At 66.4% G+C, this 56,403-nt stretch carries 49 protein-coding genes and 1 pseudogene (1 of these 50 running past the window's edge); 30 read left to right on the top strand and 20 right to left on the bottom strand.

Annotated elements, in window-relative coordinates:
* From dprA to AC3FKH_RS03030, 3 genes are all read left to right on the top strand, one after another.
* On the top strand, positions 1-384 hold the 3' end of the coding sequence (dprA, locus tag AC3FKH_RS03040; protein ID WP_488672788.1) for a DNA-processing protein DprA. It extends 747 nt beyond the left edge of the window; only the last 384 of its 1,131 coding nucleotides appear in the window; the start codon falls outside the window, past its left edge; its stop codon occupies positions 382-384.
* Positions 385-462: 78 nt separating this feature from the next.
* The gene (locus AC3FKH_RS03035) at positions 463-867 is read left to right on the top strand and encodes a thioredoxin family protein (protein ID WP_488672787.1); all 405 of its coding nucleotides are present in this window, start codon (positions 463-465) and stop codon (positions 865-867) included.
* A gap of 147 nt (positions 868-1,014) precedes the next feature.
* Positions 1,015-3,690, top strand: coding sequence for a DNA topoisomerase III (locus tag AC3FKH_RS03030; RefSeq protein ID WP_488672786.1), 2,676 nt, complete (start codon positions 1,015-1,017; stop codon positions 3,688-3,690).
* Between the two features lie 52 nt (positions 3,691-3,742).
* Here AC3FKH_RS03030 and AC3FKH_RS03025 read toward each other — a convergent pair whose 3' ends face one another.
* Positions 3,743-4,648 (bottom strand): LysR family transcriptional regulator, encoded by a 906-nt coding sequence (locus tag AC3FKH_RS03025; protein ID WP_488672784.1) that lies wholly within the window; start codon positions 4,646-4,648, stop codon positions 3,743-3,745.
* A gap of 189 nt (positions 4,649-4,837) precedes the next feature.
* Here AC3FKH_RS03025 and AC3FKH_RS03020 point away from each other — a divergent pair, with 189 nt between their 5' ends.
* Positions 4,838-5,128 carry a hypothetical protein gene (locus AC3FKH_RS03020; protein ID WP_488672782.1) on the top strand — a complete coding sequence of 97 codons (291 nt, stop codon included), beginning with the start codon at positions 4,838-4,840 and terminating at the stop codon, positions 5,126-5,128.
* A 262-nt stretch (positions 5,129-5,390) separates the two neighbouring features.
* Here AC3FKH_RS03020 and AC3FKH_RS03015 read toward each other — a convergent pair whose 3' ends face one another.
* The 3 genes from AC3FKH_RS03015 to AC3FKH_RS03005 all read right to left on the bottom strand — a co-directional run bounded on the left by AC3FKH_RS03015 (position 5,391) and on the right by AC3FKH_RS03005 (position 8,334).
* Complete coding sequence (locus AC3FKH_RS03015; protein WP_488672780.1) at positions 5,391-5,846, bottom strand: hypothetical protein; 456 nt, start codon at positions 5,844-5,846, stop codon at positions 5,391-5,393.
* A gap of 195 nt (positions 5,847-6,041) precedes the next feature.
* Positions 6,042-6,236, bottom strand: coding sequence for a YbdD/YjiX family protein (locus tag AC3FKH_RS03010; protein ID WP_488672778.1), 195 nt, complete (start codon positions 6,234-6,236; stop codon positions 6,042-6,044).
* A gap of 25 nt (positions 6,237-6,261) precedes the next feature.
* Positions 6,262-8,334, bottom strand: a complete 2,073-nt coding sequence (locus tag AC3FKH_RS03005) for a carbon starvation CstA family protein (protein WP_488672776.1) — start codon at positions 8,332-8,334, stop codon at positions 6,262-6,264.
* Positions 8,335-8,731: 397 nt separating this feature from the next.
* On the opposite strand from AC3FKH_RS03005, the gene AC3FKH_RS03000 reads away from it, so the two are divergent.
* Entirely contained in the window at positions 8,732-10,138 is a 1,407-nt protein-coding gene (locus tag AC3FKH_RS03000; protein WP_488672775.1) for a cache domain-containing protein, read from the top strand.
* Positions 10,135-10,833, top strand: coding sequence for a response regulator (locus tag AC3FKH_RS02995; protein ID WP_488672774.1), 699 nt, complete (start codon positions 10,135-10,137; stop codon positions 10,831-10,833). Before AC3FKH_RS03000 ends, AC3FKH_RS02995 begins: the two co-directional genes overlap by 4 nt.
* Before the next feature lie 67 nt (positions 10,834-10,900).
* Here AC3FKH_RS02995 and AC3FKH_RS02990 read toward each other — a convergent pair whose 3' ends face one another.
* Entirely contained in the window at positions 10,901-12,757 is a 1,857-nt protein-coding gene (locus AC3FKH_RS02990) for a phosphoenolpyruvate carboxykinase (GTP) (RefSeq protein ID WP_488672772.1), read from the bottom strand.
* A 487-nt stretch (positions 12,758-13,244) separates the two neighbouring features.
* Here AC3FKH_RS02990 and AC3FKH_RS02985 point away from each other — a divergent pair, with 487 nt between their 5' ends.
* The 13 genes from AC3FKH_RS02985 (at position 13,245) to AC3FKH_RS02925 (ending at position 29,828) form a co-directional block, all read left to right on the top strand.
* On the top strand, positions 13,245-14,270 hold the full coding sequence (locus AC3FKH_RS02985; protein ID WP_483709923.1) for a D-2-hydroxyacid dehydrogenase family protein: 1,026 nt from the start codon (positions 13,245-13,247) through the stop codon (positions 14,268-14,270).
* 305 nt (positions 14,271-14,575) lie between these two features.
* Positions 14,576-15,748, top strand: a complete 1,173-nt coding sequence (locus AC3FKH_RS02980) for an MFS transporter (protein WP_488672770.1) — start codon at positions 14,576-14,578, stop codon at positions 15,746-15,748.
* A 128-nt stretch (positions 15,749-15,876) separates the two neighbouring features.
* Positions 15,877-16,512: an MOSC domain-containing protein gene (locus AC3FKH_RS02975; RefSeq protein WP_488672768.1), complete on the top strand. Its 636-nt coding sequence runs from the start codon at positions 15,877-15,879 to the stop codon at positions 16,510-16,512.
* Positions 16,513-16,784: 272 nt separating this feature from the next.
* Positions 16,785-18,023 carry an efflux RND transporter periplasmic adaptor subunit gene (locus tag AC3FKH_RS02970; RefSeq protein ID WP_488672767.1) on the top strand — a complete coding sequence of 413 codons (1,239 nt, stop codon included), beginning with the start codon at positions 16,785-16,787 and terminating at the stop codon, positions 18,021-18,023.
* 3 nt (positions 18,024-18,026) lie between these two features.
* Positions 18,027-21,224 (top strand): efflux RND transporter permease subunit, encoded by a 3,198-nt coding sequence (locus AC3FKH_RS02965; protein ID WP_488672765.1) that lies wholly within the window; start codon positions 18,027-18,029, stop codon positions 21,222-21,224.
* A 78-nt stretch (positions 21,225-21,302) separates the two neighbouring features.
* A complete protein-coding gene (locus AC3FKH_RS02960) occupies positions 21,303-22,166 on the top strand; it encodes a ChaN family lipoprotein (RefSeq protein WP_488672763.1) in 864 nt (287 codons plus the stop codon).
* 275 nt (positions 22,167-22,441) lie between these two features.
* The gene (locus AC3FKH_RS02955; RefSeq protein WP_488672761.1) at positions 22,442-23,410 is read left to right on the top strand and encodes a tripartite tricarboxylate transporter substrate binding protein; all 969 of its coding nucleotides are present in this window, start codon (positions 22,442-22,444) and stop codon (positions 23,408-23,410) included.
* A 280-nt stretch (positions 23,411-23,690) separates the two neighbouring features.
* The gene (locus tag AC3FKH_RS02950; RefSeq protein ID WP_483709932.1) at positions 23,691-24,164 is read left to right on the top strand and encodes a tripartite tricarboxylate transporter TctB family protein; all 474 of its coding nucleotides are present in this window, start codon (positions 23,691-23,693) and stop codon (positions 24,162-24,164) included.
* A gap of 27 nt (positions 24,165-24,191) precedes the next feature.
* The gene (locus tag AC3FKH_RS02945; RefSeq protein ID WP_483709933.1) at positions 24,192-25,706 is read left to right on the top strand and encodes a tripartite tricarboxylate transporter permease; all 1,515 of its coding nucleotides are present in this window, start codon (positions 24,192-24,194) and stop codon (positions 25,704-25,706) included.
* Between the two features lie 111 nt (positions 25,707-25,817).
* Positions 25,818-26,876 carry an AbrB family transcriptional regulator gene (locus AC3FKH_RS02940; RefSeq protein WP_488672759.1) on the top strand — a complete coding sequence of 353 codons (1,059 nt, stop codon included), beginning with the start codon at positions 25,818-25,820 and terminating at the stop codon, positions 26,874-26,876.
* 65 nt (positions 26,877-26,941) lie between these two features.
* Positions 26,942-27,367: a PaaI family thioesterase gene (locus tag AC3FKH_RS02935; RefSeq protein ID WP_488672757.1), complete on the top strand. Its 426-nt coding sequence runs from the start codon at positions 26,942-26,944 to the stop codon at positions 27,365-27,367.
* Between the two features lie 31 nt (positions 27,368-27,398).
* Positions 27,399-28,295, top strand: coding sequence for a patatin-like phospholipase family protein (locus tag AC3FKH_RS02930; protein ID WP_488672755.1), 897 nt, complete (start codon positions 27,399-27,401; stop codon positions 28,293-28,295).
* Between the two features lie 63 nt (positions 28,296-28,358).
* Complete coding sequence (locus tag AC3FKH_RS02925) at positions 28,359-29,828, top strand: dihydrolipoyl dehydrogenase family protein (protein WP_488672753.1); 1,470 nt, start codon at positions 28,359-28,361, stop codon at positions 29,826-29,828.
* A gap of 28 nt (positions 29,829-29,856) precedes the next feature.
* Here the strand turns inward: AC3FKH_RS02925 and AC3FKH_RS02920 are convergent, their stop codons facing one another.
* A complete protein-coding gene (locus tag AC3FKH_RS02920) occupies positions 29,857-31,359 on the bottom strand; it encodes a sensor histidine kinase (protein ID WP_488672751.1) in 1,503 nt (500 codons plus the stop codon).
* Between the two features lies 1 nt (position 31,360).
* On the bottom strand, positions 31,361-32,038 hold the full coding sequence (locus tag AC3FKH_RS02915) for a response regulator (RefSeq protein WP_488672749.1): 678 nt from the start codon (positions 32,036-32,038) through the stop codon (positions 31,361-31,363).
* Positions 32,039-32,290: 252 nt separating this feature from the next.
* On the opposite strand from AC3FKH_RS02915, the gene AC3FKH_RS02910 reads away from it, so the two are divergent.
* Entirely contained in the window at positions 32,291-33,349 is a 1,059-nt protein-coding gene (locus tag AC3FKH_RS02910; RefSeq protein WP_488672895.1) for an ABC transporter substrate-binding protein, read from the top strand.
* A 14-nt stretch (positions 33,350-33,363) separates the two neighbouring features.
* Here AC3FKH_RS02910 and AC3FKH_RS02905 read toward each other — a convergent pair whose 3' ends face one another.
* A complete protein-coding gene (locus tag AC3FKH_RS02905) occupies positions 33,364-34,089 on the bottom strand; it encodes a TetR family transcriptional regulator (RefSeq protein WP_488672747.1) in 726 nt (241 codons plus the stop codon).
* 570 nt (positions 34,090-34,659) lie between these two features.
* Between AC3FKH_RS02905 and AC3FKH_RS02900 the strand changes: the two genes are divergently transcribed.
* The 6 genes from AC3FKH_RS02900 to AC3FKH_RS02875 all read left to right on the top strand — a co-directional run bounded on the left by AC3FKH_RS02900 (position 34,660) and on the right by AC3FKH_RS02875 (position 43,793).
* Positions 34,660-35,907, top strand: coding sequence for an efflux RND transporter periplasmic adaptor subunit (locus AC3FKH_RS02900; protein WP_488672745.1), 1,248 nt, complete (start codon positions 34,660-34,662; stop codon positions 35,905-35,907).
* 33 nt (positions 35,908-35,940) lie between these two features.
* On the top strand, positions 35,941-39,096 hold the full coding sequence (locus tag AC3FKH_RS02895) for an efflux RND transporter permease subunit (RefSeq protein WP_488672743.1): 3,156 nt from the start codon (positions 35,941-35,943) through the stop codon (positions 39,094-39,096).
* 1 nt (position 39,097) lies between these two features.
* On the top strand, positions 39,098-40,588 hold the full coding sequence (locus AC3FKH_RS02890) for an efflux transporter outer membrane subunit (RefSeq protein WP_488672742.1): 1,491 nt from the start codon (positions 39,098-39,100) through the stop codon (positions 40,586-40,588).
* 115 nt (positions 40,589-40,703) lie between these two features.
* Complete coding sequence (locus tag AC3FKH_RS02885; RefSeq protein WP_488672740.1) at positions 40,704-41,654, top strand: LysR family transcriptional regulator; 951 nt, start codon at positions 40,704-40,706, stop codon at positions 41,652-41,654.
* A gap of 162 nt (positions 41,655-41,816) precedes the next feature.
* The gene (locus AC3FKH_RS02880; RefSeq protein ID WP_488672738.1) at positions 41,817-42,791 is read left to right on the top strand and encodes a Bug family tripartite tricarboxylate transporter substrate binding protein; all 975 of its coding nucleotides are present in this window, start codon (positions 41,817-41,819) and stop codon (positions 42,789-42,791) included.
* Between the two features lie 27 nt (positions 42,792-42,818).
* Complete coding sequence (locus AC3FKH_RS02875; RefSeq protein ID WP_488672736.1) at positions 42,819-43,793, top strand: M14 family metallopeptidase; 975 nt, start codon at positions 42,819-42,821, stop codon at positions 43,791-43,793.
* Between the two features lie 4 nt (positions 43,794-43,797).
* On the opposite strand, the gene AC3FKH_RS02870 is transcribed toward AC3FKH_RS02875, so the two are convergent.
* From AC3FKH_RS02870 to AC3FKH_RS02855, 4 genes are all read right to left on the bottom strand, one after another.
* Positions 43,798-44,364: an Sbal_3080 family lipoprotein gene (locus AC3FKH_RS02870; RefSeq protein ID WP_488672735.1), complete on the bottom strand. Its 567-nt coding sequence runs from the start codon at positions 44,362-44,364 to the stop codon at positions 43,798-43,800.
* A gap of 158 nt (positions 44,365-44,522) precedes the next feature.
* Positions 44,523-44,723, bottom strand: coding sequence for a hypothetical protein (locus AC3FKH_RS02865; RefSeq protein ID WP_483709950.1), 201 nt, complete (start codon positions 44,721-44,723; stop codon positions 44,523-44,525).
* Between the two features lie 20 nt (positions 44,724-44,743).
* Entirely contained in the window at positions 44,744-45,310 is a 567-nt protein-coding gene (locus AC3FKH_RS02860; protein WP_488672733.1) for an OB-fold putative lipoprotein, read from the bottom strand.
* 46 nt (positions 45,311-45,356) lie between these two features.
* On the bottom strand, positions 45,357-46,601 hold the full coding sequence (locus AC3FKH_RS02855; protein ID WP_488672731.1) for a glycosyltransferase: 1,245 nt from the start codon (positions 46,599-46,601) through the stop codon (positions 45,357-45,359).
* 172 nt (positions 46,602-46,773) lie between these two features.
* Here AC3FKH_RS02855 and AC3FKH_RS02850 point away from each other — a divergent pair, with 172 nt between their 5' ends.
* Positions 46,774-47,388, top strand: a complete 615-nt coding sequence (locus AC3FKH_RS02850; RefSeq protein ID WP_488672729.1) for an HAD family hydrolase — start codon at positions 46,774-46,776, stop codon at positions 47,386-47,388.
* Between the two features lie 46 nt (positions 47,389-47,434).
* On the opposite strand, the pseudogene dinD reads toward AC3FKH_RS02850, so the two are convergent.
* A pseudogene (gene dinD, locus AC3FKH_RS02845) lies at positions 47,435-48,303 on the bottom strand (DNA damage-inducible protein D).
* Between the two features lie 167 nt (positions 48,304-48,470).
* Between dinD and AC3FKH_RS02840 the strand changes: the two are divergent.
* On the top strand, positions 48,471-48,728 hold the full coding sequence (locus AC3FKH_RS02840; protein WP_488672727.1) for a FitA-like ribbon-helix-helix domain-containing protein: 258 nt from the start codon (positions 48,471-48,473) through the stop codon (positions 48,726-48,728).
* Positions 48,725-49,162, top strand: a complete 438-nt coding sequence (locus AC3FKH_RS02835; protein ID WP_488672725.1) for a type II toxin-antitoxin system VapC family toxin — start codon at positions 48,725-48,727, stop codon at positions 49,160-49,162. The genes AC3FKH_RS02840 and AC3FKH_RS02835 overlap by 4 nt, the downstream gene beginning before the upstream one ends.
* Here AC3FKH_RS02835 and mnmE read toward each other — a convergent pair.
* On the bottom strand, positions 49,137-50,564 hold the full coding sequence (mnmE, locus tag AC3FKH_RS02830) for a tRNA uridine-5-carboxymethylaminomethyl(34) synthesis GTPase MnmE (protein WP_488672723.1): 1,428 nt from the start codon (positions 50,562-50,564) through the stop codon (positions 49,137-49,139). The genes AC3FKH_RS02835 and mnmE overlap by 26 nt on opposite strands.
* A gap of 92 nt (positions 50,565-50,656) precedes the next feature.
* Positions 50,657-51,454: a CHAD domain-containing protein gene (locus AC3FKH_RS02825; RefSeq protein ID WP_488672721.1), complete on the bottom strand. Its 798-nt coding sequence runs from the start codon at positions 51,452-51,454 to the stop codon at positions 50,657-50,659.
* A 533-nt stretch (positions 51,455-51,987) separates the two neighbouring features.
* On the opposite strand from AC3FKH_RS02825, the gene AC3FKH_RS02820 reads away from it, so the two are divergent.
* Positions 51,988-52,353, top strand: a complete 366-nt coding sequence (locus AC3FKH_RS02820) for a hypothetical protein (protein WP_488672719.1) — start codon at positions 51,988-51,990, stop codon at positions 52,351-52,353.
* Positions 52,354-52,514: 161 nt separating this feature from the next.
* On the opposite strand, the gene tam is transcribed toward AC3FKH_RS02820, so the two are convergent.
* The 5 genes from tam to rpmH all read right to left on the bottom strand — a co-directional run bounded on the left by tam (position 52,515) and on the right by rpmH (position 56,074).
* On the bottom strand, positions 52,515-53,285 hold the full coding sequence (gene tam / locus AC3FKH_RS02815; RefSeq protein WP_488672717.1) for a trans-aconitate 2-methyltransferase: 771 nt from the start codon (positions 53,283-53,285) through the stop codon (positions 52,515-52,517).
* 98 nt (positions 53,286-53,383) lie between these two features.
* Positions 53,384-55,060, bottom strand: a complete 1,677-nt coding sequence (gene yidC / locus AC3FKH_RS02810) for a membrane protein insertase YidC (RefSeq protein WP_488672715.1) — start codon at positions 55,058-55,060, stop codon at positions 53,384-53,386.
* A gap of 21 nt (positions 55,061-55,081) precedes the next feature.
* Positions 55,082-55,378: a membrane protein insertion efficiency factor YidD gene (gene yidD, locus AC3FKH_RS02805; protein ID WP_483730821.1), complete on the bottom strand. Its 297-nt coding sequence runs from the start codon at positions 55,376-55,378 to the stop codon at positions 55,082-55,084.
* An 11-nt stretch (positions 55,379-55,389) separates the two neighbouring features.
* Entirely contained in the window at positions 55,390-55,827 is a 438-nt protein-coding gene (gene rnpA / locus AC3FKH_RS02800; protein WP_488672893.1) for a ribonuclease P protein component, read from the bottom strand.
* Positions 55,828-55,939: 112 nt separating this feature from the next.
* Positions 55,940-56,074, bottom strand: coding sequence for a 50S ribosomal protein L34 (gene rpmH, locus AC3FKH_RS02795; protein ID WP_008650850.1), 135 nt, complete (start codon positions 56,072-56,074; stop codon positions 55,940-55,942).
* Positions 56,075-56,403 lie beyond the last annotated feature (329 nt).

Below are 56,403 nucleotides of genomic sequence, written 5' to 3'. Positions count from 1 at the left end.
GCGGCCCGGTCGGGCTCGCTGATTACCGCCCGCCTCGCGGCGGACCTGGGCCGGGAGGTTTTTGCCATTCCGGGTTCCATCCACGCGCCGCTTTCGGGCGGATGCCACTTCCTGATCCGCCAGGGGGCCAAGCTGGTCGAGTCGCCACAGGACGTGATGGAAGAGTTCGGCCTCGCGGTCGGGCCGGCGAAGGTGGCGAATGCCGCACCGCCACGGTCAGATGATCCCTTGCTAGCCATGCTGACACACGAGCCCGTCACGCTCGACACGTTGTGCGAGCGCAGCGGGCTGGCACCGGAAACGCTGGCGACGCGGCTGCTCGAGCTGGAACTGGAAGGGCGCGCGGAGCGTCTACCGGGGAACCTCTTTCGCAGTCTGTCCTAGACTTCGCCAGTGGCCGCGGACGCATTGCCGATACAATCGGCGGTCCTCGTGTCGCAAGAGGCTCATGTTTGAAGCGTAATGACCGTTTACTTTCCCGAACGTGACGTTGCCGCCATCGGTGCAGCGCTGTCGGCTCGCCCGCAAGGCCGGCTGATTGCCTGCCTGTGCGCGCAATGGTGCGGGACATGCCGGGACTACCTGCAGGCATTCTCGGCGCTGGCCGCGCGCCACCCGGAAGACTGTTATGTGTGGATCGATATCGAGACGCATGCGGACCGGCTTGACGACATCGACATTGAAAATTTCCCCACGCTGCTGGTCCAGCCGGTGGCCGGGGGCCCGGCGCAGTTCTACGGCACGCTGGTGCCGCATATCGAGGTACTGGAACGGATGCTCGCGCGGGGCACGACCATGCCTGGTGGGCAGGCGGATGTCCCGGAAGTGCTGGAGTGGTTGCTTGCCGGGGGACGGTGCGCCGCGTAGCGGCGGATTTCACACCGGTGCGGCTGGCTTGCACCGCCGTTGAAACCGCGCTTATGATTGGCGCCTCAATGCCCCCCCGGGGCGATGTCACCTTATATTGCTGTGCAAATCGCGCGTTGCCGGAAGCAACCCGCAAGGACCCGTTCAATGTCAAAAGCCCTCATCATCGCGGAAAAGCCATCGGTCGCGGCCGATATCGCCCGTGCCCTCGGGGGCTTTACCAAGCACGACGAGTACTTTGAAAGTGACGACTTCGTGCTGTCGTCCGCCGTGGGCCACCTGGTGGAGATCGCCGCGCCAGACGAATACGAGGTCAAGCGCGGCAAGTGGAGCTTCGCCAACCTGCCGGTGATCCCACCCCACTTCGACCTGCGCCCGATCGCCAAGACCGAGTCGCGCCTGAAGGTGCTCAACCGCCTGATCAAGCGCAAGGACGTCACCGGCCTGATCAACGCCTGCGACGCGGGACGCGAAGGTGAACTGATCTTCAGGCTGATCGCCCAGCAGGCCAAGGCCAAGCAGCCGATCCGCCGCCTCTGGCTGCAGTCGATGACGCCGCAGGCGATCCGCGACGGCTTTGCCAGCCTGCGCGAAGACCAGGACATGCTGCCGCTGGCCGATGCCGCGCGCTGCCGTTCGGAGGCCGACTGGCTGGTCGGTATCAATGGCACGCGTGCCATGACCGCCTTCAACAGCAAGGGCGGCGGCTTCTTCCTGACCACCGTGGGCCGCGTCCAGACGCCGACGCTGTCGATCGTGGTCGAGCGCGAGGAGAAGATCAAGCACTTCGTGCCGCGCGACTACTGGGAAGTCCACGCCGAATTCATCGCCGCCGCGGGCCTGTACGAAGGCCGCTGGTTCGATCCGAAATTCAAGAAGAGCGAGTTCGATCCCGAGGCGCGCGAGTCGCGCCTGTGGAGCGAGGCCGAGGCCAAGAGCATCGTCGCCGCGTGCCGCGACAAGCCCGGCACCGTCACCGAGGAATCCAAGCCATCGACGCAGCAGTCGCCGGCGCTGTTCGACCTGACCACGCTGCAGCGCGAGGCCAACTCGCGCTTCGGCTTCTCGGCCAAGAACACGCTCGGCCTGGCGCAGGCGCTGTACGAAAAGCACAAGGTCCTGACCTACCCGCGTACCGATGCGCGCGCGCTGCCCGAGGACTACATGGAAACGGTCAAGCAGACCATGACCATGCTGTCGGACAGCTCGCCCAATTACCTGCCGCACGCGAAGAAGATCCTGTCGCAGGGCTGGGTCAAGCCGAACAAGAAGATTTTCGACAACAGCAAGATCAGCGATCACTTCGCTATCATCCCGACGCTGCAGGCGCCCAAGAACCTGTCGGAGCCGGAACAGAAGCTGTATGACCTGGTCGTGCGCCGCTTCCTGGCGGTGTTCTTCCCGGCCGCCGAGTTCCAGGTCACGACCCGTATCACGGAAGTGGCCGGCCATCACTTCAAGACCGAAGGCAAGGTGCTGGTCAACCCGGGCTGGCTCGTGATCTATGGCCGCGAGGCGCAGGGCGACAAGGATGCCGCCAACCTGGTGCCGGTGGCCAAGGACGAAAAGGTCAAGACCGACAAGGTCGAGAGCGTGGGCCTGACCACCAAGCCGCCCGCGCGCTACAACGAAGCCACGCTGCTGTCCGCCATGGAAGGCGCCGGCAAGCTGGTGGACGACGACGCGCTGCGCGAAGCCATGGCCGGCAAGGGCCTGGGCACGCCGGCCACGCGCGCGGCCATCATCGAAGGTCTGCTGACGGAAAAGTACCTGGTGCGCGAAGGCCGCGAGCTGATTCCGACGGCCAAGGCGTTCCAGCTGATGACGCTGCTGCGCGGCCTGGGCGTGCTGGAACTGACGCAGGCCGAGCTGACCGGCGAATGGGAGCATAAGCTCTCGCAGATCGAACGCGGACGCCTGAAGCGCGACGAGTTCATGCTTGAGATCGCGCAGATGACGCAGCAGATCGTCAAGCGCGCCAAGGAATACGACAGCGACACCATCCCTGGCGACTACGCCACGCTGGCCACGCCGTGCCCGCAGTGCGGCGGCCAGGTGAAGGAGAATTACCGCCGCTTTGCCTGCACTGCGTGCGAATTTTCGATCAGCAAGATCCCCGGTGGCCGCCAGTTCGAGATCAACGAGGTTGAAGAACTGCTGCTGAAGCGGGAAATCGGCCCGCTGCAGGGCTTCCGCAGCAAGATGGGCCGGCCGTTTGCCGCCATCCTCAAGATCGCCAAGGACGACGAAGGCCATTACAAGATGGAATTCGATTTCGGGCAGAACGATGACGAGGGTGACGGCGAGCCGGTCGACTTCAGCGACCAGGAGCCGGTCGGCACCTGCCCGAAGTGCAGCGGCGCGGTGTTCGAGCACGGCATGAAGTATGTGTGCGAGAACAGCGTGGCCAGCCCGAAGACCTGTGACTTCACCACCGGCAAGATCATCCTGCAGCAGGAAATCAGCCGCGAACAGGTCGGCAAGCTGCTCAACGACGGCCGTACCGACCTGCTGACGGGTTTCAAGTCGTCGCGCACGGGCCGCAACTTCAAGGCGTTTCTGGTGAGGCAGGCGGACGGCAAGATTGGCTTCGAATTCGAAGCCCGCGAGCCCAAGGCCGGCGCCAAGGCATCAGCCAAGACTGCGTCGCGCACGGCCGCAAAGCCGGAAGAAGCCCAGGCCGCTGCGGCCAAGGCGCCGGCGAAGAAGGCAGCCGCCAAGACCGCCGCGACCAAGACCGCGGCCAAGAAGGCGCCCGCCAAGACGGTCGCGGCCAAGAAGACCCGCGCCGCGGGCAAGGCCACGGTCGAAGCCGAAGAGTAATGGTATAGGGCGGGAGGAGCGGCGCATCAGCGCCAGCGTCCTCCCGTTTGCCTTACGAAAGCTGCTCGCGGCCCCGGACGCCCTCTTCCAGCAGGAAGTCGATAAACGCCCGGACCTTGGTCGGCAGGAATTTGCGGCTCGGATAAACCACGCTGACATCGCGCCGCGGCAACTGGTACTGCGGCAGGACATGGACGAGGCTGCCTGACTCGATATTCTGCTTGGCCAGGTAGGACGACAGCATCGCCACGCCCATATTCGCGAGTGCCGCCTGGTGCGCGAGTTCGGCATTGCTGCACAGCAGTCCAGGACGGATCGGCACCGTCACTTCGCCTTCGGGCCCAAGCAGCGTCCACTCGTGTTCCACGTTGGGCAGCCGCATGGCGATGCAGCGGTGATTGGTCAGCTCGTGCGCATGGCGCAGCGGCGGATGCATGCGGACGTATTCGGGTGACGCGCACAGCACGATCTCGGCCGAGATCAGCGGACGCGCCACCAAGTGCGAGCCCAGCCCCAGGTCCGACAGCATGACGGCGACGTCGCGGCCCTCTTCCACGATATCCACGTTGCGGTCGGAAAGCAGCACGTCGAACACCACTTCGGGGTATTGCTGCTGGAAGCGGGCCATCAGGCTTGGTAGCAGGTGCAGTCCGAACATCACTGGGGTCACCAGTCGCAAGGTTCCTGATAGTGACTGGCTGCGCGCCGTCACCACGCCTTCGGCTTCTTCCACGTCTTCCAGGATCTGCTGGCAGCGCTGCAGGTAGGTTTCCCCGGCGTCGGTCAGCGACAGGCTGCGGGTCGTCCTGTTCAGCAGCCGCGTACCCAGGTGGCTTTCCAGGTCCGCCACATAGCGCGTCACGACCGCGTTGGACATCTCCAACTGCTGCGCTGCACGAGCAAAGCTGCCCAGCTCCACCACTTTGGCGAACACGCGCATCGATTGCAGGCGATCCATGACATAGTCTCCCGTCGCTCTCCTGAATTTTTCCTGGTTCAGGTGACTTTATTGTTGGAATCAGAACTAATCATTGTGCCAGCCGATATTTATTGATATGAGGGAAACGCCTAATATCTACCCATCGGATGCCGCATTGCAGCAACCTAGACTGCACAAGCCGGCACCAAGTTGAAGAAACACTGAGCCATGAAAAATACCCGTCTTTCCCTGATCGCGATTGCCACCCTCGCCGCAGCCCTTTCCGCTGCACCGGCGTTTGCCAAGGCCGGCAAGTTTGACCCGTACGCAGATGGCGCCAAGGCTGGCAAGTACGACGTCTACAGCGATGGCGCCAAGGCCGGCAAGTACGACGTCTACAGCGATGGCGCCAAGGCCGGCAAGTACGACGTGTACAGCGATGGCGCCAAGGCCGGCAAGTACGACGTGTACAGCGACGGCGCCAAGTACGATCTGTCTTCCGACCGCACGCCCCTGTAATCGACAGGGCCCGCAAGCCGCGGTCCGGGGCCGTATCTCCCCTATGCGGCCCCTCCCTCTCAACCTGGTCTCCACAGGTCGTTTGGAGAGCGTCTGACAGACCTCTCCTTGTTTATCCGGAGAAGAAGCCCGCACTGATTGCGGGCTTCTTTGTTTCTGTGTTCGGTCAGGAGGGACTGCTTCTGCCAGGCATTATGCCAGAGCACGCAAAGAAAAACGGGCCAGCGGCCCGTTCCTGAATCCTGCCCGGCTGAGGATGGGCTCAGTCGTCGTAATGATGGTGGTGCTTGTGCTTCTTATGCTTGTAGTGGCCACCACCACCGTAGTAGCGGCGGTCGTTCTCATAAGAATTGCTGCGCGAAACGTTGCCGCCCAGCGCTGCGCCCGCGCCACCGCCAACCGCCGCGCCGACCAGGCCGCCGGTGCGGCCCCCCATGGCGTTACCCGCCGCCGTACCTGCACCGCCGCCCAGCGCGCCGCCGATGATGGCGCCCGTGCGCTCGCGCCGGTTGGACGTCACCGCCCCGCCCGCACCGCCGCCGACGGCACCACCGATCACGGCACCGGTGCTGCCGCCCAGGGCGCCGCCTACAGCCGCTCCGGCCACGCCGCCGAGGGCGCCGCCAAGGGCATTGTTCATGTCGCTCGCGAAGGCCGGCAGCGCGGACGCCGCCAGGGCGAGAGCCAGGGTCATATTGCGAACGGGATGGCGAGACATATCGTTTCCTTTCTTTGCCATGTTGTGCCGCAAGTGTAGAGAACGAGCCCCCGCCTTGCTGTAACCACGTGTAAAGCCATGTAACCCCCTGCTGAAACGTATGATTTGAGCGACAACACGGCACAGGCGTGGCACTGGACACAAAAAAACGGGCAACCCGAAGGTTGCCCGTTCCATCAGACCTGGCCGGTCCGCTCAACAGCACTTGCCCTGGCCGCCGCCGTAGCGCGCTTCCTGACGTTCGCGGAAGAATTCCTCGTAGGTCATCGGTGCGCGGTCCGGGTGGGTGGTTTCCATGTGGGCCACATAAGTCTGGTAGTCGGGCAGTCCGACCATCAGCCGCAACGACTGCCCGAGGTAGCGTCCCATCGTTCCCAGTTGTTCCAGCATGGCGGGGCTCCTTTGTCTCAGGCGATCAGGATTGTGCCGAGGCGGCCGCCGGCAGCGGCTCGAACGGCGTTTCCTTGTCGGTCGGGCGGTTCGCGGCACGCGCCTGCATGGCGGTCTTGAAACCATAGACCACGATCGACAGCACCACGAACATGAACAGCGCGCACAGGCCGGCGTCCAGGTAGTCATTGAAGACGATGCGGTGCATCTGCTCCATGGTCTTGGCCGGGGCCAGCACCTTGCCTTCGGCGATGGCGGCGCTGAACTTGCCGGCGTGGGTCAGGAAGCTGACTTTCGGATCGGCATCGAACAGTTTCTGCCAGCCGGCGGTCAGCGTGCAGATCAGCAGCCAGATGGTCGGCAGCAGCGTCACCCAGGCGTACTGGCCGCGCTTCATCTTGACCAGCACGCAGGTGCCGAGCACCAGCGCCACGGCGGCCAGCATCTGGTTGGAGATGCCGAACAGCGGCCACAGCGTGTTGATGCCGCCCAGCGGATCGACCACGCCCTGGTACAGGAAGTAGCCCCAGGCCGCCACGGTCAGCGCGGTGGCGATCAGGTTGGCCGGCAGCGAGTCGGTGCGGCGCATGCTCGGCACGAAGCTGCCCAGCAGGTCCTGCAGCATGAAGCGGCCGGCGCGGGTGCCCGCGTCGACGGCGGTCAGGATGAACAGGGCCTCGAACAGGATCGCGAAGTGGTACCAGAACGCCATCATGGCCTGGCCGCCCACCACCTGGTGCAGGATATGGGCGATGCCCACGGCCAGCGTCGGCGCGCCGCCGGCGCGCGAGATGATGGTGTTCTCGCCAACGTCCTTGGCGGTCTGGATCAGCACGTCAGGCGTGACGACGAAGCCCCAGGTCGACACGGCGTGGGCCACGGCGTCCGGCGTGGTGCCGATCACGGCGGCGGGGCTGTTCATGGCGAAGTACACGCCGGGCTCGATCACCGAGGCCGCCACCAGCGCCATGATGGCGACGAAGGATTCGGCCAGCATCGCGCCGTAGCCAATGAAACGCGCGTGCGATTCATTCTCCAGCAGCTTGGGCGTGGTGCCCGACGAGATCAGCGCGTGGAAGCCCGACACCGCGCCGCAGGCGATGGTGATGAAGAGGAACGGGAACAGGTTGCCCGACCACACCGGCCCGCCGCCCTGGGCGAACTGCGTGAAGGCCGGCATCTTGAGTTCCGGCGCGACGATCAGGATGCCGATGGCCAGCGCGATGATGGTGCCGATCTTCAGGAAGGTCGACAGGTAGTCGCGCGGGGCCAGCAGCAGCCACACGGGCAGCACGGCGGCGATAAAGCCGTAGATGATCAGCATCCAGGTCAGCGCCTTGCCGTCATACGTGAACAGCGGCGCCAGCACGGCGCTCTCATGCACGTACTGGCCGCCGATGATGGCCAGCATCAGCAGCACGAAGCCGATCACCGACACTTCGCCGATGCGGCCCGGGCGGATGTAGCGCGTGTAGATGCCCATGAACAGCGCGATGGGGATGGTCACCGCCACGGTGAACGTGCCCCACGGCGAGCCAGCCAGTGCCTTCACCACGATCAGCGCCAGCACCGCCAGGATGATGATCATGATCATGAAGCAGCCGAACAGCGCGATCATGCCCGGCACCGTGCCCATTTCGGACTTGACCAGGTCGCCCAGCGAGCGGCCGTCGCGGCGCGTGGAAATGAACAGGATCATGAAGTCCTGCACCGCGCCGGCGAACACCACGCCAGCCAGGATCCACAGCATGCCCGGCATATAGCCCATCTGCGCGGCCAGCACGGGGCCGACCAGCGGGCCGGCGCCGGCAATGGCGGCGAAGTGGTGGCCGAACAGTACCGCCTTGTTGGTCGGCACGTAGTCCAGGCCGTCGTTGTGGCGCCAGGCCGGGGTCATGCGTTTCGGGTCCAGCTGCATCACCTTGTCGGCGATGAAGCGGCTGTAGTAGCGGTAGGCGATCAGGTAGATGCAGAGCGCGGCAACCACGATCCACAGCGCACTGACCGCCTCGCCGCGCGACAGCGCGACCGTGGCGAAGGCAAACGCGCCAAGGATGGCGACGGCCAGCCACACCAGGTGTTCTCCGATGCGATTCATAGTGAAGGTCTCCTCAGACCGGGGATTTCGATAGCCTGCGGCGGCGAAGGACTGGTAACTGGCAGGGTCGGCGGCGGGCGCGCGCCTGAGGGCGGGCAGCGGGGCAATCCGGCGGTGAGGGTGTCTCTTCGGATCTTGCTGCTGCTCGCCCGGTTCTTGTCGTTTCCGGATCTCGTCTTGCAGGCAGGCAATGCACCATCCGGGTGGGCGGCGCACCAGCTGCGTCGACGCACGCGCCTTGTTGGGGCGGCTCAAGCGTCCGGCGTGTAGTATTGACACCCGCCCAACCCCGCACAAGCGCGTAACTACGCAGCACTTCTGCGTAGTACTACGCAGATCGACGGTGGCATGCCGCCCGCGCGGCATCGGTGTTTACCCCCGGTCGTCCGGTTCATGTATGAAACTTCGCCAGAAGATCCTGTTGCTAGCCGTCGCGCCCCTGGCGGTGGCCATGCTTGGCATTGCGCTTGCCGTGCGTTTCCAGGCGACGCAGCTGGCCAGGCATGAGCGCGCGCTGGTCGAGTCGGCCTATCTCCAGAGCAAGGAAACCGAACTGCGCCACTACGTAGAACTGGCGCAAAGCGCGATCGCGCCGATGGTGCGTTCGGGCCGCACCGACGCCGCCACGCGCCAGGCCGCCATGGACGCCCTGGCGCGGCTCGACTACGGGCCCGACGGCTACTTCTTCCTGTATGACCTGCAGGGCCGCAACCTGATGCACCCGCGCCAGCCCGAACTGGTCGGGCAGGACTTGTGGATGCTGCGCGACCCGCAGGGCGCCTTGACCATCCAGAAGCTGATCGCCGCGGCCAAGGCTGGCGGCGGCTCGGTGCGCTATCAGTGGAGGAAGCCATCGTCCCAGCAGCTCGCGCCCAAGCTCGGCTATGTGGTGGCCGTGCCCGAATGGGGCTGGATGCTGGGCACCGGCATCTACCTGGACGATGTGGAAAACACGCTGCGCCAGCTCGATGCGCGCGCCGCGACCGATATCCGCGAGACCATGGCCTGGATCGGCGTGATTGCGGCGGTCAGCATCCTGCTGGTGGCGGCGAGCGGCCTGGCCCTCAATATCAGCGAGCACCGCGAGGCCGATGCCAAGCTGCGCCAGCTGGCGCAGCGCGTGGTGCAGTCGCAGGAAGAAGAGCGCGCGCGCTTGTCGCGCGAACTCCACGACGGCATCAGCCAGTTGCTGGTGTCGGTCAAGCTGGTGCTGGAAGCCGCCGCCAACCGGCTGCGCCTGGCGCCGGCGGAAGGCGCGGCGGTGGCGCCGGTACTCGGCATGGCGCTGAACCGGCTCGATACGGTATTCAACGAGGTACGTCGCGTGGCCCGCAACCTGCGCCCCGCGCTGCTCGATGACCTCGGCCTGGTTGCGGCGCTGGAGCACCTGGCGCGCGAGATGCAGGGCGGCAGCCACCTGCAGATCAGCGTGACCCAGGCCGGCACGCCGCGCGAGCTGCCTGACGAACAGGCCACCGCGTTGTACCGGATCGCCCAGGAAGCCCTGACCAATGTCGAGCGCCATGCCGGCGCCCGCAAAGTCACGGTGGCCCTGGCTTTCGATCCCGACGCGACGCGCCTGACCGTGCGCGACGATGGCCGCGGGTTTGACGTGGCCCGCATGCAGCTCGATCCCCGGCGCGGCATCGGACTGCGCAATTTGCGCGAGCGGATTGCGGCGCTGGGCGGGCAGTTCGGCATTGTTTCGGGCATGGGCGGCACGGAACTGGCAGCCGCGCTGCCGCTCGTGAAAGTACAGGCGCGGCCCGTCGTCCCCATTCCGGAAGAACCTTCGCAGTCATGACCCAGATCCCCGACCCGGCCGAAGGCCAATCCGGCCATTCCGCCGATACGCCTGCGCGCGTGCTGCTGATCGACGACCATGCGCTGGTGCGCGACGGCATGCGCATGCACCTGGCGCTGCAGCCCGGCTTGCGCGTAGTGGGCGAGGCCGACGGCGGGGAAGCCGCGCTGGCGTGGCTAGATCGTGCCGGCGCGGCCGAGCGCCCGGACCTGGTCATCACCGACATCGGCATGCGTGGCATGGGCGGCATTGCGCTGACGTGCGTGCTGCATGAGCAATACCCCGAAATTGCGGTGCTGGTGGTCAGCATGCATGACAACCTGGAATACGCGCGCCAGGCTGTGCGTGCCGGCGCGCACGGCTATGTGTTGAAGGATGCGCCTGCGGATGAACTGATGGCCGCCATCGAGGCGGTACTGGCGGGGCGCGTGTTCTACAGCGCGCGCATTGCGCGCGGCATGGCGGAACAGATGCCCGCGGCCGGGCCGCTGGACGCGCTGACGAAGCGCGAGCGCGACATCCTCGGCTACATCGGGCGCGGCATGGCGAACAAGGAAATTGCGGCGCAGCTTGGCGTTTCAGTGCGCACGGTGGAGACCCACCGGCTGAACCTCAAGCGCAAGCTGGGTATCGAGGGCCGGGCGGGGTTGGTGAAGTATGCGGTGGAGCAGTCGGGGGAAAGCGAAGGGGGATAGACAATGGAACCGGCTGTTTTCTCCCCTCTCCCGCAAGCGGGAGAGGGGAGTCGGCCAGCGGCAAGAATCAGCCTTCCAGCCTCTTGCCCAGCGCCGCCCGCGTTTCCGCCAGCGCCTTCGGCAGGTTGTGCTTCAGCTGCGTAAACAGCGCGTCGTGCAGCACCAGTTCCTGTTTCCAGGCATCGGTGTCGATCGACGTCACCTGCGCGAACTGTGCCGGCGAGAACTCCACGCCATTCCAGTTCAAATCTTCATAGCGCGGACTGGTGCCGAACACGTGCTCGGCGCCCTGGCCCTTGCCTTCGACGCGGTCGATCATCCACGACAGCACGCGCATGTTCTCGCCGAAGCCCGGCCACACGAAGCTGCCGTCGGCGTCCTTTCGGAACCAGTTCACGCAGTAGATCTTCGGCAGCTTCGCGCCCGCCGCTTCCAGCTTCTTGCCCAGTTCGAGCCAGTGGCCGAAGTAGTCGCTCATGTTGTAGCCGCAGAACGGCAGCATGGCGAACGGGTCGCGGCGCACCACGCCTTGCTGGCCGGCGGCCGCCGCGGTGGTTTCGGAGCCCATGGTCGCGGCCATGTAGACGCCTTCGGTCCAGTTGCGCGCTTCGGTCACCAGCGGCACGGTGGTCGAGCGGCGGCCGCCGAAGATAAACGCATCAATGGGTACGCCGGCCGGGTTGTCCCAGTTCTCGTCGATCGACGGGCATTGCACCGCCGGGGCGGTGAAGCGCGCATTCGGATGCGCGGCCTTGGCGCCGGTGGCCTTGGCGATTTCCGGGGTCCAGTCCTTGCCCTGCCAGTCGACCAGGTGCGCAGGCGCTTCCTTGGTCATGCCCTCCCACCACACGTCGCCGTCGTCGGTCAGCGCCACGTTGGTGAAGATGACGTTTTCCTTCAGCGTCGCCATGGCGTTGAAGTTGGTCTTCTCGCTGGTGCCCGGGGCCACGCCGAAGTAGCCGGCTTCCGGGTTGATGGCGTACAGGCGGCCATCCTTGCCGGGCTTGATCCAGGCGATATCGTCGCCGATGGTGGTGACCTTCCAGCCCTCGAAGCCCTTGGGCGGGATCAGCATGGCGAAGTTGGTCTTGCCGCAGGCCGAGGGGAAGGCGGCGGCCACGTGGTATTTCTTGCCCTCGGGCGAGGTCACGCCCAGGATCAGCATGTGCTCGGCCAGCCAGCCTTCGTCGCGGCCCATGGTCGAGGCAATCCGCAGCGCGAAGCACTTCTTGCCCAGCAGCGCGTTGCCGCCATAGCCCGAGCCGAACGACCAGATCTCGCGCGTCTGCGGGAAATGGACGATGTACTTGGTCGGGTTGCACGGCCACGGCACGTCCTTCTCGCCAGCGGCGAGCGGCTTGCCGACAGTGTGCACGCACGGCACGAAGTCGCCGTCAGTGCCCAGCACGTCATACACGGCCTTGCCCATGCGCGTCATGATGCGCATATTGACGGCCACGTACGGGGAGTCGGACAGTTCCACGCCAATGTGGGCGATGGGCGAGCCCAGCGGTCCCATCGAGAACGGGACCACGTACAGCGTGCGGCCACGCATGCAGCCGTCGAACAGGCCGTTGAGCGTCTGGCGCATCTCGGCCGGGGCGATCCAGTTGTTGGTGGGGCCGGCATCTTCCTTCTTGTCCGCACAGATGAAGGTGCGGTCTTCGACGCGCGCCACATCGGACGGATCGGACAGGGCCAGGTAGGAATTCTTGCGTTTGGCCGGGTTCAGGCGCTTGAGCGTGCCGGCCGCGACCATCTGCTCGCAGAGGCGGTCGTACTCTTCCTGCGAACCGTCGCACCAGTGAATGCGCTCCGGCTTGGTCAGCGCAGCGATCTCGGCTACCCAGGCCACCAGCTTCTGGTTCTTGACCCAGGCCGGCACGTTCAACGCCGCCGTGCCTTGCATCGAGGGGTGGTTCATCCTGCAACTCCAAAGTGTGTAAAGGGAAGGAAGGGGAAATCTTTTCAAAGCCCGACCTGAAACCAGCCAGGCCGATGCATGTCGCGGCGCACTTTTGTGGCTCAATTCAGCGACTCGCACCGGTCGTCACATCCCGTTACAACTCCTCTGCGGCCCGGGTAACGCAAAGGGTCGCAGCAGTCCCCGCGCCTGCGCTAAAGTTGCGCTTCGCCCGCGCGGGGCTAGCTGCATGGGGCCAGCGGGCTTTGTCCGGCGGCACCGGATGTCGGGAGCCAAGCTCGACCGAACATTCCCCGGCGGCACCGGAACGGGCAAGGATACCACTGCCGCACACCGCTGTTTTTTGCTCCGCAGCATTGCCGGACCCCGATTCACGCATGGAATGTGCCGGCCCCGGATACCCGACAATAGCGCTGGTCGCGCGCGCGCTCCGTTGCCGCGCGCACCAATCCCGGGTCACAAGGCCAGCCCACAAAAAGAGTTGCCGATGAAGATTGCTGTACTCGACGATTACCAGGACGCCGTGCGCAAGCTGCCTTGCTTCAGCCTGCTGGAAGGCCACGACGTCAAGGTGTTCAACAACACTGTCAAGGGCGTGGGCCAGCTGGCCGCGCGCCTGTCGGACGTGGAAGCGGTCGTGCTGATCCGCGAGCGCACGCGCATCACGCGCCAGTTGCTGGAGAAGCTACCCAAGCTGAAGATAATCAGCCAGACCGGCCGCGTCGGCGCCGCGCCGAACACGCATATCGACGTCGATGCCTGCACGGATCGCGGCGTGGCGGTGCTCGAAGGCGCGGGCTCGCCGGTGGCGCCGGCCGAGCTGACCTGGGCGCTGATCATGGCGGCGCAGCGCCGCATTCCGCAATACGTGGCCAGCCTCAAGCACGGGGCCTGGCAGCAGTCGGGCCTGAAGTCGACCACCATGCCGCCCAACTTCGGGCTGGGCCAGGTGCTGCGCGGCCAGACCCTGGGCATCTGGGGCTACGGCAAGATCGGCCGGCTGCTGGCCGGCTATGGCCGCGCCTTCGGCATGAACGTGCTGGTGTGGGGACGCGAGGCGTCGCAGGAAGCCGCCCGCGCCGATGGCCTGGCGGTGGCGGAGTCAAAGGACCAGTTCTTTGCCGATAGCGATGTGCTGTCGCTGCACCTGCGCCTGAACGACGACACGCGCGGCGTGGTCAAGCTGGCCGACCTGACCCGCATGAAGCCGACGGCGCTGTTCGTCAACACCAGCCGCGCCGAGCTGCTGGAAGAAAACGCGCTGGTCGCGGCGCTGAACCGCGGGCGTCCGGGCATGGCGGCGGTGGATGTGTTCGAGTCCGAGCCGATCCTGCAGGGCCACGCGCTGCTGCGGATGGAGAACTGCATCTGCACGCCGCACCTGGGGTATGTGGAGCGGGATAGCTATGAGATGTACTTCCGCATTGCCTTCCAGAACATCCTGGATGTGCTGGCGGGGCAGCATGAGAGCATTGTTAATCCGAAGGCGTTGACGCCGGTGCTGTCGCGCTGACCGCAACGGCTCGGGTTTCTCCCCTCTCCCGCTTGCGGGAGAGGGGCTGGGGGGAGAGGACCGGCGCTGGCAATAGCGAGGCGCTTCACTTCGTGGACGCTCCCGTCTTCTTCCCCTCTCCCACTGCGCGGGAGAGGGGAGCGTTGTTCCAACGGTGTCGGCAAACGTCCGGCGCCCTAAGCCTTCGCCCCCGCGGACGCGAATTTCGCGAAACCGCTACACTCGGGACTTCCCTGGCCGCCGGCCGCAATGGCCCGCGGCGCGTCCCGAACAACAACGACAAGGCGCCACGCGCCACCCCCGGCATGGACCCCAGGCTTGTGACGCTCTGCGTCGGCAATTTCATCATTGGCACCGGCGCGATGATCGTGACCGGCATGTTGAACGACATTGCCGCCGATTTTGGCCTGGGCGTGGCCAGTGCCGGCCAGCTGATCTCGGTGTTCGCCCTGGCCACCTGCGTGGGCGCGCCGGTGTTCGCCACGCTCGGTTCACGCATCGACCGCCGCCTGTTGCTGTCCGGCTCCTTGCTGATCTACGCCGTGCTGCACCTTGCGGCCGCCCTGGCGCCGAGCTTCGCCACGCTGATGGCGATCCGTTTCCTGACCGCGATCGGCGCGGCGATCTACACGCCGCAGACTGCCGCTACCCTGCCGCTGCTGGTCAACGCGCAGACCCGCGGCCGAGCCATCAGCTTCGTGTTCCTGGGCTGGAGCATCGCCAGCGTGGTCGGCGTACCGCTGGGCACGTGGATCGCGCACACGCTCGGCTGGCGCGTCAGCATGGCGGTGGTGGGCGTGCTGGCGCTGCTGGTGTCGGCGGCGGTCTGGCGCGCCCTGCCGCGCGGGCTCTACGTGCCGGCCGTCGGCCGCGAGGCCTGGAGCGCGGTGCTGCGCCACCGGCCGATCATGCTGGTGGTGGCCGCCACCATGATCCAGTCGGCCGGCATGTTCACGATGTTCACTTATATTGCCCCGCTGATGCGCGACGTTCACGGCATCTCGGGCGCCGCACTGAGCCTGATGTTCCTGGCCTACGGCGCCTGCGGGGTCTTCGGCAATGCCATGGCGGCCTCCCGCATGGACCGGATCACACCCAGCCGCATCGTCCAGTTCGCGCTGCTGACGTCGATCACGGCGATGGTGCTGTGGCCGCTGGCCGGGCTGGGCACGGTGCCGCTGGTGCTGCTGTTCATGCTGTGGGGCGTGGGCGGGTTTGCCACCAACAGCGCACAGCAGGCCCGGCTGGTGATGATTGCGCCGGACCGCGCATCGGTCTCGATCTCGCTCAACTCGTCGTCGATCTACCTCGGCCAGGCCATCGGCGCCATGGCGGGCGCGGCCTTGTATACAGTGGCCGGCACCGGTTCGCTGCATTGGGGCGCCGCGATACTGATGCTGGCGGCGCTGGTGATCTCGCAGCGGGCCCGCGCGCTCGGCTGCCAGTGGCCGCCGCGGCAGGTCCCGCAACAGGCCTGAGCGGCCCTGCCCGTCCCCGGGTCAGGTTTCGCTCCACAGCTTTTCCACAGTGTTGCCCAACGCACTGTCCACCACCTGTTCCCTGCGTTATCCACGGAGTTATCCACAACTCGCGCGGCGGGGGCATCGTGAGCGAACCGAATGGAATCCTGAGCGGTGCACGCGTGCTGGCGATCAATATCGGCAAGGCCATTCCGCTGGTGGTGTCCCGTGCCGGCACCGAGGCGGTGGTGATGTCCGGCATCCGCAAGCACCCGGTCAGCACGCTGGTCCACCCGTTGCGCGTGCAGGTGCGCCCGCAGGGCGTGGCCGGCGACGAGCAAGCGGACCTGGCTGTGCACGGCGGCCTGGACAAGGCTGTGTATGCCTATCCGTCCGAGCACTACGCGTGGTGGAACAAGCGCCGCCGCGCCGCGGGCCAGCCCGAGGCATACCGCGGACTTGCGTTCGGCGCCATGGGCGAGAACCTGACCATCGAAGGCCTGGTCGAGGCCGACCTGTGGATGGGCGACGTGCTGTACATCGGCAGCGCAGTGCTGCGCGTGGCGTCGCCCCGGCAGCCTGCATGCAAGTTCAACGCCGTGCTGGGCTACCGCCACGCCGTCCGCGACATGGTCGAGAGCGGCTACTCCGGCGTCTACCTGGGCGTCCTGCGGTCCGGCGAGGTGCGCGCCGGCGATGCCATCTATGTGCAGCATGGGCCGCGAAAGCTGTCGATCGACAGCATTAACCGCTCGCGTCGCGATGGCTGGCGGCTTTTCTGATAATGTTTGTGTCTCGATACAAGCAATCCGCCCCGCATCCGCCACGCCACCCTCGTAGCCAGCCAAGCCAGGCCCGGATCACGCCGTTACCGCTGTAACGCGCTGTAATAGTCCGTGCTGGCTCTGCGGGGCGAACCGCTGTACTAGTAGAGGTTTGCGCGACACGTATCCGCCCGGCCCCCCCGGGCTGCCCGTACTGGGCGGCCACGGCAGGGAACAGAGGCGGGACGTCACCGGGGAGGGCGCGCTGCAGCCAAGAGGGTCCACACAAGATGAAGACAGACAGGATCGACCAGCCCAAGGGGTTTGTCGACGGCAACTGGAGTGCGTCCGCCGGAACCGGCCGTAGCCGGGTATCGCCGTGGATAGTCGTGATCACCCTGGCGGTGCTCGCCGCAGCGGGATGGTTTGCATGGCATACCTGGCTGGCACCCAAGCCCGTCGCCAAGGGGCCCGCGCCGGTGGCGGTGGCCACGGCACTGGTGAAGCAGGGCGACGTGCCGTTGCAGTTCACCGCCAACGGCAATGTGACGGCGTTATCCACAGTCGAAGTCCGCCCGCAGGTCTCCAGCACCGTGCGCGCCGTCCATATCAAGGAAGGCCAGACCGTCAAGCCGGGCGACCTGCTGTTCTCGCTCGACACGCGCATGGACGAGGCCAACCTTGCCAAGGCCCAGGCGCAGTTGTTGCGTGACCAGGCCGACCTGTCCGACGCGCGCCGCAACCTGTCGCGCAGCAAGGAATTGCTGGAGCGCAACTTCATCTCCAAGAGCGCGGTGGACACGGCCCAGGCCAAGGTGGACGGCTTCGAGGCCACCATCCGCGCCGACCAGGCCGCGATCGACGCCAGCCGCGTCGCGGTCAGCTACGGCGCGATTCGCGCCAGCATCGGCGGGCGCACCGGCGTGATCAATGTCTTCCCGGGCTCGATGGTGCTGCCCAACAGCACCGGGCCGATGGTCACCATCGCGCAGGTCCAGCCGATCGCCGTGACTTTCAGCCTGCCCGAGCGGCAGCTCGCCTCGCTGCGCGACGCGCTGCGTGCGGGACCCGTGAAGGTCACCGCCCAGCCCAACGACGGCAGCAAGACGCCGGTGACGGGCAAGATCACCTTCATCGACAACACGGTCGATCCCCAGTACGGCACCATCCGCGTCAAGGCACAGTTCGACAATGACGAGCAGCGCCTGTGGCCCGGCACGTACGCCAATGTCAGCGCCGTGGTGCAGACGCTCAAGGACGCGCTGTCGGTGCCGCCGCAGGCCGTGGTGACGGGGCCCGAAGGCCGCTTCGTCTACACCGTGCAGCCGGACAGCAAGGTCGCCCGCGTGCCCGTGAAGCTGGTGACCACCACCGCCACGTCGGCCGTGATCGAAGGCGTACCGCCGGGGACACGCGTGGTCGTGGAAGGCACGCAGAACCTGCGTCCGGGCGCCGTGGTGCGCGAAGTCGCGCCGACGCCCGCCGCTGCCGCCATGGCGGCGAGCGCGCCCGCTGCTCAGGGACACTAAGCCATGACGCTGTCCGAGCTTTGTATCCGCCGTCCGGTGATGACGGTGCTGCTGTGCATCGCGGTGATCGTCACAGGCATCGTGCTGTACCCGACGATCCCCATCGCCGCGTTGCCCAGCTTCAACTCGCCCGTGATCCAGGTCACCGCGACGCTGCCGGGCGCAAGCCCTGAAACCATGGCCGCCTCGGTGGCCACGCAGCTCGAAAAGCAGTTCGCGACGATTCCGGGCGTGTCGGTGATCAGTTCGTCGAACACGCTCGGCAATTCGAGCATCACGATCGAATTCAACAGCGACCGCGACATCGATGCCGCCGCCGTGGACGTGCAGGCGGCGCTGTTCCGCGCGCAGCGTTCGCTGCCGATCGAGATGACGGTGCCGCCGTCGTACCGCAAGGTCAACCCGGCCGATGCGCCGGTGCTGCTGCTGGCGATCAACTCGCCGGCGATGAGCCTGGCCGAACTCAACGCCTTTGGCGACAACCTGATTTCGCCGACGCTTGCCACGCTGCCCGGCGTGGCGCAGGTGCAGGTGTTCGGCCAGAAGCGCTTTGCCGTGCGCGTGCGCGCCCATCCGGATGCGCTGGCCGCGCGCGGCCTGACGCTCGACGAGCTGGCCACGGCGCTGAACCGCGCCAACGCCAATACGCCGGTCGGCACGCTCGACAGCGCGCGCCAGACGCTGACGATCCAGGCCAACCGGCAGCTCGCCAACGCCGATGCGTTCCGCAACATCATCGTCGCCAGCCAGCCCAACGGCGCCCTGGTGCGCCTGTCCGACGTGGCCGAGGTGGAGGACAGCGTCGAGACCCTGAAGACCGGAAGCTGGCTCAACAACGAACGCTCGATCGTGCTGGCCGTGCTGCGCCAGCCCGACGCCAACACCGTGGCCGTGGTCGACGCCATCAAGGGTGCCCTGCCCCGCCTGGTCAGCCAGATGCCGGGCTCGGTCAACGTGGCGGTGGTCAACGACCGCTCCAACTCGATCCGGGAGTCGATCCACGACGTGCAGTTCACGCTGGCGCTGACGGTGGCGCTGGTGGTGATGGTGATCTTTCTGTTCCTGCGCCGCGCCGCCGCCACGCTGATCCCGACCGTATCGCTGCCGATCTCGCTGATCGGCACGGTGGCGCTGATGAAGGCCTTCGGCTACAGCCTGGACAACGTGTCGCTGCTGGCCATCACGCTGGCCGTGGGCCTGGTGGTGGACGACGCCATCGTGATGCTCGAGAACATCGTGCGCCATATCGAGGAAGGCGTGCCGCCGCTCAAGGCCGCGCTGGTGGGCTCGCGTGAGATGGGCTTCACCATCCTGTCGATCTCGATCTCGCTGGTGGCGGTGTTCATCCCGATCTTCTTCATGCCGGGTGTGATCGGCCTGCTGTTCCACGAGTTCGCGGCGGTGGTGTCGCTGTCGATCCTGGTGTCGGCGCTGGTGTCGCTGACGCTGATCCCGATGCTGTGCGCGCGCTTCCTGTCGGCCGAAAACGTGCCGGTCGATGAATCGCAGCACGCCTACGGCGACCACGCCGGCCATGCGCCGGCGGTGGTGCAGAAGCAGACGCTGGGCATGCGTTCGACGCAGTGGTTCGAGAACCTGTTCGAGTGGACGCTGCACAAGTACGCGCACGGCCTGGACTGGTGCCTGGCGCACCGGCGCGTGGTGCTGGCGGCCGCGGGCCTGACCTTCGTGCTGACCGCCGTGCTGTTCGTCAAGATTCCGAAGGGCTTCTTCCCCGAGGAAGACATCGGCCAGATCCAGGTTAACGCCGAAGGCCCGCAGGATATCTCGTTCGATGCCATGGCCGAGCGGCTGCGCGATGCCGCCGAACGCATGCGCGCCAACCCGGCGGTGAAGAGCATCGTGGTGTCGATCGGCGGCGGTCCTTCGCCCGCGATCAACACCGGCCGCATGTTCGTCGAACTGAAGCCGCTCGGCCAGCGGCCCAAGATGCCGAAGGTGGTGGAGTCGCTGCGCAAGGACGTGTCCGGCATTCCGGGCCTGGCGGTGTATTTTTCGCCGGTGCAGAACCTGCGCCTGGGCGGGCGCCAGAGCAAGAGCCGCTACCAGTACACGCTGCAGAGCGTGAAGGCCGGCCAGCTCCAGGAGTTCAGCGACAAGCTCATGGCGAAGATGCGCGCCGACACGGTGTTCCGCGACGTCACCAGCGACTCGCAGCAGTCGGGCCTGGAGGCGCAGCTGTCGATCGACCGCGACAAGGCCAACGCGCTCGGCGTGCAGATGCAGGACGTGCGCACCGCGTTGTACTCGGCGTTCGGCGAGCGCCAGGTATCGACGATCTATACGCCGATCGACAACTACTACGTGATCCTGCAGGCCGCCGACGTCGATCGCCAGGATGAGAGCGCATTCACCAAGCTCTACGTGCGCAGCAAGACCGGCCAGATGGTGCCGATCTCCGCGTTCGCCACGACCGAGCGCCGGGTCGGGCCGATTGCCGTGAACCACCAGGGGCAGCTGCCTTCGGTGACGGTGTCGTTCAACCTGGCCCCGGGCGCGGCGCTGGGCGAGGCCTCGGCGAAGATCGACCGCTACCGGCAGGAGATCGCCATGCCGACCTCCATCTTCACGAGCTGGGGTGGCGATGCGGCGGTGTTCCAGTCGTCGCAGGCGACGCAGATCGTGCTGCTGGTGGCGGCCATCGCGGTCATCTACACGCTGCTGGGCGTGCTGTACGAGAGCTACATCCACCCGCTGACGATCCTGGCCGGGCTGCCGTCTGCCGCCATCGGCGCGCTGCTGACGCTGTTCATCTTCAACGTGGAGCTGTCGCTGATCGCGACCATCGGCGTGCTGATGCTGATCGGCATCGTCAAGAAGAACGCCATCATGATGATCGACTTCGCGCTGGCCGCGCAGCGCGAACAAGGCATGGCGCCTGCGCGGGCCATCCGCCAGGCGTGCCTGCTGCGTTTCCGGCCGATCATGATGACCACGTTCGCCGCCGTGATGGGCGCGCTGCCGCTGGCGCTGGGCCTGGGCGCGGGCGCCGAGCTGCGCCAGCCGCTGGGTCTGGCCGTGGTAGGCGGCCTGCTGTTCTCGCAGGTCATCACGCTGTTCATTACGCCGGTGATCTATCTGGCGCTGGACCGGTTCTCGGGCACGGGTCCGCTGCAGATCGATGCCGAAGGCAATCGCCTGCCCGAGGCGGTGCAGGGCGAGGTGGCGCACCAGCGCTGAGCCGCGGTGCCGTGCCCGCCGGCACGGCACCGGCAGGCGGTCTCGCTTCCCTATGTGCGAGCTTCAGGAGATCACTGCATGACCTTGCCCCGTATTGCCGTGGTTGCCTTGCTCGTGGCCGGCTGCGCTGCTATGCCGCCGTCGCCGGGTCCCGACGCGGTCAGCGCGGCGTTTGCCGGCAAGTCCTACGTGCTGCTCGGCGAAGTCCACGACAACCCCGCCGGCCAGCAACAGCGGCTGGCCGCCCTCACGCGCGCGGTTGAGCAAGGCTGGCGCCCGGCTGTCGCCATGGAGCAGTTCGACCGCGAACGCCAGGCCGATATCGATCGCGCGCGCCGTGAGCGTCCGGGCGACGCCGACTACCTGATCAAGCAGGCGGGAGGCGGTGGATGGCAGTGGCCGCTGTACCGGCCGGTGGTGGCGCTGGCGCTGCAGTACGACCTGCCGCTGCTGGCCGCGAACCTGTCGCGTGCCGATGCGGCGAAGATCGTGCGTGGCGGCCTGGATGGCCTGTTCGTGCCGCAGCAGCGCGCGCAACTGGGCTTGGCCGGTACGCTGCCGCCCGACCTGGTCGCAGCGCAGACCGCGGTGCTCGACGAAGGCCATTGCGGCAACTTTCCCAAGGCGATGCTGCCCGGCATGCTGAACGCGCAAGCCGCGCGCGATGCCGTGATGGCCGCCACGCTGCGGCCTTACGCCGCGCGCGGCGCGGTGCTGATCGCTGGCAACGGCCATGTGCGCAACGACATCGGCGTGCCGCGCTGGCTAGGCGCGGGCGATGGCAAGGCGCTCAGCATCGGCTACCTCGAACGCGGCCAGGGCAATCCGGCCGGCTTCGACCGCGTGGTCACCGTGGCGCCGGTGGAACGCGACGATCCTTGCCGCGACGCCGTGGTGGGCAAGGCGATGCCCGCTGCGGCATCGGCGCCTGCCGCGCGCTGAAGCGCCCGCCAATCCACGTAAACCCCGATGCCATGGCTGTCAATCTGACAGCCTTTTGACAGTTTCCAACGCCTAGAATCCGGCACATGACTTGTCAACAGGTCATGCAGACATCCAAAAACAAGGCCGGCATGCCACGCGTGCAACGGACAGGAGACAGCGAGCTACGGTTTTTCGTGACGGTAGCCATCCCCTTTCTCCCGATTTCCGGACACGCTGCGCCATGACGGCGAGCCGAAGATACGGCAAGAACATACCAGGAGAAGGAGACCGTTATGCGTCGCTCGATTCACCGTTTCGCCCACGTCGTCATGGCTTCGGCCGCCGTTGCGGCCACCGTCGCCGCCGCACCGGCCTTCGCGATGGACACCGTCAAGTTCATGATCGGCGCCAACCCCGGCGGCGGCTATGACCAGACCGGCCGCGGCCTGGGCGCGGCGATGATCGCCTCGGGCGTTGCCAAGACGGCTACCTATGACAACAAGGGCGGCGCCGGCGGCACCATCGGCCTGACCCAGTTCGTCAATACCGACAAGGCCAACCCGAACGCGCTGATGGTCGTCGGTGCGGTGATGGTCGGCGCCATCGAGACCAACCATCCGCCGGTCACGCTGAAGAACGCCACGCCGATCGCGCGCCTGTACGCCGACACCATGGTCATCACCGTGCCGGCTGCCTCGCCGATCAAGTCGATCAAGGACCTGACCATGCAGCTCAAGGCCAACCCGGGCAGCGTGAGCTGGGGCGGCGGCTCCAAGGGTTCGATCGACCACATCCTGGCCGGCCTGATCGCCAAGGACATCGGCGTCGACCCGAAGAAGATCAACTACGTGCCGTTCCAGGGCGGCGGCGAGGCCTCGGCCTCGATCCTCGGCGGTCATGTGACCGTGGGCATTGCCGGCGTCTCGGAATTCCTGCCGTTCATCAAGAGCGGCAAGATGCGTGCGCTGGCGGTGACCTCCAAGGACCGCACCGCGGATATCCCGACGCTCAAGGAGCAGGGCGTGAACGTCGAGATCTACAACTGGCGCGGCGTGTATGGCGCGCCGGGCACCACGCCCGAGCAGCGCAAGGCCATGATCGATGCCGTGGTGAAGGCCACCGAGAGCAAGGCCTGGAAGGAAACGCTGCAGAAGAATGACTGGACGCCGTTCCTGCTGACCGGCGACGAGTTCGGCAAGTTCGTCGACAGCGAATCGGCCCGCCTGGGCGGCACGCTGCGCGAACTGGGCGTGGCGAAGTAAGCAGCCAGACGCATCCAGGCGCTTTCACGCGTCTTGCATCTTGCAGTACGGGTCCGCAGCCCCGCGGACCCGAGCAGTGCTGATGAGTTACCTGTCGTGCCTGCCGAAGCCACTGCTATAGATGGTGGCCCGGAAAACGGCGCGGGGCCCGGTGTCTACCACCTGCGACACCCAAACCAAAACTACATGTCGCCGGGCCCTGCGGCCGCGCAGGAATCAGAAAGCCAGCGTCGCGGACGCCAGCCACCTCCGGGTTGGCGACGAAGGCCAAGGAGTCTCCATGAAACCCTCCCATCTCGCCATCGGCATTGCCGTGCTGGCGCTCTCGCTGTTCTTCTTCCTGGGCCTGTCGGGCATTTCGGGTGAAGAAGGCTATGCCGGCCTGTCGCCGCGCTTCGCACCCACGCTGGTGGCGATCGGCCTGGCCGTATGCGGTGCGCTGCTGACCTGGCAAGGCGTGCGCGGCGGCTTCCGCAACATGCCGGAAGAAGATGCCGAACTGCCCGACGCCCCGCACAACTTCAAGGGCTTCCTGTGGGTGGCGGCGGGCCTGGTGCTGAACATGGCGCTGATTGGCACGCTCGGCTTCGTGCTGTCGTCCACGCTGCTGATGATCTGCGTGGCGCGCGGCTACGGCAGCCGCCGCATCGTGCGCGACGCCATCATCGGCCTGTGCATCACGCTGCCGATGTGGGCGCTGTTTGAATTCCTGCTCGGCATCAACCTGCCGCTGCTTCCCATCGCCGGCTTCTGAGCCCGCCTGACCACCCAGGAGTCACGAATGGATACCCTGAACCAGCTGATGCACGGCTTCGCCGTGGCCATCACGCCGATCAACCTGCTGTGGGCCCTGGTGGGCTGCTTCCTTGGCACCGCCATCGGCGTGCTGCCCGGCATCGGCCCCGCGCTGACGGTGGCGATGCTGCTGCCGCTGACGGCCAAGGTCGAACCCACTGCTGCGCTGATCATGTTCGCCGGCATCTACTACGGCGCGATGTACGGCGGCTCGACCACCTCGATCCTGATGAACACGCCGGGCGAGTCTTCCACCATGGTCACGGCCATGGAAGGCAACCTGATGGCCAAGAACGGCCGCGCGGGCCCGGCGCTGGCGACGGCTGCGATCGGCTCGTTCGTGGCCGGCACCATCGCCACCGTGCTGTTGTCGATGTTCGCGCCGGTGGCCGCGGACGTCGCGCTGGAGTTCGGTCCGGGCGAGTACTTCATGATCATGCTGCTCGCGTTCACCACGGTCTCGGCCGTGCTGGGCTCGTCGCTGCTGCGCGGCATGACCAGCCTGTTCCTGGGCCTGGGCATCGGCCTGATCGGCATGGATTCGCTGTCGGGCCAGACGCGCTATTCGATGAACATCCAGGAACTGTACGACGGCGTCGATATCGTCGTGGTTGCAGTGGGCCTGTTCGCGGTGGGCGAGGCGCTGTTCAATGCGTTCTTCCCGCAGCCGGAAGGCACGTTCAACAAGCTCAGTTCGGTCCACATGAACAAGTCGGACTGGAAGCGTTCGGTGCCGGCGTGGATCCGCGGCACCATCATCGGCTTCCCGTTCGGCCTGATCCCGGCGGGCGGCGCGGAGATCCCGACGTTCCTGTCCTACGCCACCGAAAAGAAGCTGTCGAACCACAAGGAAGAGTTCGGCAAGGTCGGCGCCATCGAAGGCGTGGCCGGCCCCGAGGCCGCCAACAACGCCGCGGTGACGGCTACGCTGGCCCCGCTGCTGACGCTCGGCATCCCGACCTCGAACACCACCGCGATCCTGCTGGCGGCGTTCCAGAACTACAACCTGCAGCCGGGCCCGATGCTGTTCCAGACCTCGGGCGACCTGGTGTGGGGCCTGCTGGCGTCGCTGTACATCGGCAACGTGATGCTGCTGGTGCTGAACCTGCCGGCGATCGGCCTGTGGGTGCGCATGCTGCGCGTGCCGACGCCGCTGCTGTACGGCGGCATCCTGATCTTCGCGGGGCTCGGCGCCTACGGCATCCGCCAGTCGTGGTTCGACCTGCTGCTGCTGTTCGTGGTCGGCCTGCTCGGCATGGTCATGCGCCGCTTCGACTTCCCAACCGCGCCGGTCATCGTCGGCCTGATCCTCGGACCGATTGCCGAGAAGCAGCTGCGCAATGCGCTGTCGATCGGCCAGGGCGACTGGAGCCTGTTCGTCAAGCAGCCGATCTCGGCCACCATCCTGGCCATGACCGTGGCCGTGGTGGTGATTCCGCGCCTGCTGCGCTGGCATGCCAACCGGCCGTCGGCGCATGAACAGGCGGACAATGCAGCGTGATTAGTCACCCGCTGTCATAAGATGAACGAAGCCCGGCGCACGCGTGCCGGGCTTCATGCATTCTGTATTCACAACAACAAGGCGCCGGTTCCCCCGCCAGGCCGCTGCATCATGAGTCTTTCCTCCCATCGCTGGTTGCCGGTCGCGCTGACGCTGCTGCTCGGCCTGGCCGCCGCCCTGCTCTGTACCGTGCTGCGCACGCCGCTCCCGTGGATGATCGGGCCGCTGCTGTCCGTGGCCGGTGCGCGCATGGCCGGCGCGGACCTGCGTTCGCCGACGCAGGCACGCAATGCCGGCCAGTGGGTGATCGGTGCATCGCTGGGCCTGTATTTCACGCCGGACGTGGTGGCCCGCCTGCTGGAGTTCCTGCCCTACATCATCGCGGCGTCGCTGTTTGCGCTGGTACTGGGGGCGGGCGGTGCGCTGCTGCTGCGCAGGACCACGGGCGTGGCGTTCAAGACTGCGTATTTCTCCACGGCCATCGGCGGCGCCTCGGAAATGGCCAACCTGGCCGAACGCAATGGCGCGCGCATCGACCAGGTTGCGGCCGCGCATTCGCTGCGCGTGCTGCTGGTGGTGGTGGCGGTGCCGGCCATTTTCCAGTACGGCGGCATCCATGGACTCGATCCGTACATCCCGGGGCCGCGCACGGTCAGCGCGCCCGGCCTGCTCGCGCTGATCGCCATTACGCTCGGCGTAGCGCTGCTGGTGCGGCGGCTCAAGATGCCGAATCCGTTCGTGATCGGCACGCTGCTGGCTGCGGCGGTGCTGACCGCTTCAGGCATCGAACTGTCGGCCATCCCGACGTGGATGAGCCGCACCGGCCAGTTGCTGATCGGCGTATCGCTGGGCGCGCGATTCTCGCGCGACTTCCTGCATACCGCGCCGCGCTTCCTGTCGGGCGTGGCGCTGTACACGGTGGTGGCGCTGCTGGTGTCGGCGCTGCTTGGCTGGGTGATCTCGATCCTGTCCGGCGCGCACCCGGCCACAATGATCCTGGGCACCACGCCGGGCGGCATTGCCGAGATGTGCATCACCGCCAAGGTGCTGGAGCTTGGCGTGCCGCTGGTGACCGCCTTCCATGTGATCCGGATGGCCTTCGTGGTGCTGGCCACGGGCCCCCTGTATCATTGGTTCAAACTTCGCGTCGCGCCGGAGGAGACGGAATAGCGGCCACCCCTTGCCGGGCGGCCACCGGGCGACAATCCCAGCGGGATAACAAGACCAGGATCGCCATGTCCGAATCCGCCGAAGGCCGCATGACCCTTGCCGATATCGATGCCACGCTGGAGCGCGTGCTCGCGCCGTGGGTGCGCCAGCTCGGGCTGCGCGCCGAGGCTGTCGATGCCGTCGGCATCACGCTGCGGCTGCCGTTCCAGGAGATGTTCCGCCATGCGGGCGGCGTGGTGTGCGGGCAAGTGCTGATGTCCGCCGCCGACACGGCGATGATCGTCGCGGTAGCCAGCGCGCTCGGCGCGTTCCGGCCGATGACCACCGTTACCCTGAACACCAATTTCATGCGTCCCGTGATCGACGGCGACGTGCTTGTGCGTGCCAACGTGCTGCGCCTCGGCAAGACCATGGTGTTCGGCGAAATCGAACTGACCGGCGCCGACGGCAAGCTGGCCGTGCAGGCCACCACGACCTACGCCCTGCTGTGACGCCGCAGGCCAACGACTTCCGGAACGCTGCATGACCGCAGGCACGGCCCAACCGTTCGACCAGATCGTCTTTGCCGGCGGCGGCAACCGCTGCTGGTGGCAGGCGGGCTGGTGGGACGTGGTCGCGCCGGAACTTCATTTGCGGCCCCGCGTGATCGCTGGCATTTCCGCCGGCGCGGCCACGGCCTGCATGATCTATGCGCACGACTCGCAACAGACCATGGCTTACTACCGCCAGGTGCTGTCGAACAACAAGCGCAATGCCTACTGGGGCAACCTGCTGCGCAACGAGCGCGTGTTTCCGCACTACGGCATCTACCGCACGGCGCTGCTGTCGATCTTTGCCGACGGACGCCTGGCGCACCTGCAGCAGGCGCCGGAGATCCGCATCGGCGTGGCGCATATCCCGCGCTGGAGCGGCCCGCGCCTGGCTGTGGCGGCGGGCCTGCTGGCGTACAACATCGACAAGCACGTGCTCAAGACGCTGCATCCGCGGCTCGGGCGCAAGCTCGGCTTCCGGCCCGAATTTGTGCGCGCGCAGGAGTGCGGCTCGCCGGAACAGCTGGCCGATCTGCTGCTGCAATCCGCCTCGACGCCGCCCTTCACGCCGGTGCTGCGGCGGGAAGGCCGTGCCGTGCTCGATGGCGGCCTGGTGGATAACGTGCCCGTGGACGCGCTCGACGCCACGCCGGGCAATGTGCTGGTGCTGGTGACGCGGCTGTACCCGCGCCCGCGCCGTTTCGTGGTGCAAAGCGGCGGCCAGCGCCGCCTGTACCTGCAGCCTTCGCAACGCGTGCCGATTTCGAGCTGGGACTACACCCGGCCCGATGCCATGACGCACGCCTATGACCTGGGCCGCCGCGACGGGGAAACTTTCCTGCGCGATTGGCCGTCGATCCTGAATACGGAACTGAAGTCCGGCGCCTAGCGCGTTGCTGGTGCCGGTCCGATCATTTGTCGATGCGGCCGCGTGCCGCGACAGGAGGCATGGATGAGCAAGCGCCAGACAACAACCGCCACGTCCGACAACGGACCAAGGCGGGCCCGTCAAGTCAGTGCGGAACCAGCCGTGGAGCGCGTGCCCCGTGCGCGCGGCAAGGGCGGCAAGCCGTCGCGTGCGCGCAAGGCGGACTTCGTCGTGATCGGCGGCGGCTCGGCCGGCGTCGCCTGCGCGCGGCGCGCGGCGTCGCATGGGGCCAGCGTCGTGCTGATCGAGCGCGACGAGATCGGCGGCACCTGCGTCAATCGCGGCTGCGTGCCCAAGAAAATGCTGTCCTACGGCGCCGGCTGGGCCGCGATCCTGTCCGGGTGCCTGTCGCATACGGGCGGGCACGAGGACTGGCGCGACGCCATCGTGCGCGTCAATGCGGAGGTCGCGCGGCTGAACGTGGCCTACGCGCAGCGCCTGCTCGAAGCGGGCGTGGATATCATCCGCGGCGACGCCACCGTCACGGCGCCCGATGAAGTGCGCGTGGGCGATGAAGTCATCCGCGCCAAGCGCATCCTGATCGCTACGGGCGCGCGTCCGAAGACGCTCGACATTCCCGGCGGCGAACTTGCCAGCAACTCCGACGATGTCTTCACGTGGCAGACCGTGCCGGGGTCGATCGCCGTGATCGGCGGCGGCTACATCGGCGTGGAGCAGGCGTCGATCCTGTCGCGCTACGGCGTCAAGGTGGACCTGATCGTTGCCGGCGACCGGGTGCTGCCGCATTTCGATGCGGAGATCGCCGAGGCGCTCGCCGGTGCACTAGAAGCCAAGGGCGTGCGGCTGCACCTGAATGCCAGCGTCAACCTGATCAGCCAGGCCAATGGCGCGCTGGAGATCTGCTATCGCAACGGCGGCAAGGCGGGACAGACCGAATCCGTGCGCGCGCAGGCGGCGCTGGTAGCGGTGGGGCGTGTATCGAACGTCGATGGGCTCGGCCTCGATGCGCTCGGCGTGAAGCTTGGCGACAAGGGCGGCATCAAGGTGGACCGGCAGTTCCGCAGCTCGGTGCGTTCGATCTATGCGATCGGCGATGCAATCGAAGGCCTGCACCTGACGCCGGTCGCGACGGCGCAGGGCCGCTGGCTGGCTGACCGGTTGTTCGGCCGGCGCGGCGAACGTTCCGACTTCGACTTCGTGCCGACGGCCGTGTTTTGCGAACCGGCCATCGGCGCAGTCGGCCTGACCGAGGCCCAGGCCATCGAAGAGGCCGGCAAGCCCGAGCGCATCCGCACCGTGGTCAAGCGCTTTGTCTCGCTGGAGAACCGCTTCGGCGGCAATGCGCTGCAGTCGGTGTTCAAGCTCGTGCTGAACGCGCGCACGGGGCGCGTGCTCGGCGTGCACCTGATGGACAACGCGGCGCCGGAGATCGTGCAGGCGATGGCGGTGGCGCTGCGGCTCGGGGTGCGCGAATCGCACCTGGAGACGACGCTGCAGCTGCATCCCACGGTGGCGGAAGAACTGTTCGGCTGACGCGGGATTGCGCAGCGAACAGGGCCTGTCACACGCCCTGTTCGCTGACCGGCAGCTTCAGCAGTGCCCTGACGCCCTGCCCTTGCGATCCTTCGGTGAGTTCCACGGTGCCGCCAAAACGCGCGGCCATTTCGCGCGAGATGGCCAGTCCGAGTCCCGAGCCCGGTTCCGTGTTGCCCACGCGCCGGTAGAAGCGCGCGAACACCTTCTCGCGCTCGTTGTCGGGAATCCCCGGCCCGTCGTCCTCGACCATCAGGCACGCGGTCTGGTCGATGCGCTGCGCCGACAGCGTGATGCGGCTGCCGCGCGGTGAATACTGGATGGCGTTGTGGACCAGGTTGGCCAGTGCCTCGCGCAGCAGCGCGGCATCGGCGCGCACGGGCAGCTTCAGGCCCGGCGTCGGCTCCCAGCCGAAGTCCTGCTGCTTGCCACGCGCGAGCGGCAGGTAGTCGAGCGCAACCTGTTCGGCCACGGTGACGGCATCGAAGATATCGACGGAATCGATGGAAGCGACGGCCTGCGCGGCGGTTTCGCCATGGTGCTGCCGTACCCGCGCCAGCGCGAGCAGCTGGTTGGTCAGCCGCGCGGCCTGCTCCAGTTGCGTGACGATGCCGCCGACCGCTTCGCCGGCGGCCTTGCGCGATGTTGGATCATCGCCATCCGCGCATAGCTGGCGCTGCGCGAATTCCGCCTGCGTCTTGAGGATGGCCAGCGGCGTGCGCAGCTGGTGCGCCGCATCGGCGATGAATTGCGCCTGGGCCTGCGCCATCGCTTCGGAGCGCGCGACGTGCAGGTTCACGGCATCGACCAGCGGACTGACTTCGATCGGCACGCGGCTGAACGCGAGCGGCGTGAGGTCATCGGGCGAGCGGGCTTCGACATCATCGCGTACCCGTGCCAGCGGGCGCAGCACGTAGGTCACGCCGCCGACCAGGATCGCCGCGCTTAGCACGATCAGCAGCAGGTCGCGCGCGAGCGCGCTGCGCCAGACCTTGCCGATCAGCGCGGTGCGCGGCTCGGAAGTTTCGGCGACCTGGATGATGACGCGCATGCGCGCGTCGGGCCGGTACACGGGGCGCGCCATGGCGGCGATGCGCACGGCCTCGCCCCGGTAGTCGTCATCATCGTAGAAGCGCGGCTGGTTGCTGGCGAGCGCGCCTTTGGGCAGCGGCAGGTCGTCGTAGCCGGTGACGGTTTCAATGGCGCCCGCACGTTCGAGCGAGACGCGGTAGTACACATGGGTCTGCGCCGCCGTCTCGAACATCTCCATGGCGGCGTCGGGCAGCGAGAGCTGAACGCTGTCGCCGGCCATGCCGATGGCGTTGTCGATGGCGCGGATCGAGCCGTACAGCGAGCGGTCGTAGGCGGTGTTGGCGGCATCGCGCAGCGTGCCGTAGGTGAGCCACGTGTCGATCGCCATCATGGCCGCGAGCGCCGGCACCAGCAGCAGGAGCAGTTGGCGGCGCAGGCTGCCGCGCCGCCACAGCAGGATCGGATGCCGCGCGCGCAGGCGCAGCTTGCGTGGCCACATATCAGGCGGCCGGGGTCTCGGGCTCGAGCAGGTAGCCGAAGCCGCGCAGCGTGACGATGGTGACGCCGTGCCCGGCCAGCTTCTTGCGCAGGCGGTAGACCAGCACCTCGATGGCGTCGGGGCTGACGTCGGCGTCGAGCGAGAACACCTTGTCGAGCAGCTGCGCCTTGGTGAGCGGCTGGCCGCTGCGGGCCAGCAGCGCGCCGAGCAGTGTCGATTCGCGTGGCGTCAGCGCCAGCGTCTGGCCGTCGAGCGTGAAGCCGCGGGACTCGCCGTCGAACACCAGCGTGCCGCATTGCAGGCGCGGGTGCGCGCGCCCGCGGCTGCGGCGGATCAGCGCGAGGATGCGGGCTTCGAGTTCGGCAATGGCGAAGGGCTTGGGCAGGTAGTCGTCGGCGCCCAGGTTCAGGCCGCGCACGCGTTCATCGAGCGTGTCCTGCGCCGTGAGGATCAGCACCGGCGTGCGGTCGTCGCGCGCGCGCATGGCCTTGAGCACGGCCAGGCCGTCCTTGCCGGGCAGGCGCAGGTCGAGCACGACGACGTCGTATTCCTCGGCCACCAGGCGCGCCTCGGCCTGCAGGCCGTCGGTCACGTGCTCGATTACGAAGCCGCCCTGCTCCAGCGCGCGGGCCACCCAGCGCGCCAACTCCACTTCATCTTCCACCAGCAGGATGCGCATGCTGGTCTCCTCCGGCAGGTTCTGTTGATGCGGACCACAGGCCGCGGGCGCCTATAATACCCCCGCCCTGCCGTTACCGGCGCACGTCGCGCCCGCCCTTCGTTGCCGCTCCGCACCATCGTGTCCCAGCGCCTGACCACGCCGCCATCCGAACCCGCACTGCTGCAAGCCCCCGCCTCGGCCCTTCGCCGGCAACTGCTGGCCGGCGCCGCGCTGGCCCCGCTCGCAGGCGGGTCGCTGGCACAGGACGCCATGCCGGCGCCGCCGGCCAGTTATCCGTCCGAGTACGAGGTCACCGTCGCGCGCGCCATGCGCGAGGGCGCGGTCCATGTCTATGCCTCGACCGATCTCGACGTGGCGCAGCCGCTGATCCGCGCGTTCGAGGCGCGCTATCCGGGCATCCGCGTGCGCTACGAAGACCTGAACACGATCGAGCTGAACCAGCGCTTCCTGGCGGAGAGCGCGGCGCTTGGCAAGGCCCAGCCGGCGCCTGACTCCGCCTATGCCGATGTGCTGTGGAGCACCGCCATGGACCTGCAGATCAAGCTCGTCAATGACGGCTACGCGCAGCGTTACCAATCGCCCGAACGCAGCGGCCTGCCGGGCTGGGCGGTGTGGCGCGATGAAGCCTGGGGCACGACGTTCGAGCCGGCGGTAATCGTCTACAACCGCAAGCACTTCGCCGGCACGAAGCCGCCCGGCAGCCGCAGCGGCCTGGCGCGCCTGCTGCAGGAGCATGCGCCGCGCTGGCGCGGCAAGGTCGTCACCTACGATGTGGAGCGTTCGGGGGTCGGCTACCTGCTGGCGCAGCAGGACGCGCGCATGGGCAGCGAATTCTGGTACCTGGCGCAGGCGCTCGGGCGCGCCCATGCGCAGTTGTCGACGTCTACCGCGGACATGATCGAGCGCATCGCCAGCGGCGAATTCGTGCTTGGCTACAACCTGCTGGGTTCGTACGCGCTGTCGCTGATGGAACGCGGGGCCGCCATCGATGTCATCGCGCCGCGCGACTACACGCTGGTGATGTCGCGCGTGGCTTTTATCGCCCGGCGTGCGCCGCGGCCGAACGCGGCGCGGCTGTGGCTGGATTTCCTGCTCTCGCGGGAAGGGCAGACGGTGCTCGGCAAGGGCGCTTCGCAGCTCTATACGGTGCGCACCGATACCGAGAGCCGGCACACCGCGGCGGCACTGTCGGAGCGGCTGGGCTATGCGTTGCGGCCGATCAGCGTGGGACCGGGCCTGCTGGCGGCGCAGGACACGCTGCGCAAACGCGCGTTCCTGGCGCGCTGGCGCGACGCCATGCGCGGCTGATTTCGGTCAGGCGGTCAGGTGGCCAGCGGGCATTCGCCGCTCTGCCCGGCTTTTTCGCACAGCGTGGACAGTTCGCGGTCCAGCTCGGCCATCGGGCGCGGTACATAACCCAGGCGCAGCGCGGGGGAATACCTGAGGGTATCGATAAAGGCGTCCGCCAGGCGCTCGGCATTGGCGTCCAGGTCAAAGTCCTGCGGCGAGAACAGCCAGTGCGCCAGCACGCCGCCGACGGCGGCATGGAAGGCGTTCACGGCCAGGTCCAGGTCCAGGTCGGCCGGCAGCTGGCCGCGCTCCACCGCCAGGCGCAGGTGCTCGCGGATCTTCACCATGCCTTCCTGGTGCGACTGGCGCTGGCGCTCGAAGATGGCGCCGTTGTCCTGCACCATCTCGCACTTGTGGAAGATGATCTCGAACACGCGCCGCCAGCGCGGGTTGACCACGGTCTGGCGAAAGACAAAAGCGCAGATGTCGCGGATGCCGCCGAGCGGATCTTCCTGGCGCGCGATGCGCTCGGGATCGCAGAGGGCTTCCACCGGCAGGTTCACGCGATCGCACATGGCGGCGAACACGTCGCTCTTGTTCTTGAAGTGCCAGTAGATCGCGCCGCGCGTGACCCCCGCCGCCTCGGCGATGTCCGCCAGCGACGGGCGCGCGACACCGCGCGCGTGGAACACGGTTTCGGCCGCGTCGAGAATCCGGTGGCGTGTTTCGAGTGCCTCTTCCTTGGTGCGTCTGACCATTTCTATCTCTGGTGCCGGCCTTCGGGCCGGTCCGTTTTGCTCTCCCTGGCGTGGCGGCTTGCGCCGCTACGCGTGCTGGTGGCCTGCACCAACGGGTCGTTATCGTTACTTCCTTGATACAGCCAGGCGCAAACCGCTGCGCCGACCGGCGCGCATCGTAACGCGTCCGGAACGGGTACGCATCGATTCAACGCCTGAAGGGTGATTCCGTTGCACACAGTCAGCCGGAAAAGGCAAGGCAGGCGCCTAATACCCCGCTTTGCTGCACAGGCTTAACATACATGCTTGAATGTATATATAATACGCGCTTGCCCGATGTTCGGCCAGCGCGCTGGTTTGTGCGCACAGACGCACCATCGCCATCACTGGCCGGTCGGTCATCCATACCATTCATCAAAGAAAAGGCCGCATTCGTCGCTTCGTCATTGCTGTGACGCGTCGTTTGGCTAGCATCACGCTTTTTCCGCTGCCGGGCACGCAGCGGACCGCATCGCGCCCCGGTTGTCCCGATGACAAGCAGGCATGCCGGGCCGGCGCGGCAGATCTCAAAATTTCATCATGGGGTTATCGATGAGGAAGTCCCAACGTATCCATTGCGTTGCCGTCGCCGCGTTGTCGGCGCTGGCGCTGACCGCTTGCGGCGAGAAAAAGCAACAAGGCGGCGCCATGCCCCCGCCGGAAGTGGGCGTAGTCACCGTGACGCCATCGGCCGTCGCCATCGTCAATGAATTGCCGGGCCGCCTGGAAGGCGTGCGTACCGCCGAAGTGCGGGCGCGCGTGGAAGGCATCGTGCTGTCGCGCAACTACACCGAAGGCGGCGAAGTGAAGGCCGGCCAGGTCATGTTCCGCATCGATCCCGCGTCGTACCAGGCGCAGCTCGCGTCGGCCAAGGCCCAGCTCGAGCGGGCCGAGGCCAACGCCGTGTCGGCGCGCCAGAAGGCCGAGCGCTACAAGCCGCTGGTCGCCGTCAACGCCGTCAGCAAGCAGGAATATGACGACGCCGTGGCCGCCGCGGGCCAGGCCAATGCCGACATCGCGGCCGCCAAGGCCGCCGTGACCACCGCGCAGATCAACCTGAGCTACACCACGGTGACCGCGCCGATCAGCGGCCGCGCCGGCCGTGCCCTGGTCACAGAAGGCGCGCTGGTTGGCAAGGGCGAAGCCACCAAGCTGACCGTGGTCGAGCAGGTCGATCCGATCTGGGTGACGTTCACTCAGCCGGCCGCCGAAGTGACGCGCCTGCGCCGCGCCATCGAATCGGGCTCGGTCAAGGGCGTGGACGGCGGTGCCCGGGTGCACCTGTACGTGGAAGACGGGCGCGAGTACAGCCAGACCGGCAAGCTGCTGTTCTCGGACATGACCGTGGACCCGACCACCGGCGCCATCACGCTGCGCGCGCAATTCCCCAACCCGAAGCGCGAACTGCTGTCCGGCACGTTCGTGCGCGTGAAGATCGAGCAGGGCGTGGATGAAAACGCGATGACCGTGCCGCAGCGCGCGCTGATCCGCAATGGCCAGGGCGCCAGCGTGCTGGTGGTGGGCAACGACGGCAACGTGGCTGCGGTGCCGGTCAAGGCGCCGCAGGCGATCGGCGACCGCTGGGTCGTGACCGAAGGGCTCAAGGGCGGCGAGAAGGTGATTGTCGAAGGCCTGCAGAAGGTCAAGGTGGGCGCGCCGGCCAAGGCCGTGCCGTTCCAGCCCGCCGGTGCTGCGGCGCCTGCCAAGCAGGCTTCGGAGCCGCAACCGGCTTCGGACAGCAAGGCCGGCGCCAAGGCGGAAGCCCAGGCTGACGCCAAGTCCGACGCCAAGCAAGGCTAAACCCAGCGCATCAGACAGAGGGAGCCAGTATCTATGGCCAAGTTTTTCATCGACCGGCCGGTGTTCGCGTGGGTGCTCGCGCTGATCATCGTGCTGGGCGGTCTGCTGTCGATCGCGCAGTTGCCGATCGCGCAGTACCCGAATATCGCCCCCCCCACCATCTCGGTCTCGGCCACCTACCCGGGTGCGTCGGCCAGGACGCTCGAGGACTCCGTCACCTCGGTGATCGAGCAGGAGCTCAATGGCGCGCCCAACCTGCTGTACTACCAGTCGACCAGCGAGTCGTCGGGCCTGGCATCGATCACCATCGCGTTCGCGCCGGGATCGAACGTCGACCTGAACTCGGTCGAAGTGCAGAACCGCCTCAAGCGCGTCGAGGCGCGCCTGCCGGCGGAAGTGCGCCAGCAGGGTGTGCGCGTCGACAAGGCGGGCAACAACTACATGATGTTCCTGACGGTGTCGTCCAAGTCGGGCGCCGCCGATGCCATCCAGCTGGGCAACTACGTCTCGTCGCAGGTGATCGACTCGATCCGCCGCGTGCCGGGCGTGGGCCAGGCCGACCTGTTCGGCACGGAATACGCCATGCGCGTGTGGCTGGATCCGTCCAAGCTGACCGGCTTCAACCTGACGCCGCTTGACGTCACCGCCGCGGTGCAGGAGCAGAACATCCAGGTCGCCGTGGGCGAACTGGGCGGTACGCCGTCGCCCAAGGGCACGGAGCTGAACGCCACCGTCACCACGGAAAGCCGCCTGACCACGCCCGAGCAGTTCGGCAACATCCTGCTTCGCACGAATCCGGATGGTTCGTCGGTCCGCATCAAGGACGTGGGCCGCGTGGAACTGGGTGGCGCCGATTACTCGACGCTCGCCCGCACCAACGGCAAGCCGTCGGCGGCCATCGCCATCAAGCTGGCCCCGACCGGCAACGCGCTGGCCACGGCCACCGCGGTGCGCGCCAAGATGGAAGAGCTGTCGAAGTACTTCCCGGCGGACTACACGTACAGCGTGCCTTACGACACGTCGGCCTTCGTCAAGATCTCGATCGAGGAAGTGATCAAGACCCTGCTCGAAGCCGTGGTGCTGGTGTTCCTGGTGATGTACCTGTTCCTGCAGAACTTCCGCGCCACGCTGATCCCGACGCTGGTGGTGCCGATCGCGCTGCTGGGTACGTTCGGCGCGCTGCTGGCGTTCGGCTTCTCGATCAACGTGCTGACCATGTTCGGCATGGTGCTGGCGATCGGTATTCTTGTGGATGATGCGATCGTTGTGGTGGAAAACGTCGAGCGCATCATGAGCGAGGAAGGACTCTCGCCACGCCAGGCCACGCGCAAGGCGATGGGCCAGATCACGGGCGCCATCGTCGGCATTACGCTGGTGCTGACCGCCGTGTTCATCCCGATGGCGTTCTTCTCGGGCTCGGTGGGCAACATCTACCGCCAGTTCTCGCTGTCGCTGATCGCATCCATGGCGTTCTCGGCGCTGCTCGCGCTGACGCTGACGCCGGCGCTGTGCGCGACGCTGCTCAAGCCGGTCGAGGCTGGCCACCATCACGAGAAGAAGGGCTTCTTCGGCTGGTTCAACCGCACCTTCGCGCGCGCGTCCACCAGCTACCAGGGCGTGGTGGGCCGCATTCTCGCGCGCAGCGGGCGCTACCTGATCATCTACGCGGTCATCATTGCCGGCGTGGTGGTGCTGTACAAGCGCCTGCCGTCGTCGTTCCTGCCTGACGAAGACCAGGGCTACATGATCACCGTGGTGCAGCTGCCCAACGGCGCGACGCAAGACCGTACCATCGGCGTGCTCAAGCAGATCGAGGACTACTACCTGCAGAAGGAAAGCAAGGTGGTTGACCAGATGATCACGGTGGCGGGCTTCTCTTTCTTCGGCCGCGGCCAGAACGGCGGTATCGCGTTCGTGCGCCTGAAGGACTGGAAGGAGCGCACCGGCGCCAATGAAACCGCGCAGGCGCTGGTGGGCCGTGCGTTCGGCGCGCTGTCGTTCATCAAGGACGCCATCATCTTCCCGCTGAACCCGCCGGCAATCTCGGAACTCGGCAACTCGTCGGGCTTCGACTTCCGCCTGCAGGACCGCTCGGGCCAGGGCCACGCCAAGCTGATGGAAGCGCGCAACATGATGCTCGGCATGGCAGCCAAGAATCCGGTGCTGGTGGGCGTGCGCCCCGAAGGCCAGGAAGACGCGGCGCAGTTGCAGATCGACATCGACCGCGAGAAGGCGAAGGCGCTTGGCGTCACGGTGGCAACCATCAATTCGACGCTGTCGATTGCGTTCGGCTCCAACTACGTCAACGACTTCATCTATGAAGGCCGCGTGCGCAAGGTGATCGTGCAGGCAGAAGGCGCGGACCGCCGACTGCCGGACGACCTGACCAAGCTGCGCGTGCGCAACAGCAATGGCGACATGGTGGCGTTTGCCGCGTTCGCGACCTCGAAGTGGGTCATGGGCTCGCCGCGCCTGGAGCGCTACAACGGCATGCCGGCGGTGAAGATCGCGGGCCAGGCCGCGCCGGGCCACAGTACCGGTGAAGCCATGCGCGCGATGGAAGAGGCCTTTGCCAAGCTGCCGCCGGGCTTCGGCTTCGAGTGGTCGGGCCAGTCTTATGAGGAACGCCTGGCCGGTTCGCAGGAGCCGATGCTCTACACGCTGTCGCTGATCATCGTGTTCCTGTGCCTGGCCGCGCTGTATGAGAGCTGGTCGATCCCGTTCTCGGTGCTGCTGGTGGTGCCGCTGGGCGTGCTCGGTGCGCTGCTCGGCGTGACGCTGCGCGGCATGCCCAACGACGTGTACTTCAAGGTGGGCCTGATCGCGACGATCGGTTTGTCGGCGAAGAACGCCATCCTGATCGTGGAATTTGCCAAGGACCTGCAGGCCCAGGGCAAGGGCCTGATCGAAGCCACGCTGGAAGCGGTGCACCTGCGTTTCCGTCCGATCCTGATGACGTCGATGGCGTTCATCCTGGGCGTGCTGCCGCTGGCGATCGCCACCGGCGCGGGCTCGGGCAGCCAGCGCGCCATCGGTACCGGCGTGATGGGCGGGATGATCACGGCCACCGCGCTGGCGATCTTCCTGGTGCCGGTCTTCTTCGTCGTGGTGCGCAAGCGCTTCAAGGGCAGCGAGCGCCAGCACGAGTTCGAACGTGCGCGCCTGACCGCAGCGCAGGAGGACAACTGATATGACCAAGACACTGACCACGCTGCTGCTGGTGGCCGGCGTTCTGACGGGCTGCACGCTGGCGCCGAAGTATGAGCGCCCGGTGCCGCCGGTGGCGGCCGGCTTCCCGGCCGCGCCGGAAGGCTATGCCACCGCCGAAGTGAAGAGCGGCGAGACGCGCCGCGCCACCGATATCGGCTGGCGCGAGTTCTTTCGCGACCCGCGCCTGCAGGCGCTGATCGCCACCTCGCTGGAAAACAATCGCGACCTGCGCCAGGCGGCGCTGCGCATCGAGGAAGCGCGCGCGCAGTACCAGGTGCAGCGTGCGGACCTGTTGCCCACGGTGAACGCCAACGCCGGCTATACCCGTGCCCGCACGACGGCCGCCCAATCGGCGACCGTGCTCGGGCAATCCGGGGTGACCGATGTCTACCAGGCCAACCTGGGGATTTCGTCCTACGAGCTCGACTTCTTCGGCCGCGTGCGCAGCCTGTCGAACGCGGCGCTGGCGCAATACTTCTCCACTGAAGAAGCGCATCGTTCGGCGTATATCTCGCTGGTGTCGGAAGTGGCCAAGGCCTACCTGTCCGAGCGCTCGTTCGCGGAGCAGTACGAGATCGCGCGCGACACGCTCAAGGCGCGCGAGAGCACTTACTCGCTGGCGAAGCAGCGCTTCGACGTCGGCGCGACGTCCGCGCTGGACCTGCGCGACAACGAATCGCTGGTAGCACAGGCGCGCGTCTCCGCCGCGCAGCTTGCTCGCCAGCGCGCGCAGGCGCAGAACGCGCTTGAAGTGCTGGTGGGCAAGCCCGTCGGCGCCATCGAGAACCTGCCGGAGCCGATGCGGCTGTCGGACGAACGCATCATCAGCGATATCCCCGAAGGCCTGCCTTCTGACTTGCTGGAGCAGCGCCCTGATATCCGGCAGGCCGAGCAGCAACTGCTGTCCGCCAATGCGAACATCGGCGCGGCACGTGCGGCGTTTTTCCCGCGCATCACGCTGACCACCAGCATCGGCACCATCAGCCCGACGTTCTCGAACCTGTTCGACGCCGGTACCAAGGCGTGGTCGTTCGCGCCGCAGCTGACGCTGCCGATCTTCGATTACGGCCGCAACAAGTCGAACCTGGACCTGGCCAATGTGCGCAAGAACATCCAGATCGCCAACTACGAGAAGACCATCCAGACGGCCTTCGCGGAAGTGGCGGATGCGCTGGTGGCACGCGGCACGCTGGAAGACCAGGTGGCGGGACAGGAGCAGGTGCGCAATGCGGAAGCGGCGCGCTACGAGCTGGCGCGCCTGCGCTTCCGCAGCGGCGTGGCCAGCTACCTGGATGAGCTGGATGCACAGCGGCAGTTGTTTACCGCCGAGCAGGCGCTGATTCAGGCGCGCCAGCTGCGGCTGAACAACTCGATCGATCTATATCGTTCGCTTGGCGGTGGATTGAAGGAGACCGGGGAAGTGGCGCAAGCGCCGGCCGCGGCTGCACCGGCGGGAACGGTCACGCAGTAAGGCTTGCCTGACTGGCTGATGAGCGGCGCACTTCGGTGCGCCGTTTTTCGTTGCGGGTGCGATTGTGCCGATAATGCGATTGTCCCCATCCGTCGAGCTACCCGACCCTGTCCCCATGCACATTCGCTGGCTTGAAGACTTCATCTGCCTGGCCCAGGCCGGTAGCCTGGCGCGCGCGGCCGAACTGCGCAACGTGACGCCACCCGCGTTCGGGCGGCGCATGCAGGCGCTGGAGGTGTGGGCCGGCGCGCCGCTGATCGACCGCAGCGCGTTCCCGGTGCGCCTGACCGCCGAGGGTCGGCAGTTCCTGGAAGCCGCGCAAGATGCGCTGCAGACGCTCGAGGATGCGCGGCTCGCGCTGCGTACTGCGCATCGCGCCGACGCCAGCACGCTGACCATCGCCACGGGCAAGACACTCGCGCGTTCGATGGTGCCGGCCTGGCTCGCCGGCCTGCGCCATACGCTACGCAACGACAAAGACGCGGCGCGCTTCCGCACACGGCTGTCCACGTTCCCGATGCACGACGCGCTCGCGATGTTCACCGAGGGCGATGCCGATTTCCTGCTGTGCTACAGCCCGCCGGATATTCCGGTGATGCTCGACGATGCGCGCTATCGCTTCCACATAGTGGGCGTGGAGCGGCTCGTCTGCGTGAGCGCCGCCGACGCACGCGGCGCGCCCCAGTTCCGTCTGCAGGCCGGCAAGAGCAGCGCCGGTGCAGCCCCCACGCCGATGATCGCCTATGCCGACAGCCTGACGCTGGGCCGCATGGTCAACCAGGAGATCGCGCGCCGCAAGCTCGCCAGCCGGCTCGACGTGATTGCCGTCAGCGACTTCGCCGAGTCCGTGCACGAGATGGTGCGCCAGCGCATGGGCCTGGCCTGGCTGCCCGCACGGCTGATTGCGGACGATCTCCACGCCGGGCGCCTGGTGCGCGCCACGGCGGGCCGCGGCGCGGACGAGGCCGACCTCGCACTCGAGATCCGCCTGTACCGGCAGCGCGCGCCGATGCGGCCGCTTGCAGAGGCGTTCTGGGAGGCCGCAGTCAACGAACCACGAACCTGAATCTGCCAACGGCTTGCTCCCCTCTCCCACAAGTAGCGGGAGACCGTCCGCCCCCCATTGCCAAAACGGCAACCCCCCTTGCCAAAGCCGCAATCCATCGCCCCGCACTCTCTCTACCATCGGCCCAGCGTCATCCCCATTCCAAAAATCCAATCCAGAGCCATGACCACGAAGACCTTGCTGCGCGCGGCTGCCGCCGCCACCCTCGCCTTCTCCGCGCTTGCCGCCCATGCCTCAGGCTGGCCGGCCAAGCCGATCACGCTGGTGGTCGGCTACACCGCGGGCGGCAGCGTCGACCTGGTGGCGCGCACGGTTGCGCCCGAACTGGGCAAGCGCCTGGGCCAAAGCGTGGTCATCGAGAACCTCGGCGGCGCCGGCGGCACCATCGGCGCGTCCAAAGTGGTCAAGGCCGAGGCCGACGGCTATACGCTGCTGATGGGCTCGGGCAGCGAAGTGTCCATCGCCCGACTGACCAACCCCGCCGTGCGCTATGACGGCGAGAAGGACCTGGCGCCGATCACCTTCGTCGGCACCCAGCCGATGGTGCTGGTCGGCAAGACTTCGCTGCCGGCGAAGAACGCGGCGGAGTTGATGGCGCTGGCCAAGGAGCAGCCGGGCAAGCTGTCATACGCGTCGTCGGGCGTCGGCACGCCGCTGAACCTGGCGGGCGAGCTGATCAAGCAGCAGGGCCACGTCAACATCACGCACGTGCCGTACAAGGGGGCCTCGGCCATGGCGACCGACCTGCTCGGCGGCCAGATCGACCTGGCGGTGATGGTGCTGTCGTCGGCGCTGCCGCATATCCAGGCCGGCCGCGTGAAAGCCTACGGCGTGACCGAGGCCAAGCGCTCCGGCGTCGCGCCGAACGTGCCGGCGCTGGCTGAAACGCCGGCGCTCAAGGGCGTGGACATGGGCGTGTGGTTCGGCCTGATGGGTCCCGCCGGCACGCCGCGCGCCGTCATCGACCGCCTCAACACCGAGATGCAGGCCGTGCTCGCCTTGCCTGACGTGAAGAAGAAGCTGGCCGAGGCCGGCGTGGAAGTGGCGCCAGCCAATCCGGCGCAATTCGGCGCGTTCATCAAGCGCGAGACCGGCCGCTACCGCACCATCGTTCAGACCGCCGGCATCCGAGAATAAGCCGTCATCCCCGCAGGACATTCCAGCATGACCCAGGCTCCCCTTACCCTCGACGCCTATCCGGTCGAGGTCGAATTCCCGGATATCCGCCCGTATGCCGATGGCAACCGCGGCATCCCTTACGTGTTCACGTTCGACAGCGGCGTGCCCGGCCCGCACGTGATGATCAATGCGCTCACCCATGGCAACGAGGTGTGCGGCGCCATCACCGTCAAGGAGCTGCTCGACGCCGGCGTGTCGCCGCGCCGTGGCCGCATGACGCTCGCCTTTGCCAATGTGGACGCGTATCAGCGCTTCGACCCGGCGCGCCCGGATGCGTCGCGCTTTGTCGACCAGGACTTCAACCGCGTCTGGACCGCTGCGGTGCTGGACGATGCCGGCCGCGATTCGTCCGAACTGCGCCGCGCGCGCGCCATGCGCCCGGTCATCGATACCGTGGATCTGCTGCTAGACCTGCATTCGATGCATGAGAAGAGCCGTCCGCTGATCGTCTCGGGCCCGCTCGACAAGGGCATCGCGCTGGCTCGTCAGCTGGGCGCGCCGGCAGACGTCATCGTTGATGAAGGCCACCCCGAAGGCCGCCGCATGCGCGACTATGCGGACTTCGGCGATCCGGCGAGTGCGCGCAATGCGCTGCTGGTCGAATGCGGCCAGCATTGGGAGGCCGCAGCCGTTACGGTCGCGAGGGACAGTGCGGCGCGTTTCCTGCTGAATGCAGGCGTGATCGAAGCGCAGGACGTGCCGGCGGGCTGGCTGCAGCCACTACCGGCCGCGCAGCGCGTGGTGCGCGTGACCGAGCCCGTGGTGGCCAGCAGCATGGATTTCCGCTTCGCCGGCCCCTACACCGGGCTGGAGACGTTCGCCAGGGCCGGCACCGTGATCGGTTGGCGCGAGGGCGAGCCGGTGGTCACGCCCTATCCGAACTGCGTGCTGGTGATGCCATCGCTGCGCCAGCTGCGCCCCGGCGTGACCGTGGTGCGGCTGGGCAGGCTGGAGGACTGAACGCTCAGGAAGCGGCGGCGGGCGCGGCCACGGGCGTGCCGGCTGGTGGCGGCGGTGGGGGCAGCATGCCGGGGAACAACTGTTCCACCAGTTCATCGAGCTTCCTCTCCGGCATGACGAAGTTGCTCAGGTTGATGCCGCCGGCGCTACGATTCGCGCTGTAGACCGCCTTGCCCGCACGCGCGCCGTTCTGGTACACGATGATGTCCACGCTGTTCAGGTACGTCATCCAGAACCAGGCGCTCTTGGCCGAATACGTGGCCACCAGCGGGCACGACACCACGGGCGCGTACGGCGGCAGCAGCTTCACTTCGAAATTTCGCGCCTGCAGCGACGCGCGGAACGCGTCGAGATATTCATTGCCGCTCACGGGGTTCGCCACCACGCACAGCAGCGCGCCGTTGGCGCCATAGTTGCCGCGCGGACCCGCCGCGACCGCGCTGCCGGCTGGAATCTGGAAGGCGCCGAGCGGGTCGCCTTGCTCGGGCCGGTCCACGGGCATCACGGCCTGGTAGGTGGAGCAGCCGGTAATCATCAGGCCCAGCGCGGCGGCCAGCAGTGCTTTGTTCATGGAGTGTCCTGGATGGCATCGATGCCCACCGCGCCGCTTGCAGCGGACGGAGCATCGGGAACTTATCCACGCACTGTAGGCGCTGGCCGCGCGCGCCAATACCCGGAACAGAGGCGCAAAACAGGTGCTACTGCCCGCGGCTTGCGCCGCGTGGTGTTTCAGCCGCCCGCGACGGGCTGCGCCAGGCGCCCGACCAGGATCAGCAACACCGCAGCCAGGCACAGGCCGATCACGGCAATCTGCAGCCGCCCGACGGGCTTGCCTTGCAGCAAGGTCTGGCTGATGAATGTGGGGGAAACCAGGCCGACGATGGTGCCGATCAGGATGAGCAAGGCAAGGACGGAGAGGACAGTTTGCATCGGGTTGACTCGGTCAGTGCTTAGTTGGCGCCGCCGCGCAGCAGGCAGTCGCTCAGCACCGGCGTGCCGTCGGACAGCCCTGCGCCGTTGCATTCCACGGCTACTTTTTGCCCGCGCCGGACCATGGTGGCGCGCGCTTCCACTTCGCACACGCGGCCGGCCGGGCCGCAGATCTGCCGGCGCAGCAACTGGGCGCGCACAACCACGTTCGGGTCGCTCGTGCGGATATCGACAAACACATTGTCCGCCTCGCCGCGCCGCACGCCGCTGGCCACGCCTTCGACGATGATGTACTTGCCGCGGTAGCGGTCATCGGCCGCGCCGGCGTTGTCGCGGTAGTCGTTCAGGAGGGCATCGGCCTGGTACTGGGGCAGGCGGTCGGCCGGACGTTCGGGGTCAATGCTGACCGGATCGAGCGTGCCGTTGCGAGGCACGCCGCGCACGTCGCTGGCAGCCGGTGCGGAGGCGGCTGCGTCATCCGCCGCGGGTGCCTGGATCGGGCCCTTGTCATTGCCGGCAAACCAGAGCATGCCGAGGACGGCCAAGGCGACGACGGCGATTAGGATCTGCTGGGTACGGTTCAACATCTGGATTTCCTGCTTGAAATGATTGGCTGTCGTGTTGCGGCAGCCGCTATGTTCTGCCCCGCCGGCAGAAAGTCTCGATGGCGGCCACGGCGTTATCTACGCCACGTTCCGCACGGATGGCAGCGCCGAGCGCCGCGGCTTTCTCGCGCGCCTCGGGCTGTTGCGCGAAGGCCAGCATCGACGCAAGTTTGCCCGCATCGATGTCATGCCCGGCGACGTAGCGAGGCGCCACGCCAAGGGATGCCAGCCGTCCGGCCCAGAAGAACTGGTCGCCCGCGAACGGCAGCACGATCGACGGCACGCCGGCCGCCGCGACGGCGTGCGTGGTGCCGGCGCCGCCATGATGGATGGCCGCGCTCACGCGGGGCAGCAGCCAGTCATGCGGCGTAGCGTCGATCACATGGATGTTCGGCGGCAGCACCGCAACGTCGATGCCGCTCCAGCCCGGATAAAACAGCGCGCGCCGGCCGTCCAGCGCCTGCACCAGCGCACGCACCACTTTGTCGCGGTCGAACCCGGCCATGCTGCCGAAGCCGACGTAGACCGGCGGCTCGCCATCGGCCAGGAAGTCTTTCAACCCAGCGGGCGGCTGCCAGCCGTCCTGCGCGGGCAGCGTCCACGCACCGCAGACCAGCCAGTCCGCATGCCAGTCGCGCGGGCGCGGCACCAGGTGCTGCGAAATGCCGTACAGCGACGGGAAGTCCTGCCACACCGCCTTGCGCGGTGCCAGCCCGAACTGCGCCTGCCTGCCCGCATTGATGGCGGGCCGGAACATGCGCCACAGCACATAGTTGATCAGTTGATGGGTGGCCCGATTGACCCAGCCTGGAAAGCGCTTTGGCGGCAGGAACGCAGATGGGAACTCGCGCGTCGGCGACAGCGGAAACATGGCGGCGGCGATGGCCGGCTTGCCCAGCGCATCGCCAACGGCCATGCCGACATAGGCGGCCAGACCGGAGTAGACAATGGCGTCGCGCTCGCGCGCGGCTGCGGTCAGCTGCGCCATCCACTGCGCGGTGTTGTCCTCGGCGATGCGCGCGAAGGCACGCGTGGCCTCGCTGACGTTCCCGCCTTCGGTCATCAGCTTGTGCAGCGCGCCGCCGGGGGCCAGCGTGGCCTGGATATCGCCTGCGAGCGGCTCGAATGCAAGACCCTGTTCGACGGCCAGCGCCTCGGCCGATCGTTCCCCAAGCATCAGCACGTCATGGCCGGCCGCACGCAGCCCCGCGCCAAGGGCGACGATGGGGCGGCAGTCACCCTGGGTGCCGAAGGTGATGAGGGTCAGGCGCATGCGGTGGAAGATGGCGGGATTGGCGGCGTGCGGCTTGCCCGGATGGGATTTACGCCGGCCCGATAGTGTACCCGCATGGCATGCGACGGCTGGGCCACGCGGAATTCCTGCCCATGGACTTATCGGGCCCGCGCACAATAGGGACTTCGGGTCATCCACCGGGACCGACGCCATGACAGCACCGATCCAGCTCGTCCTGTTCGACATGGAAGGGGTACTGACCCACTATGACCGTGGCGCGCGGGCGGACCACCTGGCCGCAACGACTGGCCGGTCAGCCGAGCAGGTCCGGCACGCTATCTGGGGATCGGGGCTCGAAGCGCGTGCCGACGCCGGCGAGATCAGCGATGACGAGTACTTGCGGGAACTCGGGCAACTGCTGGGCTGCCGCATCGACCGTGCTGACTGGCTTGCCTCCCGACGCGCATCGATCACGCCCAATGCCGAAACGCTGGCGCTCGCGGCCAGGCTGGCCTGCCGCCACCGGATTGCCATCCTGACCAACAACTGCCGGCTGGTGACGGACCATATCGGCTACCTGAATCCGGCGGTAGCGCAGTTGTTTGGTCTGCACGTTTATCCGTCCGCGGCATTTGGCGCGACCAAGCCGAACGCGCAGGCGTATCTGGGCTGCATCGGCCAGCTTGGAACCGCTGCCGAAGAGACACTCTTTATCGACGACACCGAAGCCAATGTGGCCGGCGCGGTGGATGCGGGGCTGCACGGGTACAGGTTTGTCAGCGCCGACGCGTTGTCAGAGGAGTTGGCGCGGAGGCGGTTGATATAGGAGCTCGTTGACTTGATCGGTGCGCCTCGGGGGCTACTCGAGGCGGCTAGCAGTCGTCAGGCTCGCACTTGTCCGGCACGTTCGGCAATTGCCGCTGCTCGCGTTCGATCTGCTTGATGCTCTTCTCCGGTGTGGGCAGTTTTTCCGGCATGGTTCCGCCAAGTTCACCGATCGTCTGCCGTACCTTGGCGCCGACGTCGAAATGCGTCTGGTTGGCCTGCCTTTTGCCCTGAACATTGTCCCGCCGCAGCTTCTCTTCGGTCTGTGTGGCGCGGAACAGGTTGGCGGCCAGTTCGGTGCTGCCCATATGATCCAGGATCTTCTGGCTCTTCTTCAGGCCTTTGGCATTGTGGAATCCCTGGCACCCAGGCCGCCATAGAGTCCCTTGTAGCCATGGTCCTGGAAGACGGCGTAGTCGAGCGAGGATTCGACGCCAGCCTCCCTGGCTGCGGCATTCAGGGCCTTGTTATGAGCCGTCAGTTCGCTGCGCATCATCAGGCGGCGTTCGTCCTGCGACAATTTTCCATAGCGAGCCGCCTCGTTCAGTTCCTGCCGGCGGGTCTGGACTGCGAAGTAGGTCTGTCCGTGTGCAATGACCGGCTTAGACGGGTCGCCATTCTGGACGATCAGGTAGCAGGCGTAACGGGAGAGTCTGACGTCAGCGACCGGCCGTTGTGCGGATGAGCCGATCTGGACCATTTTGCTGACGTCGGCAAAATGGTCCTCCACCAGCTGTTCGGATTGGTGGCAGGCGACTTTCGCCTTTTCAATGACTTGCGTGAAGTTCTGCCACTTCTGATAACCCAGCAGCGGCGCGAGATCGCGCGCGAACCAATATTCGGCGCCGTTTTCGGCTAGCTGCCGGATGCTCTCGAACGTCGGCCCCCGCGGGGCAATGGGTGACACATTTGGCATACCGATCGCCTCCAAGATACTTGAGATTGCTATGGGTTTGCGCGGGGGTTGCTCATTGTACTGTATAAATAAACAGTATCATGTGCCTGCCCGACCAGGGCGCCGTACCTTGTGCTGTCATTGTTATAAAATGACAGCATTGAAAGCGAAATCTAATGGTGACTGCGATGGCAACATTAACCGTACGCAATCTCCCCGAAGAAACGCACCGCGCATTGCGAGTACAGGCGGCCGCGCATGGCCGCAGTACGGAGGCCGAGGTCCGCGACATTCTGGCGCGCGCCGTGAACCCGCCGGGGCGGGTGAGGATGGGCGATGCACTGGCCGAACTCGGGCATCGCCTGGGGCTGACCAATGCCGATGTGGAGCTGCTCGAACAGACCCGTGACCGAACGCCTGCAAGGCCGCCGAGGCTTGACGAATGATCGTTCTGGACGCGAATGTGGTTTCGGAGGCCATGAAGCCGGAACCGGCCGCCGCGGTGCGAGCCTGGCTGAACGAGCAGGTTGCCGAGACGCTGTACCTGTCCAGCGTCACGCTTGCTGAGTTACTGTATGGCATTGCTTGTCTGCCAGACGGACGCCGCAAGCTGGCGCTGGAAGACGCGTTGGAAGGCCTGATGGCGCTGTTCGCGGGTCGCGTGCTGTCATTCGATCCGCGTGCGGCGCGCTGCTATGCCGACCTGGCGGCGAAAGCCCGTGCAGCAGGCAAAGGGTTTCCAACGCCGGACGGCTATATCGCCGCGATCGCGACTGCGCACGGATTCACGGTTGCCTCGCCCGACGCGGCTCCTTTCGAAGCCGCGGGCGTCCCGGTGATTGATCCCTGGAAGGCTACTTCCCAATACAGAACCGCGTAAATATCGTCCCCAACAGATCATCGCTGGTGAACTCGCCCGTGATGCTGTTCAGATGCTCCTGCGCCAGCCTTAGCTCTTCGGCAAACAAATCCAGCGCCTGCGCCTGTTGCTGGCTCTGCTCGGTCGCCACGTCCAGATGCGACTGTGCCTGGCGCAGCGCGGTCAGGTGCCGTTCGCGCGCAAGGAAGGTGCCCTCATTCCCGGACTGCCAGCCGATCAGCCGCAGCAGTTCCTTGCGCAGCAATTCGATACCCGCGCCGGTGCGCGCAGAGATCCAGATCTCCGTGGGATTGGGGCCGTTGGCGGCGACCACATGCGGGCGGTTGCCGCTGAACATCATGCCGCCTACCGTCGGCGCGACGTCGATCTTGTTGACCACGCGCACGATCGGCGCGCCCGGCGGAAGCTGGCCGCTCAGGCGATCGTCGATGGCGTCGTCGATCTCCGAGAGGCCGTGGCGGAGGTAATCGGTGGCGTCGACCAGATGCAGCACGATATCGGCGCGGCGGATCGCATCCCAGGTGCGTTCGATGCCGATGCGCTCGACCTCGTCGGTGGCCTCATCGCGCAGGCCCGCGGTGTCGATGATATGCAGCGGGATGCCTTCGACCTGGATGGTTTCCTTGACGCGGTCGCGCGTGGTCCCGGCGATCGGCGTGACGATGGCCAGCTCGGCGCCGGCCAGCGCGTTCAGCAGCGATGACTTGCCCACATTGGGCTGCCCCGCCAGCACCACCGACAGGCCTTCGCGCAGCAGCGCCCCTTGCCGGGCCTGCGCGAGCACGTTGCCCAGGTCCTTGTGGATGGTAGCGAGCTGGCCGCGCGCGTCGGAGGCTTCCAGGAAATCGATTTCCTCTTCCGGGAAATCCAGCGTGGCTTCCACCAGCATGCGCAGGTGGATGACCTTCTCTACCAGCGCATGGATGGCATTGGAGAACTCGCCTTCCATCGAACGGGCCGCGGAACGCGCGGCGGCTTCGGTGCTGGCCTCGATCAGATCGGCCACGGCTTCGGCCTGGGCCAGGTCGAGCTTGTCGTTGAGGAAGGCGCGGCGCGTGAACTCGCCGGGCTCGGCCAGGCGCAGGCCGATCTCATGGCCGGCCTGCAGGCAGCGGGCGAGCAGCAACTGCATGACCACCGGCCCGCCGTGGCCCTGCAATTCCAGGACCTCTTCGCCGGTGTATGAATTCGGGCCCGGGAAGTACAGTGCGAGGCCATGGTCGATGACCTTGCCCTCGCCGTCCAGGAACGGCAGGTAGGTGGCGTGGCGAGGCTTGAGCGCCTGGCCGCAGATGGCGTGCATGACCGCGCGCACATCCGGGCCCGACACGCGTACCACGCCGATGCCGCCGCGTCCGGGAGCGGTGGCGATGGCGGCGATGGGAGGCAGGGTAGCAGTCATGGCGGTATTGTCTCAGATCGATGTGACGGGTCTCGCCAGCGTGCGTTGCAAGGCGCGCGCAGAGGTGCGGTGAAAGTGGCAAGGGGACAGCTTCACGCAGCGACGGGTCCGGCGTCGTGTCCCTGCGGCGCCACGCCCAGGCATTCGGACATCAGCCGGCGCGCAACGTTCTCATCGACCACGCCGCCCAGCTTGCCCTGCCGCCTGACCAGCTTGTGATGCAGGCGCCTGGTCTTCTGCTTCGGCAATACGTGCGCGAGCGCTTCGATGGCATAGCGCAGGCGCTTGCCCGCGATGCGCTGGCGGTGCAGTGCACGCAGGCCGTCGTGGCGCGCGGCAAGGCCACGTTTGCGCAGCGTCTTGCGCGCCTTGCGCACGCGCTTGCGGGCGAAAGGTCCGAGGCAGCCGCTGCCATCGTCGGTGTGCAGCGGAAGGTGCGCCAGGTCCCGGTGCAGGACGGCGAGCGGATCGTCGTGAGACTGCGCCAGCCGGGTCACCATGGTCTCGCGCGCGAGGCGGCGGTGAGCGCGTGCCGCGTCGGCCACGGCATGGAGCATCGAGTCGCCAGGCTGGCGCTCCAATGCGGGCCCTACGGTCTCGGCAAGGAACACATCCCAGTCGCGCACCTCGCCGGCCGTGTCGGCCAGCGCCCGCAGGTCCTGCTTCCACCGCTGTGCGATGCCTGGTGGCAGGAGCGGGCCAAACACCCACAACACCGCGCGCAGGTGACGGACGCCAACGCGCAGCGCATGCACATCCTCTGCCTCGTCGCGCTGCAACAGGTTGGTGATGCTGTCTTCGATGCGGCGCAACCCGGTCTCGCCCAGTGCGGCGAAGGCCGCGGCCGGACGCGTCTTGCGGCGCAGCATGGGAGCAGAGTCAGCGTTCATCGAAAAGGCCTCTCAATTCGGCAGAGGGGCGGGACGCAAGTTCAAGTGTAGGCGATACGGCACGCGGGCGATGCCAAGGCACGTCGCATCCGCTGCTTGGGCGATTGGCAGCGGTTTGCCAGTTGCCGGCGTAAAGGGCTAGTCCTGATAACAGCCGGCGACCCACTCGACCGACTTCTTTGCGATGCGTCATGCGTTGGTCAAAGCGGGGCCAGTTCCTGGTCAACTTTCAGACCAGTTCTATATCCGCCCTAAGTCGATTGCCTTAGCTTGCGGTGAGGTTTGGCTCAAGTCGCCTGTCCGCCAAAAAGCAGTCGCACATACACAATGAGGGTCCGATTGTGATTTTCTATCAATTCGATTTTCTGTTCATTGCCATTTTTTTGTTTTCGACGCCGTTCGCGGCGGAATGTGGGTTGATTTTTCCAAGGAGCGAATTATTTGCAGTGGCAAAGATTAGGGGTTGTGATTATAGTATTAAGAATCATAAAAATTATGCCGACCTTAATTTGATTGCGGCATACCAGAGATCAGTGGATGACCTTCTGGCAGACGAATCATTGACCTACGTCGACGGCGACAAAAGATACTTTGTTTTTGATGAGGTCGATGGCGATTCAAGGTTCACCCAGCATACGCTTCGAAATGATGAAATAAGCTCAGAAACTTATGGTTCAATGAAATTCTACGGTGCCGATTGGCTTGGTTTTGTTCAATATCTATCAAAATATGAAGGCGACAGTTCTTCTTATTCCATAAAAATAAAATGTGTTTCCATGATTTTTGGGAATAAAAAATACGCATCCTTGGCGAGGTTCTGTGCGCCGAGTACGTGGGCGGGAGAGAAAAAAATCAAAAAATTCAAAGCGTTCGTGTTGGGAATTAAGGTGTTGGACTGAGCAAACAAGGAATCAGGCTGGAATCGCCTGCGATGCCAGGAGACGGGCTGCTCCTAAGGCTTATCCCGCGCGCAGGGATGGTGGCAGATGCCGAGGCATCTCAGGCCGAACGTGCGCAAGAAGCCCAGTGAGGCTTGCCGCAGAGCAACCGAAACCAACTCTCAGCGCGTCGCCACCACAAACAACCTCGGAAACGGCAGCAACACCGACCCATCCGGCAACGCGGGATAAGCCTTGGCAATCTCCGCCTCGTACTGCTCCAGATAAGCCGCCCGCTGCGCATCATCCAGCGGCTGGATGAACGGCCGCAGGCCGCTGCCCTTGAACCACTCCACGATCGCATTCGCGCCGCCGGCCAGCGGGTGGTGGTAGACCGTCAGCCAGACATCCACGCGCGCGCAATGCGGGCGCAGCAGCTCGTAGTACCAGCGTGCCGAAGCCCGCGCCGCGCGCGCGTTGCTGGCGTTGGCCAGCTTGCCGGCCCACGGGCCGTTCGCCGCGGTCTCGCGCATCAGGCGGTGCGCGGGTTCTTCCAGGTTGTCGGGCATCTGCACGGCCAGCGTACCGCCGGGCGAGAGCTTCTGCACCAGTGCCGGAAACAGCGTGGCGTGGTCCGGCACCCATTGCAGCACGGCATTGGCCAGGATCACGTCATAGGGACCAGCGTCGTTCCAGGCCGTAATGTCGGTCACGCCGAACTGCACATCAGGCAGGCGTTTGCGCGCGGCTTCGATCATGTCGTCCGAACTGTCCAGCCCGGTGACCGACGCGCCGGGATAGCGCCCCATCAGCACCTCAGTGGAGTTGCCCGGGCCGCAGCCAATATCAACAGCCGTGCGGATCATCCGGTTCGGAATGGCGGCGACCAGGTCGCGCACCGGGCGCGTGCGTTCATCTTCAAAGGCAACGTATTGATTGGCGGACCAGGTCACGAATCTCTCCTCGGAGTACAGGGCACCGACGGATGCCCTAAACAAAAAAGCCCGGTGTTTCCACCGGGCTTCCGTCAAAACTTCTGCATCGCCTGCGATCAGCTCTTGGCTGCCACAGCCGCCTTGCCCTTGCCGAGCATGCGGTTGATCTGCCATTGCTGGGCGATCGACAGGATGTTGTTCACCACCCAGTACAGCACCAGGCCGGCCGGGAAGAAGAAGAACATGAACGAGAACACCAGCGGCATGATCATCATGACCTTGGCCTGCACGGGGTCCGGCGGGGTCGGGTTCAGCTTGGTCTGCAGGAACATCGATGCAGCCATCACGATCGGCAGGATGTAGAACGGATCCGGCACCGACAGGTCATGGATCCAGCCCAGCCACGGCGCGCCGCGCATTTCCACCGACGACAGCAGCACCCAGTACAGCGCGATGAACACCGGGATCTGGATCACGATGGGCAGGCAGCCGCCGAGCGGGTTGACCTTCTCGGTCTTGTACAGCGCCATCATCTCCTGGTTCATCTTCTGCGGATCGCCTTTGTGGCGCTCGCGCATGGCCGTCATGCGCGGCTGCAGCTCCTTCATCTTGCCCATCGACTTGTAGCTGGCGGCGGACAGCGGGAAGAACACCAGCTTGATCAGCACGGTCAGCGCGATGATCGACCAGCCCCAGTTGTTCAGGAAGCCGTGCAGCTTTTCGAGCAGCCAGAACAGCGGCTTGGCCAGGATGGTCAGCCAGCCGTAGTCCTTCACCAGTTCCAGGCCCGGGGTGATCTTCTCGAGCATGCGCTCTTCCTGCGGGCCGGCGAACAGGCGCGCATCGGTCGTCACCGTGGCACCGGGGGCAATCTGGCCCAGCGGCTGCTGGATGCCCACGCGGTACAGGTTCGGGTCGATCTGCTGGACGTAGAAGCTGTGCTCCTTGCCGGCTTGCGGAATCCAGGCCGAGGCAAAGTAGTGCTGCACCATCGCCACCCAGCCATTGGTGGTGGCGGCCGGCGTGCTGGCCTTGCCCTTGGCGATGTCTTCGAAGGTGATCTTGTGGTACTTGTCCGCGTCCGTGTAGATGGCCGGGCCGGTGAAGGTGCTGTAGAACTGCGACTGCTCCACCTTGCTGCCGTCACGCGCCAGTTCCATGTACAGCGTCGGGGATACCGGCGCGGTGCCATCGTTGGTCACGGCAAAGCGCGCGTCGACCACGTAGCTGCCCTTGTGGAACACGTAAGTCTTCACAAACTTCACGCCGTTCTTGTCGGCGGTCAGCGTGACTTCGAGCTTGTCGGCACCGTCCAGCGTGCGCGGGCCGGGGGTGGCCGTGAACACGGTGGTGTGGTTCGGCAGGTCGCCGCCGATCAGGCCGGAGCGGGCCAGGTACGTGCGCGTGGTGTCGCGTTCGAACAGCACCACCGGCTTGCCGTCCTTCTCGTGCTCGTTGAGCAGTTCCAGGCGCGACAGGATGCCGCCGGCGGTGTCGATCTCGGCGCGCACCTCGTCGGTGGTCACGATGATCTTTTCGCCGGTGGGCTGGGCGGCTGCCTGCGGGGCTGCACCCGGAGCGCCCGGCACTGCCGGCGTGGCGGCGCCTGCGGTGGCGTTGGCCTTGGGCACATCGCCCTGGGCTGCGCCGGCGGCGGGCGCCGAGGCGGCCTGCTGCTGGGTCGCGCTCGGGAAGAACATCGACGCGTGGCCGTTGGCGCGCTGCCAGTTGTCATAGAGCAGCACGAGGGCCATCGAGAAGATGACCCAGAGGATTGTGCGTTTGATATCCATGTCTCGCTATGGTCGGGGAAATCAGGGTCGTGGGAGACGGACGGTGACAGGCCGGTGGCCTGTCGCGGGATGGGCAAACCTGCCCTGCTGTGCCGTTTCCGCTTCCGCACCCGGCACGGGATCATACCCGCCTTGTGCGAAAGGATGGCAACGACATAGCCGGCAGGCAGCCATCCAGCTGCCGCGCGCGGCGCCATGACGGATCACGGCGTCGCGGGCGTAGTCGGAACACGTAGGCCAGAAGCGGCACCGCGAGCCCAGGTAAGGACTCAGGGCGATCTTGTAGATGCGTAGCAGCGCTAGCAGGATTCGCTTCATGGCTGGGGCGGTCAGGCCGGAGCGCCCGAGGGCGGTTCTGGCGAGGCCGGTGGTGATGACGGCGGCGCAGGTGGCGGTGGCAACGGCCGGGCGGCGACTTCCAGCAAGCTGGTCATCTCCGTCAGGCACGCCTGTCGGACCGACGTGCGGCTGGTAAATTCCTTGCGCGGAAACCTGGTCTGCAAGCGCAGCAGCACGTCGCGCCCGCCAAGCTCGCCTTGCCGCTGGCGGAACAGCTCGCGCGCCATGCGCTTGACCAGGTTGCGCTCGGCCGCGCGCGGTGCGAACTTCTTGCCCACCACGATGCCCAGCCGGGCTTCGGCCCGGCCGTTGGCGCGCACGTAGAGCACAAAGTGCGTACTGCGCTTGCGAGGCCGCAAAGCAAAAACGGATGAAAACTCATCCGTCTTTGTCAGCCTCGCGGCTTTGGGAAAGGCAAAGGTAGACACGCTTGGCAAAGCTAGCGGGAACACTGCAGCCTGCGGCAAGCTACCGGCCATCCAGAACGCGAGGCGGTTGGCATGGACGGCGTTGCCACCGTCCAGACCGGTCGCCCGGCCCTTAGATTGCCAGGCGCTTGCGGCCCTTGGCGCGACGAGCGTTGATGACGGCACGGCCGCCACGGGTCTTCATGCGCACGCGGAAACCGTGGGTACGCTTGCGACGGGTAACGGAAGGTTGGTAGGTACGTTTCATGTTGCACTCTCTGGTTGATCTGGGCTAGCCCGCCTCCGGCCGGTGCCGGGGTGCCGTGGCCGCCGCGTATGGTTCGCGTTGGGGTTGCCGCGTGTCGGAAAAAGCAGAAGCGTTTACCGACATTGTCACGACGATTCTGGTTCTGTCTTGGTGCCGGCCCTGAAGCCAGCCAGCGCCGGTTTGCAGGTATACCTGCTGGCGCGGGAGGCACGGACAGGCCAGACCCAGCGATGCGCATACGTGATCCCCTGCCGCATCGCAGAACCCGCCATTTAAACGATTTTTGGCGCGAGTGTCAAGACTTCGTCATGTGGGCAAGGACAGAAGCG

The organism is Cupriavidus sp. 21MJTG02-4 (assembly GCF_057798975.1).
This window is presented reverse-complemented; position numbering and strand designations above follow the sequence as displayed.

Excerpts from the sequence above, each read along its gene's own strand:
- AC3FKH_RS03035 (WP_488672787.1), top strand. The coding sequence starts at position 463 with ATGACCGTTTACTTTCCCGAACGTGACGTTGCCGCCATCGGTGCAGCG.
- AC3FKH_RS03030 (WP_488672786.1), top strand. The coding sequence starts at position 1,015 with ATGTCAAAAGCCCTCATCATCGCGGAAAAGCCATCGGTCGCGGCCGAT.
- AC3FKH_RS03025 (WP_488672784.1), bottom strand. The coding sequence starts at position 4,648 with ATGGATCGCCTGCAATCGATGCGCGTGTTCGCCAAAGTGGTGGAGCTG.
- AC3FKH_RS03020 (WP_488672782.1), top strand. The coding sequence starts at position 4,838 with ATGAAAAATACCCGTCTTTCCCTGATCGCGATTGCCACCCTCGCCGCA.
- AC3FKH_RS03015 (WP_488672780.1), bottom strand. The coding sequence starts at position 5,846 with ATGTCTCGCCATCCCGTTCGCAATATGACCCTGGCTCTCGCCCTGGCG.
- AC3FKH_RS03010 (WP_488672778.1), bottom strand. The coding sequence starts at position 6,236 with ATGCTGGAACAACTGGGAACGATGGGACGCTACCTCGGGCAGTCGTTG.
- AC3FKH_RS03005 (WP_488672776.1), bottom strand. The coding sequence starts at position 8,334 with ATGAATCGCATCGGAGAACACCTGGTGTGGCTGGCCGTCGCCATCCTT.
- AC3FKH_RS03000 (WP_488672775.1), top strand. The coding sequence starts at position 8,732 with ATGAAACTTCGCCAGAAGATCCTGTTGCTAGCCGTCGCGCCCCTGGCG.
- AC3FKH_RS02995 (WP_488672774.1), top strand. The coding sequence starts at position 10,135 with ATGACCCAGATCCCCGACCCGGCCGAAGGCCAATCCGGCCATTCCGCC.
- AC3FKH_RS02990 (WP_488672772.1), bottom strand. The coding sequence starts at position 12,757 with ATGAACCACCCCTCGATGCAAGGCACGGCGGCGTTGAACGTGCCGGCC.
- AC3FKH_RS02985 (WP_483709923.1), top strand. The coding sequence starts at position 13,245 with ATGAAGATTGCTGTACTCGACGATTACCAGGACGCCGTGCGCAAGCTG.
- AC3FKH_RS02980 (WP_488672770.1), top strand. The coding sequence starts at position 14,576 with ATGGACCCCAGGCTTGTGACGCTCTGCGTCGGCAATTTCATCATTGGC.
- AC3FKH_RS02970 (WP_488672767.1), top strand. The coding sequence starts at position 16,785 with ATGAAGACAGACAGGATCGACCAGCCCAAGGGGTTTGTCGACGGCAAC.
- AC3FKH_RS02965 (WP_488672765.1), top strand. The coding sequence starts at position 18,027 with ATGACGCTGTCCGAGCTTTGTATCCGCCGTCCGGTGATGACGGTGCTG.
- AC3FKH_RS02960 (WP_488672763.1), top strand. The coding sequence starts at position 21,303 with ATGACCTTGCCCCGTATTGCCGTGGTTGCCTTGCTCGTGGCCGGCTGC.
- AC3FKH_RS02955 (WP_488672761.1), top strand. The coding sequence starts at position 22,442 with ATGCGTCGCTCGATTCACCGTTTCGCCCACGTCGTCATGGCTTCGGCC.
- AC3FKH_RS02950 (WP_483709932.1), top strand. The coding sequence starts at position 23,691 with ATGAAACCCTCCCATCTCGCCATCGGCATTGCCGTGCTGGCGCTCTCG.
- AC3FKH_RS02945 (WP_483709933.1), top strand. The coding sequence starts at position 24,192 with ATGGATACCCTGAACCAGCTGATGCACGGCTTCGCCGTGGCCATCACG.
- AC3FKH_RS02940 (WP_488672759.1), top strand. The coding sequence starts at position 25,818 with ATGAGTCTTTCCTCCCATCGCTGGTTGCCGGTCGCGCTGACGCTGCTG.
- AC3FKH_RS02935 (WP_488672757.1), top strand. The coding sequence starts at position 26,942 with ATGTCCGAATCCGCCGAAGGCCGCATGACCCTTGCCGATATCGATGCC.
- AC3FKH_RS02930 (WP_488672755.1), top strand. The coding sequence starts at position 27,399 with ATGACCGCAGGCACGGCCCAACCGTTCGACCAGATCGTCTTTGCCGGC.
- AC3FKH_RS02925 (WP_488672753.1), top strand. The coding sequence starts at position 28,359 with ATGAGCAAGCGCCAGACAACAACCGCCACGTCCGACAACGGACCAAGG.
- AC3FKH_RS02920 (WP_488672751.1), bottom strand. The coding sequence starts at position 31,359 with ATGTGGCCACGCAAGCTGCGCCTGCGCGCGCGGCATCCGATCCTGCTG.
- AC3FKH_RS02915 (WP_488672749.1), bottom strand. The coding sequence starts at position 32,038 with ATGCGCATCCTGCTGGTGGAAGATGAAGTGGAGTTGGCGCGCTGGGTG.
- AC3FKH_RS02910 (WP_488672895.1), top strand. The coding sequence starts at position 32,291 with ATGCCGGCGCCGCCGGCCAGTTATCCGTCCGAGTACGAGGTCACCGTC.
- AC3FKH_RS02905 (WP_488672747.1), bottom strand. The coding sequence starts at position 34,089 with ATGGTCAGACGCACCAAGGAAGAGGCACTCGAAACACGCCACCGGATT.
- AC3FKH_RS02900 (WP_488672745.1), top strand. The coding sequence starts at position 34,660 with ATGAGGAAGTCCCAACGTATCCATTGCGTTGCCGTCGCCGCGTTGTCG.
- AC3FKH_RS02895 (WP_488672743.1), top strand. The coding sequence starts at position 35,941 with ATGGCCAAGTTTTTCATCGACCGGCCGGTGTTCGCGTGGGTGCTCGCG.
- AC3FKH_RS02890 (WP_488672742.1), top strand. The coding sequence starts at position 39,098 with ATGACCAAGACACTGACCACGCTGCTGCTGGTGGCCGGCGTTCTGACG.
- AC3FKH_RS02885 (WP_488672740.1), top strand. The coding sequence starts at position 40,704 with ATGCACATTCGCTGGCTTGAAGACTTCATCTGCCTGGCCCAGGCCGGT.
- AC3FKH_RS02880 (WP_488672738.1), top strand. The coding sequence starts at position 41,817 with ATGACCACGAAGACCTTGCTGCGCGCGGCTGCCGCCGCCACCCTCGCC.
- AC3FKH_RS02875 (WP_488672736.1), top strand. The coding sequence starts at position 42,819 with ATGACCCAGGCTCCCCTTACCCTCGACGCCTATCCGGTCGAGGTCGAA.
- AC3FKH_RS02870 (WP_488672735.1), bottom strand. The coding sequence starts at position 44,364 with ATGAACAAAGCACTGCTGGCCGCCGCGCTGGGCCTGATGATTACCGGC.
- AC3FKH_RS02865 (WP_483709950.1), bottom strand. The coding sequence starts at position 44,723 with ATGCAAACTGTCCTCTCCGTCCTTGCCTTGCTCATCCTGATCGGCACC.
- AC3FKH_RS02860 (WP_488672733.1), bottom strand. The coding sequence starts at position 45,310 with ATGTTGAACCGTACCCAGCAGATCCTAATCGCCGTCGTCGCCTTGGCC.
- AC3FKH_RS02855 (WP_488672731.1), bottom strand. The coding sequence starts at position 46,601 with ATGCGCCTGACCCTCATCACCTTCGGCACCCAGGGTGACTGCCGCCCC.
- AC3FKH_RS02850 (WP_488672729.1), top strand. The coding sequence starts at position 46,774 with ATGACAGCACCGATCCAGCTCGTCCTGTTCGACATGGAAGGGGTACTG.
- AC3FKH_RS02840 (WP_488672727.1), top strand. The coding sequence starts at position 48,471 with ATGGCAACATTAACCGTACGCAATCTCCCCGAAGAAACGCACCGCGCA.
- AC3FKH_RS02835 (WP_488672725.1), top strand. The coding sequence starts at position 48,725 with ATGATCGTTCTGGACGCGAATGTGGTTTCGGAGGCCATGAAGCCGGAA.
- mnmE (WP_488672723.1), bottom strand. The coding sequence starts at position 50,564 with ATGACTGCTACCCTGCCTCCCATCGCCGCCATCGCCACCGCTCCCGGA.
- AC3FKH_RS02825 (WP_488672721.1), bottom strand. The coding sequence starts at position 51,454 with ATGAACGCTGACTCTGCTCCCATGCTGCGCCGCAAGACGCGTCCGGCC.
- yidC (WP_488672715.1), bottom strand. The coding sequence starts at position 55,060 with ATGGATATCAAACGCACAATCCTCTGGGTCATCTTCTCGATGGCCCTC.
- yidD (WP_483730821.1), bottom strand. The coding sequence starts at position 55,378 with ATGAAGCGAATCCTGCTAGCGCTGCTACGCATCTACAAGATCGCCCTG.
- rpmH (WP_008650850.1), bottom strand. The coding sequence starts at position 56,074 with ATGAAACGTACCTACCAACCTTCCGTTACCCGTCGCAAGCGTACCCAC.